49 protein-coding genes, 1 tRNA gene and 1 pseudogene (1 of these 51 running past the window's edge) are annotated in these 57671 nt (G+C 61.1%); 23 read left to right on the forward strand and 28 right to left on the reverse strand.

The features are described from left to right. Positions 1-350 precede the first annotated feature (350 nt). Together C8264_RS13045 and C8264_RS13050 are read right to left on the reverse strand one after the other, a co-directional pair. Positions 351-1175 (reverse strand): sugar phosphate isomerase/epimerase family protein, encoded by an 825-nt coding sequence (locus tag C8264_RS13045; protein WP_108461428.1) that lies wholly within the window; start codon positions 1173-1175, stop codon positions 351-353. 44 nt (positions 1176-1219) lie between these two features. Beyond that, positions 1220-2041 (reverse strand): amidohydrolase family protein, encoded by an 822-nt coding sequence (locus C8264_RS13050; protein WP_108461429.1) that lies wholly within the window; start codon positions 2039-2041, stop codon positions 1220-1222. A 90-nt stretch (positions 2042-2131) separates the two neighbouring features. Here C8264_RS13050 and C8264_RS13055 point away from each other — a divergent pair, with 90 nt between their 5' ends. Then, positions 2132-2863: an SDR family oxidoreductase gene (locus C8264_RS13055; protein ID WP_108461430.1), complete on the forward strand. Its 732-nt coding sequence runs from the start codon at positions 2132-2134 to the stop codon at positions 2861-2863. Here the strand turns inward: C8264_RS13055 and C8264_RS13060 are convergent. Then, positions 2860-3453, reverse strand: a complete 594-nt coding sequence (locus C8264_RS13060; protein WP_108461431.1) for a YdcF family protein — start codon at positions 3451-3453, stop codon at positions 2860-2862. The two genes, C8264_RS13055 and C8264_RS13060, sit on opposite strands and share 4 nt — an antisense overlap. Beyond that, positions 3444-4682, reverse strand: a complete 1239-nt coding sequence (locus C8264_RS13065) for an aminopeptidase (RefSeq protein ID WP_108461432.1) — start codon at positions 4680-4682, stop codon at positions 3444-3446. Before C8264_RS13065 ends, C8264_RS13060 begins: the two co-directional genes overlap by 10 nt. A 187-nt stretch (positions 4683-4869) precedes the next feature. Here C8264_RS13065 and C8264_RS13070 point away from each other — a divergent pair, with 187 nt between their 5' ends. The 5 genes from C8264_RS13070 (at position 4870) to C8264_RS13090 (ending at position 11151) form a co-directional block, all read left to right on the forward strand. Further along, entirely contained in the window at positions 4870-5757 is an 888-nt protein-coding gene (locus C8264_RS13070; RefSeq protein WP_108461433.1) for a lipid kinase, read from the forward strand. A gap of 811 nt (positions 5758-6568) precedes the next feature. Continuing rightward, positions 6569-8374 carry an ABC transporter ATP-binding protein gene (locus C8264_RS13075; protein WP_108461434.1) on the forward strand — a complete coding sequence of 602 codons (1806 nt, stop codon included), beginning with the start codon at positions 6569-6571 and terminating at the stop codon, positions 8372-8374. A 248-nt stretch (positions 8375-8622) separates the two neighbouring features. Then, complete coding sequence (locus tag C8264_RS13080; protein WP_108461435.1) at positions 8623-9546, forward strand: VOC family protein; 924 nt, start codon at positions 8623-8625, stop codon at positions 9544-9546. Between the two features lie 43 nt (positions 9547-9589). Then, the gene (locus C8264_RS13085) at positions 9590-10591 is read left to right on the forward strand and encodes a zinc-binding alcohol dehydrogenase family protein (protein ID WP_108461436.1); all 1002 of its coding nucleotides are present in this window, start codon (positions 9590-9592) and stop codon (positions 10589-10591) included. 14 nt (positions 10592-10605) lie between these two features. Next, positions 10606-11151: a DUF924 family protein gene (locus C8264_RS13090; protein ID WP_108461437.1), complete on the forward strand. Its 546-nt coding sequence runs from the start codon at positions 10606-10608 to the stop codon at positions 11149-11151. Here C8264_RS13090 and C8264_RS13095 read toward each other — a convergent pair. Then, entirely contained in the window at positions 11148-12059 is a 912-nt protein-coding gene (locus C8264_RS13095; protein ID WP_281261448.1) for a sugar kinase, read from the reverse strand. The genes C8264_RS13090 and C8264_RS13095 overlap by 4 nt on opposite strands. 125 nt (positions 12060-12184) lie before the next feature. Here C8264_RS13095 and C8264_RS13100 point away from each other — a divergent pair, with 125 nt between their 5' ends. Then, positions 12185-13654 (forward strand): mannitol dehydrogenase family protein, encoded by a 1470-nt coding sequence (locus C8264_RS13100; protein WP_108461438.1) that lies wholly within the window; start codon positions 12185-12187, stop codon positions 13652-13654. 167 nt (positions 13655-13821) lie between these two features. Here C8264_RS13100 and C8264_RS13105 read toward each other — a convergent pair whose 3' ends face one another. The 6 genes from C8264_RS13105 to ppk2 form a co-directional block, all read right to left on the reverse strand. After that, positions 13822-14976: an iron-containing alcohol dehydrogenase gene (locus C8264_RS13105; RefSeq protein ID WP_108461439.1), complete on the reverse strand. Its 1155-nt coding sequence runs from the start codon at positions 14974-14976 to the stop codon at positions 13822-13824. A gap of 191 nt (positions 14977-15167) precedes the next feature. Beyond that, positions 15168-16550 carry an aldehyde dehydrogenase family protein gene (locus C8264_RS13110; protein WP_108461440.1) on the reverse strand — a complete coding sequence of 461 codons (1383 nt, stop codon included), beginning with the start codon at positions 16548-16550 and terminating at the stop codon, positions 15168-15170. A gap of 63 nt (positions 16551-16613) precedes the next feature. Then, positions 16614-17975 carry a glutamine synthetase family protein gene (locus tag C8264_RS13115; protein WP_108461441.1) on the reverse strand — a complete coding sequence of 454 codons (1362 nt, stop codon included), beginning with the start codon at positions 17973-17975 and terminating at the stop codon, positions 16614-16616. Between the two features lie 77 nt (positions 17976-18052). Further along, positions 18053-19597: an amino acid permease gene (locus C8264_RS13120; RefSeq protein ID WP_108461442.1), complete on the reverse strand. Its 1545-nt coding sequence runs from the start codon at positions 19595-19597 to the stop codon at positions 18053-18055. Positions 19598-19731: 134 nt separating this feature from the next. Then, a complete protein-coding gene (locus C8264_RS13125) occupies positions 19732-20478 on the reverse strand; it encodes an N-formylglutamate amidohydrolase (protein ID WP_162783628.1) in 747 nt (248 codons plus the stop codon). Between the two features lie 119 nt (positions 20479-20597). Continuing rightward, on the reverse strand, positions 20598-21455 hold the full coding sequence (gene ppk2 / locus C8264_RS13130) for a polyphosphate kinase 2 (protein WP_245893166.1): 858 nt from the start codon (positions 21453-21455) through the stop codon (positions 20598-20600). Positions 21456-21584: 129 nt separating this feature from the next. On the opposite strand from ppk2, the gene C8264_RS13135 reads away from it, so the two are divergent. Then, positions 21585-22841, forward strand: coding sequence for a sensor histidine kinase (locus tag C8264_RS13135; protein ID WP_162783629.1), 1257 nt, complete (start codon positions 21585-21587; stop codon positions 22839-22841). Between the two features lie 375 nt (positions 22842-23216). Here C8264_RS13135 and C8264_RS13140 read toward each other — a convergent pair whose 3' ends face one another. Continuing rightward, positions 23217-23801 (reverse strand): GcrA family cell cycle regulator, encoded by a 585-nt coding sequence (locus C8264_RS13140; protein WP_108461445.1) that lies wholly within the window; start codon positions 23799-23801, stop codon positions 23217-23219. A 354-nt stretch (positions 23802-24155) separates the two neighbouring features. On the opposite strand from C8264_RS13140, the gene C8264_RS13145 reads away from it, so the two are divergent. The 4 genes from C8264_RS13145 to C8264_RS13160 all read left to right on the forward strand — a co-directional run bounded on the left by C8264_RS13145 (position 24156) and on the right by C8264_RS13160 (position 29940). Then, positions 24156-25355, forward strand: a complete 1200-nt coding sequence (locus C8264_RS13145; RefSeq protein WP_108461446.1) for an aspartate aminotransferase family protein — start codon at positions 24156-24158, stop codon at positions 25353-25355. A gap of 113 nt (positions 25356-25468) precedes the next feature. Then, positions 25469-26401 carry an ornithine carbamoyltransferase gene (gene argF / locus C8264_RS13150; RefSeq protein ID WP_108461447.1) on the forward strand — a complete coding sequence of 311 codons (933 nt, stop codon included), beginning with the start codon at positions 25469-25471 and terminating at the stop codon, positions 26399-26401. A gap of 198 nt (positions 26402-26599) precedes the next feature. Beyond that, positions 26600-27601 carry an Hsp33 family molecular chaperone gene (locus C8264_RS13155; protein WP_108461549.1) on the forward strand — a complete coding sequence of 334 codons (1002 nt, stop codon included), beginning with the start codon at positions 26600-26602 and terminating at the stop codon, positions 27599-27601. A 482-nt stretch (positions 27602-28083) separates the two neighbouring features. Continuing rightward, a complete protein-coding gene (locus C8264_RS13160; protein WP_108461448.1) occupies positions 28084-29940 on the forward strand; it encodes a glycosyltransferase family 2 protein in 1857 nt (618 codons plus the stop codon). 4 nt (positions 29941-29944) lie between these two features. Here C8264_RS13160 and C8264_RS13165 read toward each other — a convergent pair whose 3' ends face one another. Beyond that, complete coding sequence (locus C8264_RS13165) at positions 29945-32014, reverse strand: ATP-dependent helicase (protein ID WP_108461449.1); 2070 nt, start codon at positions 32012-32014, stop codon at positions 29945-29947. A gap of 181 nt (positions 32015-32195) precedes the next feature. Between C8264_RS13165 and C8264_RS13170 the strand changes: the two genes are divergently transcribed. Then, on the forward strand, positions 32196-33818 hold the full coding sequence (locus tag C8264_RS13170; protein ID WP_108461450.1) for an ABC-F family ATP-binding cassette domain-containing protein: 1623 nt from the start codon (positions 32196-32198) through the stop codon (positions 33816-33818). A 27-nt stretch (positions 33819-33845) separates the two neighbouring features. On the opposite strand, the gene C8264_RS13175 is transcribed toward C8264_RS13170, so the two are convergent. The 5 genes from C8264_RS13175 to C8264_RS13195 form a co-directional block, all read right to left on the reverse strand. Next, entirely contained in the window at positions 33846-34883 is a 1038-nt protein-coding gene (locus C8264_RS13175; protein WP_108461451.1) for a sensor histidine kinase, read from the reverse strand. A 3-nt stretch (positions 34884-34886) separates the two neighbouring features. Then, positions 34887-35333: a response regulator gene (locus tag C8264_RS13180; protein ID WP_108461452.1), complete on the reverse strand. Its 447-nt coding sequence runs from the start codon at positions 35331-35333 to the stop codon at positions 34887-34889. Beyond that, entirely contained in the window at positions 35330-36823 is a 1494-nt protein-coding gene (locus C8264_RS13185; RefSeq protein WP_108461453.1) for a sensor histidine kinase, read from the reverse strand. The genes C8264_RS13180 and C8264_RS13185 overlap by 4 nt, the downstream gene beginning before the upstream one ends. A gap of 201 nt (positions 36824-37024) precedes the next feature. Then, positions 37025-37183: a hypothetical protein gene (locus tag C8264_RS22180; protein WP_162783630.1), complete on the reverse strand. Its 159-nt coding sequence runs from the start codon at positions 37181-37183 to the stop codon at positions 37025-37027. 110 nt (positions 37184-37293) lie between these two features. Then, positions 37294-37500, reverse strand: coding sequence for a hypothetical protein (locus C8264_RS13195; RefSeq protein WP_108461455.1), 207 nt, complete (start codon positions 37498-37500; stop codon positions 37294-37296). Positions 37501-37655: 155 nt separating this feature from the next. Between C8264_RS13195 and C8264_RS13200 the strand changes: the two genes are divergently transcribed. The 3 genes from C8264_RS13200 to treZ are packed head-to-tail and all read left to right on the forward strand — an operon-like array spanning position 37656 to position 40019. Then, positions 37656-37952 carry a PRC-barrel domain-containing protein gene (locus C8264_RS13200; protein ID WP_108461456.1) on the forward strand — a complete coding sequence of 99 codons (297 nt, stop codon included), beginning with the start codon at positions 37656-37658 and terminating at the stop codon, positions 37950-37952. A gap of 43 nt (positions 37953-37995) precedes the next feature. Then, positions 37996-38148 (forward strand): hypothetical protein, encoded by a 153-nt coding sequence (locus C8264_RS22185; RefSeq protein ID WP_162783631.1) that lies wholly within the window; start codon positions 37996-37998, stop codon positions 38146-38148. A gap of 23 nt (positions 38149-38171) precedes the next feature. Further along, the gene (gene treZ, locus C8264_RS13205; RefSeq protein ID WP_108461457.1) at positions 38172-40019 is read left to right on the forward strand and encodes a malto-oligosyltrehalose trehalohydrolase; all 1848 of its coding nucleotides are present in this window, start codon (positions 38172-38174) and stop codon (positions 40017-40019) included. Between the two features lie 8 nt (positions 40020-40027). Here the strand turns inward: treZ and C8264_RS13210 are convergent, their stop codons facing one another. The 6 genes from C8264_RS13210 to C8264_RS13235 form a co-directional block, all read right to left on the reverse strand. After that, positions 40028-40729 (reverse strand): FadR/GntR family transcriptional regulator, encoded by a 702-nt coding sequence (locus tag C8264_RS13210; RefSeq protein ID WP_108461458.1) that lies wholly within the window; start codon positions 40727-40729, stop codon positions 40028-40030. Between the two features lie 11 nt (positions 40730-40740). Continuing rightward, the gene (locus tag C8264_RS13215; RefSeq protein WP_108461459.1) at positions 40741-41772 is read right to left on the reverse strand and encodes a four-carbon acid sugar kinase family protein; all 1032 of its coding nucleotides are present in this window, start codon (positions 41770-41772) and stop codon (positions 40741-40743) included. Continuing rightward, positions 41769-43382, reverse strand: a complete 1614-nt coding sequence (locus tag C8264_RS13220) for an ABC transporter ATP-binding protein (RefSeq protein WP_108461460.1) — start codon at positions 43380-43382, stop codon at positions 41769-41771. Before C8264_RS13220 ends, C8264_RS13215 begins: the two co-directional genes overlap by 4 nt. Then, on the reverse strand, positions 43375-44298 hold the full coding sequence (locus C8264_RS13225; protein ID WP_108461461.1) for an ABC transporter permease: 924 nt from the start codon (positions 44296-44298) through the stop codon (positions 43375-43377). The genes C8264_RS13220 and C8264_RS13225 overlap by 8 nt, the downstream gene beginning before the upstream one ends. Before the next feature lie 11 nt (positions 44299-44309). Then, the gene (locus C8264_RS13230) at positions 44310-45224 is read right to left on the reverse strand and encodes an ABC transporter permease (RefSeq protein ID WP_108461462.1); all 915 of its coding nucleotides are present in this window, start codon (positions 45222-45224) and stop codon (positions 44310-44312) included. A gap of 78 nt (positions 45225-45302) precedes the next feature. Further along, positions 45303-46748 carry an ABC transporter substrate-binding protein gene (locus tag C8264_RS13235; protein ID WP_245893180.1) on the reverse strand — a complete coding sequence of 482 codons (1446 nt, stop codon included), beginning with the start codon at positions 46746-46748 and terminating at the stop codon, positions 45303-45305. Positions 46749-47110: 362 nt separating this feature from the next. Here C8264_RS13235 and C8264_RS13240 point away from each other — a divergent pair, with 362 nt between their 5' ends. From C8264_RS13240 to C8264_RS13255, 4 genes are read left to right on the forward strand one after another with little or no spacing between them, the layout of a single operon-like run. Continuing rightward, positions 47111-48283: a sialidase family protein gene (locus C8264_RS13240; protein WP_108461464.1), complete on the forward strand. Its 1173-nt coding sequence runs from the start codon at positions 47111-47113 to the stop codon at positions 48281-48283. Next, positions 48280-49230 (forward strand): 4-hydroxythreonine-4-phosphate dehydrogenase PdxA, encoded by a 951-nt coding sequence (pdxA, locus tag C8264_RS13245; protein WP_108461465.1) that lies wholly within the window; start codon positions 48280-48282, stop codon positions 49228-49230. The genes C8264_RS13240 and pdxA overlap by 4 nt, the downstream gene beginning before the upstream one ends. Continuing rightward, positions 49227-50156 (forward strand): dihydrodipicolinate synthase family protein, encoded by a 930-nt coding sequence (locus C8264_RS13250; RefSeq protein ID WP_108461466.1) that lies wholly within the window; start codon positions 49227-49229, stop codon positions 50154-50156. The genes pdxA and C8264_RS13250 overlap by 4 nt, the downstream gene beginning before the upstream one ends. Next, a complete protein-coding gene (locus C8264_RS13255; protein ID WP_245893168.1) occupies positions 50149-51285 on the forward strand; it encodes an iron-containing alcohol dehydrogenase in 1137 nt (378 codons plus the stop codon). Before C8264_RS13250 ends, C8264_RS13255 begins: the two co-directional genes overlap by 8 nt. 67 nt (positions 51286-51352) lie before the next feature. Here C8264_RS13255 and C8264_RS13260 read toward each other — a convergent pair. Together C8264_RS13260 and C8264_RS13265 are read right to left on the reverse strand one after the other, a co-directional pair. Beyond that, positions 51353-51426, reverse strand: a tRNA-Gly gene (locus C8264_RS13260). Positions 51427-51567: 141 nt separating this feature from the next. Then, positions 51568-51990, reverse strand: a pseudogene (locus tag C8264_RS13265) (dCTP deaminase domain-containing protein); the annotation flags it as partial. A 143-nt stretch (positions 51991-52133) separates the two neighbouring features. Here C8264_RS13265 and C8264_RS13270 point away from each other — a divergent pair. From C8264_RS13270 to C8264_RS13280, 3 genes are all read left to right on the forward strand, one after another. Next, positions 52134-53210, forward strand: a complete 1077-nt coding sequence (locus C8264_RS13270) for an AIPR family protein (RefSeq protein WP_205245678.1) — start codon at positions 52134-52136, stop codon at positions 53208-53210. 203 nt (positions 53211-53413) lie between these two features. Next, entirely contained in the window at positions 53414-53911 is a 498-nt protein-coding gene (locus C8264_RS13275; RefSeq protein ID WP_245893170.1) for a hypothetical protein, read from the forward strand. 34 nt (positions 53912-53945) lie between these two features. Further along, complete coding sequence (locus tag C8264_RS13280) at positions 53946-54647, forward strand: hypothetical protein (protein ID WP_108461470.1); 702 nt, start codon at positions 53946-53948, stop codon at positions 54645-54647. A gap of 97 nt (positions 54648-54744) precedes the next feature. On the opposite strand, the gene C8264_RS13285 is transcribed toward C8264_RS13280, so the two are convergent. Next, complete coding sequence (locus tag C8264_RS13285) at positions 54745-55911, reverse strand: IS630 family transposase (RefSeq protein WP_245893172.1); 1167 nt, start codon at positions 55909-55911, stop codon at positions 54745-54747. A 792-nt stretch (positions 55912-56703) separates the two neighbouring features. Continuing rightward, a protein-coding gene (locus tag C8264_RS13295) for an ADP-ribosylglycohydrolase family protein (RefSeq protein ID WP_108461472.1) crosses the window boundary here: on the reverse strand, positions 56704-57671 show its 3' portion. It continues 73 nt past the right edge of the window; only the last 968 of its 1041 coding nucleotides appear in the window; its start codon lies off the right edge, out of view; the stop codon is at positions 56704-56706.

A 57671-nucleotide genomic window follows, 5' to 3' on the forward strand; every position in this document is an offset into this window, starting at 1 on the left:
CACAAAGCAAACACTACCGCTGGACGAGGTCGAGCGAGTGGAGGCTCTGGTGCCACGCCCTCACGGTTCGACGAACTCACCGCGAGGTCTACTGGGTTGATGGACGCAAACAACCAATGTGGATGCAATACCACCGGGTCATTCCCGCGAAAGCGGGAACCTCTGTTTTCCTTGCAATCATCGCCAACGGAGGTTCCCGCTTTCGCGGGAATGACCCGGTGGAAAAGCACATAAAGCAAACACTACCGCCTGGGCTGGGACGAGCGAGTGGAGGGTCGGTGCCACGACCTCGCGGTTCGACGGGTTCACCATGAGGTCTACTGGGTTAATCCTGTTGGCAGCGCCTCCCCTCAGCGCGACAGAATGAAATCTCGCTCGGTCGATAGCCCATGCCATTCACCTGGCGTATCGCTGTCAAAAATCAGCGTGTACGGTCCTTTATAGCCCGCCTCTTCCGCTAGCCTCACGCATTCCCCAAAATCTGCCTCATCGAGATCGCCATCGATGAATTGCGCCTTGGCGTGGCACAACTCGGCCCGCCCGAAGATGGAGCGCAGATCGGAATATTTGTTGGGCCCGCCCCAATTGCCGAAATCGCCCAGCAAGCCAATACGGCCATCGAGCTTGTCGAGCAGGTAATGCACATGGGCCGGCTCCGCCAACAGGTCGAACCAGTTCTCCGTCACGAGGCGAACGCTTGAACCGGAATTCCCATCCGCCAGCGCCGCCAGTGCCTTGACAGAACGGTCCAGCGCGTCCCGCGTCGGCTTCTGCTTGCCCGCGATGATGCGCGCGTTCTCTGCGCCAAGCTCGTTTGCCACCTCGATCCAGCTGGCGATCCAGGCCTGGTCGCGTGCTCCATATTCGGGGTGGCTGATATCGCCGGCGTCGATCAGCAGGGTTTGCAGCCGGACCTCGGCGATGCGCAACTGATCGCGCAGTTCCCCGAGATAGATCGGATCGCGGCTGCGCAGGTGGAACGACACGATCTCCAGCCGGTGATAGCCATGATTGGCCAGAACCGAAGGCAGGCCGAGCAGGGATTCCTCGCCCTCGCCATAGCTCTCCTGCATCGGCCCGACCTCGGTGGTGGTCAGGTCATGCGGAAAGGTCATGCCCAATAGCCGGTGCAACGACCAGGTGGAGACGGCAATTCGGTCGGCGCTGATGCTCATGGATTGGTCCTTTTATTGTTGTTTGAACAAGTGTCGCGGCCACTTCAGACCTTGTAGATCCGCTCGGCATTGCCGTGCAGCAGCTTGGCTTGTTCCTCTGGGCTCGACCCCTTGATTATCTCGCGGGTGGCCTCCACCCAACGCGTGAGCGAGCCGGTTAGTGTCACGACCGGATGATCGGAGCCCCAGACCACCCGATCCCAGCCGAAACTCTCGATGACATGTTCCACGTATGGGCGGATGGTTTCCACTGTCCAATCGGGGCCGGAATAAGCAACGATGCCGGAGATCTTTGCATAGACATTGGGCAGCCGGGCAATGCTGGCGATGCGCTCGCGCCAGGGATCGAGCCCGCGTCCGGTCACATCCGGAACGCCGCAGTGATCGAGGATAAAGGTGACGTCCGGTGCCCGCTCGGCCAGCATTTGTCCGATCGGGAGTTGATCGTCGCGCACGCAAAGATCAAAGCTCAGGTCATAATCCGGCAGATGCCGGATGTTCTCGATAAACAGGTCTGACTGGCTGAGATCGTCAGGCGCCTGATGCAGGATGCGCCGCACGCCCTTGACGTGGGCATGCTCACTAAGCTGCTCGATCTGGTCGACGAAATTGGTGTGCTCGGGCCGGCAGGCCGCGACCGCGCCGATCACACGCGGCAGGGTCAGCACGAAATCGGTCTCCGCGGTCATGTCGGCCTCGGCAACGTCGACCTCCATGTGCAGCGCCGATTCAATGCCCAGCGGAACAGCTTCGGCGAAATAATCCTCGACACTCCAGCCCTTGTTGATCGTCGGCTCACCCGCCAGCCATGGGTAGCTGAAGCGATCGGGATAGATCAGGTGCAGATGCGTATCGAGAATGCGCAATTTGATTGTCCCCCCAACAGTGACACTTGCCCGCGAAGCGCTATAAGCAATGGTCACAAGGGCAGCATAAAGACTTTGGGAGAACACGCCATGGCCGATCTCAACGGCAAAATCGTTCTGGTCACCGCCGCAGCGCAAGGCATCGGCCGCGCCTCGGTCGAGGCTTTCGCCGCCGCCGGCGCCAAGGTTGTCGCGACGGACATCAATGCGCAAAAGCTTGTGGAGCTTGAGGGCCTTGCCGGCGTCACCACGCGCGTGCTCGACGTGCTCTCCACCGACGCGGTGCAATCCGCCGTGGCCGAGATCGGCCGTATCGATGTGCTGTTCAACTGCGCCGGTGTCGTTCACTCCGGCTCGGTGCTGGAGATGAGCGAAGACGACCTCGACTTTGCCCTCAACCTCAACGTCAAGGCACAGATCCGAACCATCAAGGCCGTGCTGCCGCAAATGCTCGAGCGCAGGGATGGCGCCATCATCAACATGGCAACCGTTGCAAGTTCGATAAAAGGCGTCCCCAATCGCGCCGCTTATTCCATCAGCAAGGCGGCCGTTGTCGGCCTCACCAAATCCATCGCCGCCGATTTCACTACCCAGGGCATCCGCGTCAACGCCATCTGCCCCGGCACTGTGGATTCCCCATCGCTGCACGAGCGCTGGCACGCGACGGGCGATTTCGAAGCCGCCAAGAAAGCCTTCATCGCCCGCCAGCCTATTGGCCGCATCGCAAAGCCCGAGGAAGTCGCCGATCTCGCCGTCTACCTCGCCGGCGCAACCTATACGACAGGCCAGGTGCACATCATCGATGGCGGCTGGACGGCCTAGAGCCCGACCAGCAGATACTGCCCCATGAACCACACTTCCCGCGCCAGGAAGGGCAGGGTGGTGTCCCATGTCTGGTAGCGACTGGTGCGCGTGGGCGATGAGCCCGCCGCCACCCCCATGCGGCCGGCAATCAGCATCGCGCGGCGCATATGCAGCGGGTCCGACACGATCAGCACGTCCCTGATGCCGGCCTGTTCAAGAACGATCCGCGCAAACTGCAAATTCTCCAGCGTCGTGCGAGACTGATCCTCCAGCACGATATCACCAGCGGGCACTCCTTGCTCCACCAGCCAGTTCCGGCTGGCCACGGCTTCGCTCAACTCATCCTCCGGACTGCGCCCCCCGGTGACGACAATTCTGCTGACCACTCCCGCCTCATAAAGCTGCTGCGCATGCCGCAACCGCTCGATCAGCACCGGGCTGGGCACATCCCCCAGCACGGCTGCACCCAGCACCAAAGCCGCGCCTGCCGGCCCCGGCGCGCTATACCCGGCAAAGCGCCAGATGTCCCACGCCAGCCCGCCGCAGACCAGAAGGCCCACGGCAAGCAGCACGGTTATGAAGCGATAGCTGCGGTGGGCTAGGCCCATTCGCCCTTGCGCATGACGGGCTCGGTCGTGCCATCGGCATGGACGCCATCGATGTCGATCTGGTCCGAACCGATCATCCAGTCCACATGGATGTTGGAGGTGTTGCCACCCTGGGCATTGATCTGCTCCTGGGAAAGGTCCTTGCCGCCCACGAAGCAATCCGAATAACACTGGCCCTGCGCGATATGGCAGGACGCGTTTTCGTCATAGAGCGTGTTGAAAAACAGCACGCCCGAGGCCGAGATCGGCGACGAATGAGGCACCAGCGCCACCTCGCCCAGCCGCCGCGCGCCTTCATCGGTATCGAGTACCTTGTTGAAGATATCCTGCCCCTTGGAGGCCTTGAGCTCCACCAGCCGACCGCCCTCGAAGCGCGCCTGCATATCCTCGATCAGCGCGCCATTATGCGATAGCGGCTTGGTCGCTGCCACGTACCCATCCACCCGCATCCGGTGCGGCGTGGTGAACACCTCTTCGGTGGGGATGTTGGGATTGCAGGTGATGCCGTTCTTGGCTTCCGACGCGCCGCCCTTCCAGCGATGCCCATCGGCAAGGCCGACCGTCAGGTCGGTGCCCGGTCCGGTGTATTTCAGCGCCGAGAATGACTTGCCATTGAGCCAGGTCCAGCGTGCCTTGAGGTTGGCATTGTGCTCCTTCCAGGCGGCAATCGGGTCTTCCACATCGACGCGCGATGCCTTGAAGATCGCGTCGGCCAGCTTGCCAACCGCCACTTCCTCGCTGTCGTCGGGAAACACCAGTCTGGCCCAGGCGGGAGTGGGGTAGGACACGATGTTCCAGTTGATGTCGAACCCCGTGATCAGCTGCAGCGCCGGCTTGTAAGCCGCCGAATTGGCCCGCATGGCGCGCGAGGTCTTGTCGGGGTCCTGCCCCGCCAGCATCATGGGGTTGTCGCCCGAAATGGCCAGGCGCGCCGCATTGTTCCTGAACGCTTCCGCCATGCCCGAATAAAGCCAGCCGGCGGCTTTGTCGAAGCTCTTGTCATTGGCATATTTGTAGCGGGCGAGGGTGCTTTCCTCATCCGAATAGATGGTGGTGACGAGGCCCGCGCCGGCCTTGTAGGCATGCTCGGTGATGCGACGCACCAGTGGCGCCGCGCTCATCGGCGCGGTCATCACCAGATCCTGTCCTTCCGCCAGCTGCAGTCCCACCTTGATGGCGACCTGGGCGAGCTTGTCCAGTTTGACGGGATCGATGGGGGAGGTGGCCATGGGTTTGAAAACTCTCGTTCTGAATCGCTTTGTGCGCGAGCCTATCCCCGCTTTGTGCCCAATGTCAGCCACAACGCAAAAATTCTCTGCAACTCGGCTGCCTTCCAAATGGTAATGTGCGTCGGCCTTGCTCCGCTCCCATGCATGCGCCATCTACGGACACGATGAACAAGCACCGGATCAAGCCATGACAGCGGCCATGCCCTCCCGACGACGTGGCCTGATGCTGGTCAATCCCAAGGCCCGACGCGGCACCGCGGCGCTGGAGCCGGTGATCGCGCGCCTCGAACAGGGCGGCATCGACGTGGTCGTGGAGCGCTTCGAGACGCCCGAGGAAGTCTCCGCGGACATTGCTCGCCGCCGGCACGAGGCCGATCTGGTGATCGTCTGCGGTGGCGATGGCACCATCAATTCAGCCGCCCGCGGCGTTCTCGATACCGGCCTGCCCATGGGCATCCTGCCGATGGGCACCGCCAACGACTTGGCCCGCACGCTCGGCGTCCCCGATGACCTCATCATGGCGGCCGAAGTCATCGTTGCCGGCAAGCAGCGCAAGATCGACCTCGGCGAGGTCAACGGCCACCCCTTCTTCAACGTCGCAAGCCTGGGCTTGAGCGCCGATCTGGCGCGCGGCCTGACGCCAGAAGCCAAGAAGCGCTGGGGCAAGCTCGGCTACGCCTTGGGCGCGATGCGCGTCCTCGCTGCTTCCCGCCCGTTCCGCGCCGAGATCATCAGCGATGCCGGCTCGGTGACGGTCAAGACGCTGCAGATCGCCGTGGGTAATGGCGTCCACTATGGCGGCGGGACGGTGATCCACGAACACGCCAGCATCGATGACGAACATCTCGATCTCTACAGCCTCGAGCTCAAGAACGTCTGGAAGTTCGGCCTCATGCTGGGCGCCTTCCGCCGCGGCCAACACGGCGCCTGGGACGAGGTGCGGACCTCCAAGAGCACCGAATTCGACATCCGCACCCGCGAGCCCAAGTCCATCAACACCGACGGCGACATCGTCACTCAGACCCCCGCGCACTTCAAGATCAGGCCGGCTGCAGTGACGGTCTTCGCGCCGTAGGCGTTATCTTTGAGGCGAAAGACCCAACGCTGCCCTCCCGGCAAGGGAGGATGTTCATATCGGGCGTCTTGCGCCGCTGTGTCAGTCGACACCCTCCCCCTTGCGGGGAGGGATCAAGGGTGGGGGACGTTTAGTCCCGATATTGGGGCCAACCTCCACCCCCTCCCAGCCTCCCCCGTTAAGGGGGAGGTGCCGCCCGATGGGATAGGATGCATCGCATCTTCACCATTGGTCATGTGCCTATAGCAAACAGTCCTCCTTGCGGCGCATTTCCCACCGGGTCATTCCCGCGAAAGCGGGAACCTCCGTTGGCGATGGTTGCAAGGAAAACAGAGGTTCCCGCTTTCGCGGGAATGACGCCGTAGTTGTTACATCATCAAAACAAGCAGCCCGAGGTAAACACGTCCCGCAAGGCGAGGGTGAATCGAGGTTATCCGACCTCTGTTCACCACCTCAATCTCCGCCCCCAGCGGCGAAGCACCACCCACCCTCGTCTCCAACAAATCTCACCCTTCCGTGAAAACACTGTTGGCAAGTGCGAACTGTTTGGCTACAAAACGTCCACCGCTCCAAAAATGTGAACATGGGAGGCGTTGTATGGCAGCATTCATCGAACTTCCCACCAAGGGTATGACCGGACGTTAGGTCACTGCCATTCGCGGCCCGCCTTCCAGGGTGCCGCGGCGGTTTTTCACCACAGCCTGCATGATCTGACGGGATCGCTTTTCACACCATTCCCGTTCCCGGCTGTGCCTTCTTCTTTCTTCTTTTTCGAGGGCCGGTTGCCGGATAACGGGACCAGGCTGCAATCATGAGTCGCAAGAAACTCCCCTTTCGTGCCGATGCCTTCCGTAATGTGCTGGGCTTCACCTTCCGCCATTGGGCGCGCCAGCCCCTGCGCGCATCCCTGATTGCCTTGCTGGTGCTGGCTGCCACATTGGCCGAAGCGCTGAGCCCGATCTTTGCGGGACGTCTGGTGGATGCCGTAGCATCCGGCAGCGGGCATGATGACGCGTTCTGGATTCCGGCGGTTACCGCGTTCTGGACCATGGCAGCGCTCTATCTGGGCGCCGTCGTGCTGCGTCAGTTCGTGTTCTTCAACCTGATCACCTTCACGCTCAAGATTATGAATGACGTGATCGCCAGCGCCTTCGAGCGCGTGCAGCGCTTCTCCACCGATTGGCATGCCAACAGCTTTGCCGGCTCGACCGTCCGCAAGATCACACGCGGCTCGAGTGCGCTCGACCTGCTCAACGACACGCTGTTGATCGCGCTATGGCCATCCATTGTGATGCTCCTGGGTGCAACGGTGATCCTGGGGCTGGCCTGGCCGGTCATGGGGCTGGTCGTGGGGCTGGGGTCGCTGATCTATGTCGGCGTCACGGTCTGGTTGTCGGTCGCCTTCGTCGCGCCGGCCGGCGCGCTGGCCAACGCTTGGGACACCAAGATGGGTGGAGCCCTGGCCGACGCGGTCAGCTGCAATTCGGTGGTCAAGGCCTTCGGCGCTGAAACGCGGGAGGAGAGCATTCTCCAGCGCGTCGTCAGCAAGTGGCGCAAGCGAACCGCTCGCGTCTGGACTCGCGGTACGCTCAATGGCGGCGCACAAGGCCTGATGATGGCCCTGATGCAGGCCGCAATCCTGGGCACGGCCCTGCTGCTGTGGCAGCGCGGCGCTGCGACGCCGGGCGATATCACCTTCGTTCTGACCATGTTCTTCGTACTGCAGGGCCATCTGCGCGACGTGGGCCAGCACATCCGCAATCTGCAGCGCTCGGTCAACGACATGGAGGAACTGGTTGATCTGGAACACCAGGCCTATGGCATCGCCGACAAGCCGGGCGCCAAACGGATCGAGATCGGGGCCGGAGCGATCGCCTTCAACGATGTGACTTTTCAGTACGGCTCGCATGCCGAACCGCTTTATCGCGATTTCTCGGTGCGCATTGCGCCGGGCGAACGCGTCGGGCTGGTCGGCCATTCCGGCTCGGGCAAGACCACTTTCGTCAAGCTGATCCAGCGCCTGTACGACATCAACGCCGGCGAGATCACCATCGACGGGCAGAACATCGCCGATGTGCAGCAATCGAGCCTGCGCGCCCAGATCGCCATCGTTCAGCAGGAGCCGATCCTGTTCCACCGCACGCTGGCGGAAAACATCGCCTATGCCCGTCCCGGAGCCTCCCGCGCCGAGATCGAGGAAGCGGCGCGGCAGGCCAATGCGCATGACTTCATCGTCGGTTTGCCCAAGGGCTATGAAACCATGGTGGGCGAACGGGGCGTCAAGCTGTCGGGCGGCGAGCGGCAGCGCGTGGCTATTGCCCGCGCATTTCTCGCCGATGCACGCGTGCTGATCCTGGATGAAGCGACATCAAGCCTCGACAGCGAAAGCGAGATGCAGATCCAGCAGGCCATGGAACGCCTGATGATCGGGCGCACCACGCTGGTCATCGCCCACCGGCTGTCCACCGTCGTGGCGCTGGACCGTTTGTTGGTCTTCGACAAGGGCCGCATCGTGGAAGAAGGCGATCACAGCGCCCTGATCCGCCTGCCCAACGGCATCTACCGCCGCCTGTTCGAGCGCCAGGCGCTGGAACTGACCAAAGGCATGGTTGCATGACGCAAGGCCCGGGTGAAAGCCCCGGCCTTTTCGCAGGGCAGGCATCTCAGCCAACTCCCTGCCAGCCCAGTAGACCTCACGGTGAGCTTGTCGAACCGCGAGGTCGTGCCACAATGCCTCCACAAGCTCACCATGAGGCCTCATACCCATTGCTCCCAACTTACCGAACAATGCCTTCGCAACAGGCCCGATAGCGTGAACGGTGCGCCAAGCCTATATCTTGGTCAACACATTCAAGGAGAGCCATCGTGATCGACGCATCGGTTCAGACCAACGTAAAATCCAAACCCATCCTGCCGCTGACAACGATATTGGGCCCCGTTCATCTCGCCGTCACCGACCGCGCCAAGGCACTTGCCATCTGGCAGGACGTGGTGGGGCTGGACCTACTGGCCGAGAATGGCAACGAGCTTACTCTCGGCGTAGGCGACAAGCCGCTGATCGTGCTTGAAACCGGCGCGGTCCGTCCTGTGGTGCAGCGCACCATCGGGCTTTATCACGTCGCGATCCACGTGCCGAGCCGGACCGATCTCGCACAGCTCGCCATCCGCGCGCTGCAGCGCAATGTTCGCATCGCGCCCACCGACCATCTGGTAAGCGAAGCCATCTACCTCTGGGATCTCGACGGCAACGGCATCGAAATCACTTTCGAAACGCCGTGGCGCGGCACGCTGGGCGATCCCGATCTCGGCCAGACCTATGCCGTCACTGCCGAAGGCAAGCCACACTCGGGCCGCGATCCCATCGATCTCAATGACCTGTTGGTTGAACTTGGCCCTTCGCCGGCGCAGGAGCCCCGCATGCCCGTGGGCACCCGGATCGGCCATGTGCATGTGCACGTCAACGATCTCCATCAGGCCATGGACTTTTACCGCGACGTGCTGGGCTTTGCCGGCTTCCTGCTGATCCATTCCTTCGGCATGGGCGATGTCGGCCTCGACTACATGCCCCACACGCTGGCGTTCAACATCTGGTCCGGCCCCAACGCGACCCTTGCGCCTGCCGGCTCGGCCGGGCTGCGCTGGTTCACGATTGAGCTGCCCGATTCCGATACGCTGGATAACCTCAAGACCCGCCTTGCCACTGCAAACGCTCCGATTGCAGCCATTGCGGGCGGCATCGAAACGCAGGACCCGTTCGGCAACCGGATCAGGATCATGGTCAAGTCCTGACTGACATGTTAGTCCTCCCGAACAAGGATCGGGAGGACTTTGCATGCGAGCCATTTCTTGCGCTGCACCGGGAGAACTGGCGCTGATCGAAATCGAAGCGCCAGAGCCTCAGCCCGGCTGGGTGCGCGTCGCCATTCGCCACATCGGCATTTGCGGCACCGACTACCACATCTTCGAAGGCAAGCACCCCTTCCTGCAATATCCCCGCATCATGGGCCATGAACTCAGCGGCGTGGTCCTCGATGCCAATGGCGCCGAGGGGCTAGCCGAGGGCGATCCCGTCGTCATCAATCCCTATCTGCCCTGCTATCACTGCCCCGCCTGCCGCGAAGGCAAGACCAATTGCTGCGAGGCGCTGACCGTGATCGGCGTGCACGGCGACGGCGGCATGGCCGAACAGATCGTCCTTCCAGCCGCCAATCTCTACCGCGCGGAGGGCCTCAGCCTGCGTGATGCGGCCATGGTCGAATTCCTCGCCATCGGCGCCCACGCCGTGCGCCGCACCGAGCTCAAGCCCGGCGCCCGCGTACTGGTCGTCGGTGGCGGCCCCATCGGATTGGGCGCCGCCTTCTTCGCCCGCATCGCCGGCGCTGACGTGACCATTCTCGATGCCGCCGCCGACAAGCTTGACGCTGCCCGCAGCTTCGGTTTCGGTGCCGCAGCGCTGGACGAACGGGAAGGCACCGCCTTCAAGGCCACGATGGGCAGCGGCTTCGACGCCGTATTCGACGCCACCGGCTCCATCGCCGCGATGAACCAGGCGGTCGGCTATTGCCGCAATGGTGGCGCGCTGACCCTGGTCGGCGTCGTCAAAGGCACGCTTGCCTGGGAAGATCCCGAGATCCACCGGCGCGAACTGACCATCCGCGCCTCCCGCAATGCCACGCGCGAAGATTTCGACCATGTGATGGCTTCCATTCGCAGCGGCGACGTTCCAACGGACCGCTTGGCGACCCACGCAACAAGCCTCGACGAGGTACCCATGAACCTGCCCAGATGGGCCCATGAACGTAACGGCCTGATCAAGGCCATCATCACCGTTTGACCCAAGGATAAAACATGACCACACCCGAGGACGTCATCCGCTTCTGGTTCGTCGATCACGGTCCGGAAGACTGGTTTGCCGGCAGCCCCGAGTTTGATGCGAAGCTTGAGCGAAGCATTGGCGAAGCACTTCCGCAGGTTTCTCGCGGCGAAGCGTGGGCATGGCGCAAGACTTTTGAGGGCAGGCTCGCAGAAATCATCGTGCTTGATCAGTTCAGCCGCCAGCTCCACCGCGGCTCACCGCAAGCCTTTGCGCAGGACAAAATGGCGTTGGTTTTGGCCCAGGAAGCCATCAGCCACGGCGCCGATCAGGCCGTCGATCCCACCCGCCGTCCCTTCTTCTACCTGCCCTTCATGCACGCCGAATCGCTGGTCATCCAGGACGAAGGCATCAAGCTTTATGAGGCGCTGGGCGACGAAGAACAGCTCGATTACATGCGAAAGCACCGCGACACCATCGCCCGCTTCGGAAGATTTCCCTTCCGCAACAAGCCCTTAAGTCGCGACAGCACGCCGGAGGAACTGGCCTATATGGAGGAGCAGGCCGAACGCAAGTTCTAGCCCAACAGCTTGGGATCGACCAGCGCACCCTTCTCGCCAATCACGATCCCAGCCACCCGGTGCCCCGCCTCCGCCGCCTCCTGGAGCGACTTGCCCACCAGCCGCGCTGAAAGGTAAGCGCCATTGAAACTGTCCCCAGCCCCCGTCGCATCCACCACCTTGGCCCCAGCCCGCGGCGCCACCCTGACCCGCTCTTTCGCCGTAGCAATCAGCGCTTCCCCCGCCCCATCCTTGACCACCACTTCCTCAACACCCAGCTCGAGATAGCGGTCAGCGGTATCATCGACGTTTTTGTCGCCAAACAGCGGTGCTTCGTCGCCATGGGTGGGCAGCACGATATCGCAGAGCATGGCAGCGGCGGTCAGCACCCCCATCATCACGCGAGGGCTGGTCCAAAGGGCAGGGCGAATATTGGTGTCGAATACAATTCTGGCCCCTGCATCGCGGGCTTTGACGATGGCCCCAAGCAGCCGGCCACGCGCCCGCGGCGCCAGAATCGCCAAGGTTATTCCCGAGAAATAAACTACGCTGGCGTCCTTCACGGCAGCGGCAAGCGCATCCTTGTCGTCGGCCAGCAATTTGGCAGCGGACGTATCGCGCCAATAGGTGAAATGCCGATCGCCCTTTTCCTGGTGGATCATGTAGAGGCCCGGCCGTCGGCCCGGAACGGTGCGGATGTGACCGGTACCGATATCGTTGGCCTCAAGAAACGCCTTGATATCAGCCGAGTAGCGGTCTTCGCCCAGGCCCGTGAAGTAATCCACCGACCAGTCCGCACCGAGCAGCGCGCGCATGTACCAGGCGGTATTGAGCGTATCGCCGGCGTAGCCCAGCCGATATTGCCGGTCCTCGCCGCCGCTCATTTCGATCATGCATTCACCGATGCTGACGAAGCGCTGCTGTGCCAAATCACGCCCTCCCTTGCTTGCCCACAGCTTATGCCGGTAAAGCCTTCCGGGCCGCAAGTCACGTGTCTTCCATACAAGATCGGAAGCGACTATGGTGGCGCTCGATTTTCAGCCGGAGACTGCCCATGACGCGCCTAAGCGCCAATACCCTGAGCTCTGTTCCAGCCGGGGTTCGCGTGCCCGACTATGATCGCAGCCAGATCACGCCGGGCATCGTGCATCTGGGCATCGGCGCGTTTCACCGTGCGCATATGGCTGTCTATGTCGACGATCTGCTGAAAGACAATCCCGATTGGGCCATCGTCGGCGCGAGCCTGCGCCGCCCCGACACCAAGGAAGCGCTTGAGCCACAGGATGGTCTGTTCACCGTCGCCGTGCGGGACGCTTCTGGCACTCATCCGCGCGTGATCGGCTCGATCCTCAAGGTACTCGATGCCAATACCGAGCGTGAGGAACTGTTGGCGCTGATGGCGAGCCCGCAAATTCGTATCGTTTCGCTGACGGTGACGGAGAAGGGCTATTGCCACGATCCCGCCAATGGCGAACTGGACCAGCGCCATCCCGACATCGTCCATGATCTCGCCAACCCAGAGGCACCCCGCTCGGCGCCGGGCATGCTGGTCGAAGCCCTCGCACGTCGCAAAGCGGCAGGGATCGCGCCCTTTGCCGTCGCGAGTTGCGATAATTTGCCATCCAACGGCGAGACGGTAAAACGCATCGTCACCAAGTTCGCCGCCCTACGAGATGCCGAACTTGGCGAGTGGGTAAACGCTGTCGCCTTCCCCGGCACCATGGTCGACCGCATCGTGCCATCGACCACCGATGACGACCGCGCCATGATCGCCGACCTGATCGGGGCGGAAGATGCCTGGCCGATCATGACCGAACCTTTCACCCAATGGGTGATTGAAGACAACTTCCCCCAGGGCCGTCCGCCCTTCGAAAACGCCGGCGCGCAACTGGTGGAAGATGTCGAACCGTTCGAGCGCATGAAGCTGCGCATGCTCAATGGCAGCCATTCGACCATGGCCTATCTCGGCTATCTCGCGGGCTACGAATACATCTCCGACGTCATGGGCGACGAGGATTTCGTCGCCCTGATCCACGGCCTGATGACGGACGAGGTCATGCCCACGCTCGACATGCCGGGCGTTGACCTTGGCGCCTATCGCGACCAGCTGCTCGAGCGGTTCCGCAATCCAGCGCTGAAGCACCGCACCTGGCAGATCGCCATGGACGGCTCACAAAAGCTGCCGCAGCGCCTGCTCGGCACCATCCGCGACCGCCTCGCGGCAGGCCAGCCGTTCGAGCGGCTGGGCTTGGGCGTCGCAGCATGGATGCGCTACGTCGTCGGCATCGACGAAAAAGGCGAGGTCATCGATGTGCGGGACCCACTGGCCATGCGCATGATGGCCATCGCTGCCGATGCCATCGATGATGCGGAGGACCTTTACATCGGTCTCGTTGCTCTGAGCGAAGTGTTCGGCACCGATTTGGGCGACAACCAGGCGTTCGGAGAAACCGTGGCAACCCACCTCGATAGCCTGCTGGACATCGGAGTGAAGGAGACAGTAGCGGAGCTGGTGAGGAGCTAGAGGCACCGTAGCCAATTGATACACAACGTCATTCCCGCGAAAGCGGGAATCCCACCTTTGAGTGGCAATCAAGGGAGATTCCCGCGTTCGCGGGAACGACGCCGTGTCACAAAAGTAAACAATGCCCGCCGAGGGGGGAGGGGGTCGATTGCAGGCTCCCCTGCGCCTTAGATCCGCCCCTCCATCGCCCGGTCGAAAATCTCCAGTGCCCGCTCCCGCGTCAGTTCCACCGGGTTGCCGCCTGCGGTGGGGTCCACAATGGCCATGTCACCGATCAGTTCGCGTTGCGCGCCATCCACCTTGAACTCGGCCAGCGTATGCGGCACTTCCAGCCTCAGGCGCAGCCCGATAACGGCGTGTTGGAACGCCTCAAAGCTTGGTGCCAGCCCGATATAGGCCGCCAGCCGGGCAAGCTTTGCTTCGACAGCTGGCCGATTGACCGCCAGCACATAAGGCATGAACACCGCATTAGTCATGCCGTGGTGAGTGTCGTAGAGCGCGCCGACAGGGTGGCTCAGCGCATGAATGGCACCCAGACCCTTCTGGAACGCCGTGGCACCCATGGCGGCCGCGCTCATCATATGCCCGCGCGCTTCCACATTGCCCGGATCGGCGACCACCTTGGGCAGGTTCTCGAACACCAGGCGAACGCCTTCGGCGGCGATCCCGTCCGCCATCGGGTGATAGCCCGGCGCGCAATAGGCTTCGAGACAATGGGCCAGCGCGTCCATGCCGGTGCCAACGGTAATAAAGCGGGGCATGCCGATGGTGAGTTCGGGATCGGCGATCACTATCTTGGGCATCATCAGGGGGTGGAAGATGACCTTTTTGGTATGTGTCGTTTCATCGGTAATCACCCCGGCGCGTCCAACCTCTGAGCCGGTGCCGGCAGTGGTGGGTACTGCGACTATGGGGAAAATTCCCGCCGGATCGGCGCGCGTCCACCAGTCGCCAACGTCTTCGAAATCCCACATTGGCCTTGTCTGTCCGGCCATGAAGGCGATCACCTTGCCCACATCGAGCCCGGACCCGCCGCCAAAGGCGATCACCCCATCATGGCCACCCTCGCGCAAGACCTTGATCCCCGCTTCCACATTGGCCGAAACCGGATTGGGTTTGACCTCGGCAAAGACGCCCACGGGAATGCCGGCGTTTTTGAGGGTCTGAAGCGTACTCTGCGTGACTGGCAGGTTGACCAGCCCAGCGTCGGTTACAAAAAGAGGTTTGCTGATCCCCGTCGTCTTTAGTGCCTCGGGCAATTCGCTGATGCGCCCCGGGCCGAACTTGATCGCGGTAGGATAGTTCCAGTTGGCTTTGGTCATGTCGGCCCTCGTTTTGTCTCTATGCTCTTCCCATTCACGGAGTCATTCCGGCCTTGAGCCGGGATCCAGCCCGAGATAGGTGGTTTCGCCACCATGTGCCCTGTCCGAGCCACCTTGCGGCCGTGGCGAAATCTCGAGATGGCCCCCGACTCAAGGCCGGGGTGACATCGTGGGCATGGGGCGCCATATGGTTACACCCGCTTCAAATGATAGCTCTTCGGCTGGGTTAAATTCGCATACCCGATCTCGCTCAGCGCACCGCCCTTGCCGGTGTCCTTCACCCCGGTCCAGACCAGCGCCGGATCGAGATAGTCGCAGCGATTGGCAAAAACGGTGCCGGTTTCGATTTTAGCGCCAAGCGAAGCGGCAGCATCAAGATCTTCGGTCCACAATGAAGCGGTCAAGCCATAGGGGCTGTCGTTCATCAGCGTGATGGCGTCGCCGTCATCGGCCACTTTCATGATGCCGACGACGGGGCCAAAACTTTCTTCGCGCATCACGGACATCTGGTGGTTCACTCCGGTCAGTACTTCCGGCGTCAGATAGGGCGAGCCCGTTCGATCCAGCTCATGCTTGCCATTGAGGTGGCGCTGGGCACCGGAGCGCAATGCTTGCTCCGTCTGGCCACGCACATGGTCGGCAAAGCTCGCCCGCGCCATTGGTCCCACTATGGTGTCCGGATCAAGCGGGTTGCCCAGCGTCCATCCCCTGGCGTTCTCGATGAAGCGCTCGACGAAGCCATCATAGACCGCCTCATGCACATAGATGCGTTCGACGCCGCAACACGATTGGCCCGAATTGAAGAACGAGCCATCGACGAGGTTTTCCGCAGCATAATCGAGATTGGCGTCGGCCCGCACATAGGCAGGGTCCTTGCCTCCCAGTTCCAGGCCTAGCGTGGCAAATGTGCCCGCAGCAGCCTTCTCGATGCGACGGCCGCCTTCGACCGAACCGGTGAAATTGATGTGGTCGATCTGGCCCGAGCCGATCAGCTTTTCGGTGTCTTCGTGGCCCATCACCAGGTTCTGGAACAGCCCAAGCGGCAGGCCTGCATGTTCGGCTGCGGCGGCAAAGCGCTCACCGGCAAGCAGCGTCTGCGAGGCGTGTTTGAGGATGATGGCATTGCCGGCCATCAGGCCGGGAACGATGGAATTCACGGCCGTGAGGAACGGATAGTTCCACGGCGCGATGACCATCACCGTCCCAAGCGCCTCGCGCGTGATGAAGCGGGTGAAACCCTCCTTGTCGGGTTTAACCGAAGGGGCGAGTGCTTCTGTAGCCAGTTCGATCATGTAGCGGGCGCGCTCTTCAACGCCCCGCTTCTCGCCGCCGAAGCGGATCGGCCGGCCCATCTGCCAGGCAAGCTCCGGCACGATTTCATCGTTCATCAGCAGGAGGTAGTCGATGAAATGCGTCAGGATCTTCTGCCGCTCGATGACCGTCGTCTCTGCCCATGCCTGCCGAGCCGCCCTGGCGCGGATGACGGACGCTTCGATCTCGACCGCGGTCGCGAGCGAGCGCTCGGCGTAAACGCTGCCGTCGATGGGGGAGATGATCTTGACGGTGTCGGTCATGAGGGCCGCTCTCTCTCTATTTTCTGCGATGTCTTCCCGGTGCCCTTGGTGGCCCAGAGGGAACTAGCTCCGCTCGAACCCGCGCATGAGTTCCCAATCGGTCACGCGGCGATCGTATTCGAACTGCTCCCACTCGGCGGTGTGCACATAGTGGGCGACGACTTCGGGGCCAAAGGCCTGTTCCAGCATTTGCGAGCGCCGGAGGTGCTCTGTGGCCTCGCGCAAGGTCTTGGGGATCTCCCGCAATAGCTCGGTGACATAAGCGTCCCCGACAAAGGCTGGTTCCAGAACGAGCTTTTCTTCGATGCCCCTGATGCCGGCAGCGATCAGCGCCGCAATGGCCAGATAGGGGTTGAGGTCGGCGCCCCCGATGCGACATTCGACGCGGATGGACTTGGCTCTTTCCCCACAGAGGCGGAAGCCGGCGGTGCGGTTGTCCGGCGACCAGATCATCTTGGTCGGTGCAAAAGTGCCGGCCTGGAAGCGCTTGTAGGAGTTGATGTAAGGCGCAAGGAAATAGGTGATGTCGCGGGCATAGGTCAGCTGCCCGGCCATGAAATGCTTCATCAGGTCGCTCATGCCGCGCTCGTCGTTTTCGTCCACAAACAGCGGCTTGCCGCTTTTGTCGGCCAGCGACATGTGGATGTGGCTGGATGATCCGGCCAGACCGTAGGCCCATTTGGCCATGAAGGTGACGGCCTTGCCCTGCCCATAGGCTATTTCCTTGGTGGCGTTCTTCAGCACCAGGTGGCGGTCCGCCATGGTGAGCGCGTCGGCATATTTGACGTTGATTTCTTCCTGGCCCGGGCCCCATTCGCCCTTGGAGGATTCCACGGGAATTCCCGAGGCCTGCAGATGCTTGCGCAGGGCGCGCATCACGCCTTCTTCCTTGGTGGTCTGGAAGATGTTGTAGTCCTGGATGTAGTCGCCGGCAGTCAGCGCCTTGGCGTGCCCCTTCTGGCTGATGGTGCGGTAATCCTCGTCGAACAGGTAGAATTCCAGTTCCGTCGCGGCATTGCAGGTGTAGCCGAGCGCCGAAAGCCGCTCGATCTGCCGCTTGAGAATGGCGCGCGGGCTGTGCGGGATCGGCTTGTGATGGTGGTGGTCGGAGAGGTCGCACAGCACGATTGCGGTGCCATCGAGCCAGCTGGCTTTCATCAGCGTCGCCAGATCCGGCTTCATGACAAAATCGCCATAGCCCTTGCCCCAATTGGCGGCCTCGTAGCCGGGCACGGGCTCCATGTCGATGTCGTCGGCCAGCAGATAATCGCAGCCGTGGGTTTCGTCGTTGGCCACCTCGAGGAAATATTCGGCCTGGAAGCGCTTGCCGATCATGCGTCCCTGCATGTCGGGAAAGGCAACGAGCACCGTGTCGATCGTCCCGGCCGCCACATCGTCTTTCAACTCGGCAAGGCTGTAAGCCATGGGTTTCCTCCTCATTGTTATTGGCAGCAGCCGCGATGTCATCCCGACCCTTGAGCCGGGATGACACTGTGAGTGGATTAGGCCTTGGGTGCCACCGCAGCGGCTACTGCGGCTTCCCCGCTATGCTCCAGCGCAAACTCTTCTTCCGGCGACAGAATGAGTTTGTGGCGCCCGATCAGCCCAAAATAAACAATCCCCACCGCGCACCAGAGCACGACCCAGATCACGCCCTTGAAGAAGTTCGGGTCCTGCAGCTGGTAGAACAGCGTAATCGCCGCGATGCTGATAGTCAGCACCGCACCCGGAATACCCACCGGCGAGCGGAACGGCCGCTCGATATTGGGCTGGTTGCGGCGCAGGATGATGAAGCTCAGCGCCTGCATGATATAGCTCAGCATGGCGCCAAACACGGCCATGTTGAGCAGCACCGAACCGATAATGTCATCACCCAACTGGGTTTCGCCGGGACCCCCGCCACCATTGACGAACCAGATGGTGAGCATCACCACGAGGCCCAGCGTCGCACCCGCAAACATGGCGATATGCGGGGTCTTGTACTTTTCATGCGTGATCGACAGTGCCGAGGGAAAATAACCCGCCCGGCTTAGCGAGTAGACCTGCCGGCCCTGCGCATAAAGGATGGTGTGGAACGAGGCGACCAACCCGATCAACGCCACCACGCCAAAGATTGGCGCCGCCGCATCGCCATAGATGGCGCGAATGCCATCAAGCGCCGGCTCCAGTGATGAGCCGAGCGAGAAGCTGCCAACGCCGGGAATGGACGGGTTGAGCAGCACGATCATGAACGCCGAAAGCAGCAGTGTGCAGAACCCGAGCAGGATACCGCGCGGCAGGTCACGGCGCGGATCGACGGATTCCTCGGCCGCCAGCGGCACCTGTTCGATGGCGAGGAACAGCCACACCGCAAAGGGCAGGGTAGCAAGCACGCCTTGCCAGCCAAAGGGGAACCAGGAGCCATTGCCCTCCGGCAGTTCCACCGCCGCCCCGTCCGGCCCGACCCCGATGTTCAGCGCCCAGCGCCCAAAATCGATATTGGGGAAGGCACTGAACCAGAAGAACGCCAGCCCTGCCAGCGAGATCAGGGTAACGACCAGCGTCACCTTGTAGCTCAGCGCCACGCCGAAGATGTTGAGAGACAGGAAAATCGCAAAGAACACCACCCACAGCGCCGGGTACCAGGCGGTATCGAGCCCCGTGATCGAGCCGAAATACCCGGAGATGAACGTACAGATAACCGCCGGGGTCAGCACATATTCGACGTTTTCGAACAGCCCGGTGATGAAGCCGCCCCATGGACCCATGGAGGTACGGGCAAAGCTATAGGCGGCGCCGGTATGGGGCAGGGCCGGGCTCATCTCGGCGATGGAAGAAACAAGCCCCAGATACATGATGGCAATAATACCGGCCGCAACAACCATGCCGCCCCAGCCACCGGTCATGAACCCGAAGTTCCAGCCGGAGAAATGGCCGGAAATCACCGCGCCCACGCCCAGCGCCCAGAGCGACCAGATACCCGCGTAGCGCTCCAGCCCACGTTTTGCGAAATAGTCCTTTTCGCGCGTCGCGTAGGCGACACTGCCGACCTGTCTCGTCTCAGCCATAGTCACGTCCCCCTGATGATGCCCAAGTGAAGTCCAGAGGGCTTCCGGGGAAAAGTGCCTTCACTTTCCCGGTTCGGAAGCGCGACCAGACAAAGACACTAAACACTCCATCATTCGGAGAATGGCGGAATGCCTTAGACTGCCAATGCCCCTTTATGCGCTACTCGCGCCGTCTGCAGGCAATGGGCCAGCCGGTTCGACCACATGGCCACCCCGGCGGGTTCGAGAATTTCGTCGTGACGGATTTCGATCATCGTTGCATCCAGGCCCCGTCCATCGCCGTGCTTTTCCAGCGTCAGCGTCACGCCATTGAGCGCGGCATAGGGCTCGTTCCAACCGACATTGAGATCGGGATCATCGGTCTTGAGCGCGTCGTAGAGGGCCCTGGTGTAGCGCTGGTCGAGGCCATGGATCAGCCCGATCGGCCAAGGCCGCGGCACACCATGATAAACCGGCGTGAACGAGTGCATGCAGACCAGAATAGTTTCCATGCCTGCATGGCGCCGCGCCTCCAGCAGGGTCTCGATGGAGGCATGATAGGGGCGGTGATAGTGATTGATGCGGAACGTGCGCTCGTCCAGATGCACGTTCTCGTTCGCGGCAATCCGGGTCGCTTCCGACATCGTCCAGATCAAGTCCGGCGCGTCGAGGTCACGGTTGCAATCGATGATGAGCCGGGAAACGGTTGACTGCACCAAGGGCGCATCGAGCTTTTCTGACAGGGCGCGGCTGACCGCAAGCGCGCCAGGGTCCCAGGCGATATGGCTGACTCGCTCGATTTGCGAGAGACCCAGGCTGCCATACTTTGAAGGGATGCGATTGGACGCGTGATCGCAGACAAGCACAAACGGCGACGATCCTCGCGCGTTTGAAACCAGCACAGATTTCTGCCCGCTAGAATCCAACTTGCCCCGGCTTATCGATCGATTGCTGATGAACCTCAGTAGGTCGAAAAATGACAAAACTGTCAATGGCTTGCCAAAAGCTCATGCCGGCCCGATCAGTCCATCTTGTGCAACTGCAGGAAATCCTCGGCCTTGAGCGTGATATTGGGATCGATCTCCCCAATGGCGGCTTTATCCTGCCCGGCGAACGGCAGATGATGCAGCACGTGCTGGATAACGTTGATGCGGCCGCGCCGCTTGTCGTTGGCGCGGATCACCGTCCAGGGCGCATGCGTGCTGTCGGTGCGGCGGAGCATTTCATCGCGCGCGGTTGAATAGGCGTTCCACTTGCTCAGTGCCTCGAGGTCGATCGGGGACAGCTTCCAGACCTTGAGCGGATCGTGACGTCGGTCATGGAAGCGTTTCAGCTGCATTTCCCGCCCAATTGAGAGCCAAAACTTGAAAAAGTGGATGCCATCCCGCGTGATCCGCTTCTCGAACTCGGGTGCTTCCTCCAGAAAATGCTCGACCTGTTCCGAAGTGGCAAAGTCCATCACGCGCTCGACGCCCGCCCGATTGTACCAGGAACGATCAAACAGAACTGTCTCGCCGGCGGCTGGCATCCAGTCGACATAGCGCTGGAAATACCATTGTGAGGATTCCCGGCTGTTGGGTTTGGGCAGGGCCGCTATGATGTTGTAGCGCGGGTTGAGATTTTCCAAATAGGTCTTGATGGTGCCGCCCTTGCCGGCGGCGTCGCGCCCTTCAAAGACAATCATCACCCGCTCGCCGCTGGCCGCCAGATGGGCCTGCAGCAGTACCAGCTGCTTTTGCAACTCATACATCTGCGCTTCATATATCGCCTTATCCAGCTTATCCTCATAAGGATAGCCGCCCGACTGCATGGCGCGTTTCTTGATCGATTTGGGTAGTTCGGGATTGTCGATGTCGAAGCTGTCGAACGGGTCAGTCACTGGTGTCGCTCCATTGTCATGTCCAGCGTGCTATAGTCAGTCACTTGAGCGCAAGGGCCGAATGAACGCCCTGAAATATAAAGCCCAATGGACCAGCCCGACTCCCACCAGCCCACTTCGCAGCAGCCAATGTCCGTGTTGAACGTCGCGTTCTCGCGTATCGTTACGCAGGCGCCGCTTCTGGCCGGCACCTTCGGTGTGTTTGTGACGCTGGTGCTGTTCGGAGCGCTCAGCCCCGTAGGCGGAATAGTCGGTTTCCTGGCTGTATTTGCGGCGGTCGCGGTGCTGCCGACGAGCGTCGTGACTGTAACCCGCACCGCCGACATGCCGCCTCCGCCGCCCACCCTTCCGACAACAAATGTAGGCATTTTCATCGACGCGTTGACTGATCCATGTCTGGTGCTGGATCGGCGCAGCGTTGTATTGCATGCCAACGAGGCTGCACGACGCCAGTTTCCCGCCATCGGCAATGGCAATCCGCTGACGTTTTCCATGCGCAACCCGGAACTGGTCCAGGCGATCGAGGGTGCCAATCGCACCGGAACCAGCCGTAGCGTGGAACTGCACGAGACGGTGCCCTCCGAAACCTGGGAAAAGGTGGTGGTCTCGCCGCTGCGCTGTCCCGGCGTCGACTGGTTCGAAGACGAGGGGCGCCAGTTGATCGTCACCTTCCAGAGCCTGACCGAGCTCAAGCGGGCCGATGCCTTGCGCAGCGACTTTATCGCTAATGCTAGTCACGAACTGCGCACGCCGCTCGCCTCGCTCCTCGGCTTCATCGATACGCTGCTTGGCCCCGCTGCCAAGGACACCGCGGCGCGCGAAAAATTTCTCGGCATCATGCGCGGGCAGGCCGAACGCATGAGCAAGCTGATCGATGATATGCTCAGCCTCTCGCGCATCGAAATGCACCAGCATGTTCGCCCCACCGGTTCCATCGACCTCGCCGGCCTGCTGCGCGAAGTGCGCGAGGGACTAATGATGCAGGCTCGCGCGGCAGAGATCGAAATTCGGCTGTCGCTGTTTGAAGGACCGACCACCACGACCGGTGATCGCGGGCAGCTCTATGAAGTCTTCGAGAACCTGCTGGAAAATGCTATCAAATACGGTGCGGACGGCAAGTTCGTGGAACTGAGCCTGGCGCCATCAAGCCGTCCGGGTTTTGTCCACCAGATCACCGTAATCGACCACGGCCACGGCGTTGAACCCGAACATGTGCCGCGTTTGACGGAACGCTTTTATCGCATCGATGCGGACACCAGCCGCAAGAAGAAGGGGACGGGGCTAGGGCTCGCCATCGTCAAGCACATCGTCAACCGCCACCGTGGCCAGATGAGTATCAAGAGCAGCCCCGGCGAAGGCATGCGGGTCGACGTGTTTTTGCCGTAGGCATTCTGCACATGCAGTTCGCTCAGAAGCTGAGGCAGCTAAAGCATGTCGCAGAGGATAGGATTCATCCAGTAGACCTCATCCTGAGCCTGTCGAAGGACGAGGTCTTGGCACCCAAGCCTCCACTCGCTCGACCCCGGGTCAAGCCCGGGGCAGGCTCTCGTGGTTCGACGAGCTCGCCATGAGGTCTGGCTGGCACTTTCACCTGACACCGCTCTAGCGGTAGTACTGCCTCTTCAGGATGATCTCGGCTCAAGAGCCTGCCCTTGCGCGCAACGCGACCCGAGGGCCGGGATGACAGCACGGATGAAATGACCCAGGCAAAAATAAAAAGGGCGCCACTGGCGCCCTTGATTTTGCTCTACGCAACCACACTCAGCGGCGCTTTTTGTCCACCTGATGGTAGGCGCGACGCGAGTGGAAATCGCAATAGGGGCCGGTCTCGAGGCTATGCTGGCCGCAGAAGTAAAAATCCTTCGACAGCGGATCGCCGATCGGCCATTTGCAGGTGCTTTCGCTCAACTGCAACAGGCTAAGGCGCTTGTCCTCGGGGATGAAGATCTCGGCCGCCATCGGGGCGACGTAGAGTTCCGATTCCATTTCCGGGTTGTGCGCCAGCGCGGTCGCACCCACCGATTGCGGTCGCGCCATTGCGGGACGCATCTTGGCTGCAGCAGCGGAGGCGCTGCCGCCACCCATGTTGGAAATGCCGGCCGAGGGACCTGCTGGACGGCGCGGTGCAGGCCGAGGCGCTGCCGGACGAGCACGTGGTGCTGTGTTGGTTGGCTTGGCACGAGCCGAAAGCTTGAGCCGGTGAACCTTGCCGATCACCGCATTGCGCGTTACGCCCTGTCCCAGTTCGCCCGCAATCTGGCTGGCGCTGAGGCCCTCCATCCAGAGCTTCTTCAAGGTCTCGACGCGCTCGTCAGTCCAGCCCGTCGATTGTGCTCCTGAATCCATCGTCAAAACAGAATCCTTTATTGTGCTGCCAAATGGCCATGGCAGCCATAACGCTAGGCGTCGTATGTCAGGTGGGTCCGCCACACGAGATATCGTGTTCCCAATGACCAGCAGTTTACGACAGCCAAGGAATCGGGATCAAGAGTCGGTCTCGACTTTCCCCGCTTATTCATTGGTTAAAATTTCGCTAACGAACTTTGAGTCAAATCAGGGACTTGCGCTCATATGATTGACTTGCTGCGCGAATTCGGCCTAACTCCATCCCTGAAAACGCGCTGCGCAATAGCGCGTTTTTGCCATTTGTGGCGCGATTGCCACGCTGGTCTGAACCCTCGATATTGGTAAGGAAATCCCATGTCCGCGCTCTACGGCACATACGCCCGGTCTGAACTCGCTTTCGAGCGGGGGCAGGGTATGCGCCTGTATGACCAGCATGGCCGAGAGTATCTCGATTTCCATTCCGGCATTGCGGTGAACGCGCTGGGCCATGGCGACGAACATATCACATCGGCGCTGAAATCAGCCGCCGAAAAGGTCTGGCATACGTCCAACGTGTTCACCATTCCCGAGCAGGAGCGGCTGGGGCAACGCCTCGTCGATGCGACCTTCGCGGACTCGGTGTTCTTCACCAATTCAGGTGCCGAGGCACTCGAATGCGCCATCAAGACGGCGCGGCACTATTTCTGGGCCAAGGGCGAGAAGGATCGCTACGAGATCATCGCCTTCACCGGCTCTTTCCACGGCCGCACCATGGGCACCATCGCGGCCGGTGGGAACCCCGGGTACCTCGAAGGCTTTGGTCCGCCGATGCCGGGCTTCAAGCACACTGCGCCAGGCAATCTCGACGCTGTCCGCTCGCTGATCACCCCGCAAACCTGCGCGATCCTGATCGAAACCGTGCAGGGCGAGGGCGGCGTAACGGCAATGACCCCCGAATTCATGCAAGGGTTGCGCGCGCTGTGCGATGAGCATGGCATGCTGCTGATCCTTGACGAAGTGCAATGTGGCTATGGCCGGACCGGCCGGTTCTTTGCCTTTGAATGGTCAGGCATCACGCCCGATATCGTGGCCGTGGCCAAGGCCATCGGCGGCGGCTTCCCGCTGGGTGCGTGCCTTGCCAAGGGCGATGTGGCTGCATCCATGGTGCCCGGCACGCACGGCTCGACCTATGGCGGTAACCCGCTGGCGAGTGCTGTCGGCAACGCCGTACTCGACCGCATCCTCGCGCCCGGCTTCATCGACCACGTCAACCAGATGGGCCAGAAGCTTGCCTGGCATCTGCAGCAACTGGCTCAGAAATATCCTGACTACGTGCTTGAACTGCGCGGCAAGGGCCTGCTGGCTGGCATCAAGATCACCCCGCCAGTGCGCGATTTCGTGGCACGGCTGCGTGACGACCATCAGTTTCTCGCCATCGGGGCAGGTGACAATGTGCTGCGCCTGATCCCGCCGCTGATCGTCACCGAAGCCGATATCGAGGAAGCGATGGACAAGCTTTCGGCGGCCTTCGACGCCATCGAAGCGGAAACAGCCACCGTCGCAGCGGCCGGCTGATGGCTCTCACCTTCTATCATTTTGGGCGCCGGCGACGCGGTTTGTTTCCTCCTCCCTGAGGGGGAGGCCTAGCGACCCATCATATTCAAAGCGTCATAAAAGGAACCCGGCCCATGACTTCGACCGGCACCCCACGGCATTTTCTCAATCTCGACGATTTCGATTATTCTGAACTGCGCGGCATGCTCAACGCTGCCTCATCGCTCAAGCAGCGCCTCAAGGAGGGCGACCGCCCCCGGCTCCTGGCCGACAAGGTGCTCGCCATGATCTTCGAGCGGCAGTCCACCCGCACCCGCGTATCGTTCGACGTTGGCATGCGCCAGCTCGGCGGCGAAACCATCATGCTCTCCGGTCAGGAAATGCAGTTGGCCCGCGAGGAAACTCTCCTCGATACCGGCCGGGTTATGAGCCGCTATGTCGATGCCATCATGATCCGCATTCTCAGCCACGCCGACCTTGTGGAGCTATCCGAGGGCTCCACCGTGCCGGTAATCAATGGCCTGACGCGCCGTGCCCATCCCTGCCAGGTCATGGCGGACCTCATGACCTTTGAAGAGCATCGCGGCAACATCAAGGGCGCCAAGGTCGCCTGGGTTGGCGACAGCAACAATGTGCTTCATTCCTGGGTCAATGCGGCCGAGTTGTTCGAGTGCGAATTGACCGTTGCGGTGCCCGATGAATATTGGCCCGAGAAGGACCTTATGGAAGACATCCGCAAGGCCGGTAAATGGGTCAAGCTGATCGAGGATCCGCGCGAAGCCGTGGAGAACGCCGATCTGGTCATTGCCGACACCTGGGTGTCCATGGGGGACGTGGATGCAGCCGAGCGCCGGCGGGTCTTGAAACCCTATCAGGTCAATACCACTTTGATGGACTTGGCGGACAAGGACGCCCTTTTCATGCACTGCCTGCCCGCCCATCGCGGCGACGAGGTGACCGACGAAGTGATCGATGGTCCCCGCTCGGTAGTGTTCGACGAGGCCGAAAACCGCCTGCATGCCCAAAAAGCCATACTGTGCTGGGCCTTCGGGGTCGACGTTAACTAGCGGATTTACCCGCTGCCACTGATGTTGCAACACCCACAATGTCATCCCCGCGCAAGCGGGGACCTCCGTTTGATTTGAACGGAACAGAGGTTCTCGCTTGCGCGGGAATGACGCGGTGGGTGTTACGTGATTTTGTGGTGCGTTTCGCCTTGAGGGGTTAGCCTCAAGAAAGCCGAGAGAATGACGACGGATACGACCATGACCGAGAACCTGATGAGCTCCCTCGGGCTCGACCGCCCGGAGAGCGGCGACGATGCCGTCGTTCCCTTTACCCTGGATAAGCTCGACACCCGCGGTCGCAGCGTGCGCCTGGGCGATGCGCTCGACACCATCCTGTCACGCCACAACTATCCCGCGCCGGTCGCTCGCCTGCTGGGCGAAGCTGTGGTTCTGGCCGCGCTGATCGGCTCGTCCCTCAAGTTCGAGGGCCGCTTCATCATGCAGACCCAGACCGATGGCCCGGTAAATCTGCTGGTGGTGGATTTCGACGCCCCCGATGGCCTGCGCGGCTATGCCCGCTTTGACCATGATGCCCTGGTCAAGGCCGCCGAGGAAGGCAAGACCCGCCCGGGCGAACTGCTGGGCAAGGGTCATCTGGCCATGACCATCGACCAGGGTCCCAACACCGAACGCTACCAGGGCATTGTTGCGCTGGAAGGCGATTCGCTTGAGGAAGTGGCGCATACCTATTTCATGCAGTCCGAGCAGATCCCGACCCAGGTGCGCCTGGCTGTCGCCGAGTTCACCAGGAAGGGCGATCATCGCCCCCATTGGCGTGCCGGTGGCGTGCTGATCCAGCATCTGCCCGAACACGGCATGTCGCACATGGCGGACCTGCCGGGCGACGGCAATTTCGACAACCCCGAAACGGCTGACCCGCATTTCTCCGAAGCCGACGGCTGGACCGAAGCCAAGACCCTGCTGGCGACGCTGGACGATCTGGAACTGGCCGATCCCGACCTGACCTCGGAGCGCCTGCTGTTCCGGCTCTACCACGAAACCGGCGTGCGCGTGTTCACGCCCCTGCCAATGGTGGAACGCTGCATGTGTTCGGCGGACCGCATCGAGGACCTGCTGGCCACCAGTTTCACCGCCGAAGATCGCCAGGAAATGGCAGTCGACGGGGAAATCGAAGTGGTGTGCGAATTCTGTTCGACCGCTTACCGCTTTAATCCGCACCAGTTCGACGCGAGCAACTAGAGCCGCTGTTCCAGTCTTGAAAGCCGCCCTCAAGGGGCGGCTTTTTGCCGTTCTGGGTTAACCATAGTAAATCAAACGCTTGCACAATGATGAGAATTTAGTCAGTATTTATTCGTAAGTATCCAGGCGGGGGCTTCTGGATGCCGAGTCTTCGTGTAGGCGCATGTAATGAGTTTCTGGCGTGCGTCTGGCGCGAAGATAACGGCCGCGGCAGTTCGATCTGCTGGCTATTCCGTTCCCTGCTGTTTTTCATCATCACAAACTTGCTGCAGGCAACTTTCTTCGGAAGGTCGTGGGAGCATTCCTGCGTCGCACCTTCGCATGGGGCCGATAGGACGCATGACGACCTATCGACGCGATGGGCGGCGGCATCTTCCGACGTCTGCAGCCTTTTCTTCACGGGCCAAACTGGCCCAGCGCAGCACAGCTGAGGCACGCCATCCGAGCATCTCGGGTGCTGGCTTGCGGCGCCGGCCTTAGACGTGTCGGACGCAAGCGCGCTCATTCAGGCCGTTGTGGCGGAATACTGCCCCGATGCAGCAAGCGCCACGCGGCTGCTGGATACGGCACTCGAGCTGGAAGTAGATCCGCTCGGCTATTGCGCGGCACGCCTGCAGATGGGCGAGGCGCAGGTGATGGAGCGGGCAGCCGAATGGGCAGGGCTGGATTTCGCACAAATTATCCCGGCAGCTTTCGAGCGTGCGATATCGCCCGATCGGCTGGAGGCCATTGCCAGCACCAAGCTCGTCAGTGTTGAAACTGCTGAGCGGCGCTGGATCTATACCGCGCCGGAATTCCTTGACGTGCTCCGGCTAAAAGACCAGAAATTCCAGTCAGGATCGCGCCCGATCCTGGTCACGAAGGCGACCCTGCAGGATTATCTGGCGCGCTGCTCGAGCATGGCCCTGACCCATTCCGCCCGGCAGACGCTGACCCGTAAATGGCCCTTTGCCACCGCTCAGCTCACGCTCACCAAGCAAGCGCGCTACGGCTTTATCGCCCTGCTGGTCTTGCTGCTGTCGCTGGTGCTGGCGGCGCCCTACCTGGCGCAAGGCTGGCTGCTGCCGCTCGCCATTTGCGTTCTGATCGGGCCTTCGCTGATCCGTCTTGCGGCCTTGCGTACACCGCTGAAGCGCCAACGCCGTCCCCGCCGACCGCCCGATGCGGAACTGCCCATCTATTCGGTGCTGATCCCTCTGCGGGACGAGCAGGCCATGGTGCCGCAATTGTTTGCCGCCATGGCACGCATCGACTATCCACCAGAGCGGCTCGATATCAAGTTCGTCGTTGAAACCCGCTCCCCCGGCACGATTGCGGCGGTCGAGGAGCGGCTTGGTGACGCCCGCTTCTCCATCGTGCGGGTCGTCGACGCCAAGCCCTATACCAAGCCCAAGGCGATCAACTATGCGCTGCCTCTGTGCCGTGGCGAGTTCGTCGTCGTCTTCGATGCCGAGGACATTCCCGATCCCGACCAGCTCTGGAAAGCCGCGTTGCGGTTCCAGCAAGAGCCCGAAATGGCATGCCTGCAGGCGCGCCTCGTGATCGCCAACGGCCACACCAATTGGTTGGCGGCGCTATTTGCAGGCGAATATGCCGGCCTCTTCGGCGTGCTGTTGCCGGCGCTGGCAAATTGGCAATTGCCCATGCCTCTGGGCGGTACCTCCAACCATTTCCGTATCTCCGCGCTGCGCCGGATTGGTGGCTGGGACGCCTACAACGTCACCGAAGACGCCGATATCGGCATGCGCCTGGCTCGGCTGCGCATGGACGTCGATACGCTGGATTCCCGCACCCGCGAAGCTGCACCAACGCGCCTGCGCCCTTGGCTGGGCCAGCGGACACGCTGGATGAAGGGCTGGATGCAGACCTTTATCGTCCACAATCTGCGCCCGCGCACGCTGGTTCGCGAGATGGGATGGCGGGCGGCGCTTGGCTTCGAAGTGCTGGTGCTAGGCCTCATCACCTCGCCCATCCTTTTCCTGGGGTTTATCGTCGTCACCGCGTTTGAAGCTCTTCGCGGCCTGCCGCCCTGGACGGATTGGGTCGGCTGGGCTGCCCTATATGGCGGGTTCCTGGCGCTGGGGCTCGGCAGCGCCTTCGCCGTCACTATCCTTGGCCTGCGCCGCGCCAATCGGCCCGATCTCGTCTGGGTGCAACTGCTATTGCCGGTTTATTGGGCGCTGATCGGCATCGCCACCATCCGCGCTGCGGTGGAACTGGCCCGACAGCCCTTCCACTGGTTCAAGTCGCCGCATAGTCCGTATGAATTGCCGCCCGAGCCCGCCAAACAAGCGGCAACGCTGTGGCAAAAGCAACTGGGCGAAGAGCCGGCGGAATAGCGGGCTACTTGCTCCACATGCCGCGCATCTGCGCTGTGATGTCCATGCGTGCCGGGGCAGGGGAGAGCCCTTCGATATAGGCGGGCTTGACCGGTGGCCACAGGATGTCTTCGAACAGCGGCACCATGGTGCGTGGAATGAAGCGCGAGCGCTGCGCATAAAGATGCCGGTCCCCATGTCGTGACTGTTGTGTCACAAAGAAGCGCTGCGGCACGATGAGGTTCAGCTCGTCACGCGCCCGCGTCATCGCCACATAAAGCAGGCGCCGTTCCTCATCGAGCTCATGGGCGGTGCCGGTGCCCAGATCGGACGGCATGCAGCCATCCACCACGTTGAGGACATGGACCGCCTTCCACTCCTGCCCCTTGGCGGAGTGAACGGTCGAAAGAACCAGATAATCCTCGTCCAGCAGCGGCACGCCGGACTGGTCGGACGTCGCATCGGGCGGATCAAGCGTCAACTCCGTCAGGAACCGTTCGCGGCTCGGATAGCCTGCAGCGATCTGCTCCAACTGCAGAATATCGGCCTGCCGCACCATGGCATCCTCATAGGCATGCTCCATCAGCGGTTCATACCAGAGACGGGCATAGCCCAGTTCCGAGGGCCAGCCTGCGTCACGCCGGGCGAGCTTGCCAACCAGTTCCACAAGCCCAGCCCAGCCATCGCCAACGCGCGGCGGCGTCGGAACCTCGCTCAGCGCCCAAACCGGATCAGGCCCGGTGGCCACGGCGTCAAGCACCTTGCCGGCAGAAGCGGGGCCAATGCCGGGCAGCAATTGCAGCACGCGGAACCCCGCCACCCGGTCTCGCGGGTTTTCCACCCAGCGCAGAATGGCGAGCAAATCCTTGATGTGGGCAGCATCGAGGAATTTGAGCCCCCCAAACTTGACGAACGGAATGTTGCGCCGCGTCAGCTCGATCTCGAGCGGCCCCGAATGGCTGGAGGTTCGGAACAACACGGCCTGTTGCTTGAGCGGCGTGCCACCCTCTCGCGCTTCGAGCACCTTATGGATGACATAGCGCGCCTGGTCGGCCTCGTCGCGCACTGTCACCAGCAGCGGCTTGGCGTCAGATTGCCGCTCCGTCCAGAGGTTCTTGGTGAAGCGCTCGCTGGCGAGATCGATCACCGCATTGGCAGCCTCTAGGATCGGTTGGGTCGAGCGGTAATTGCGATCGAGCGTAATGATCTCTGCCGGCGGCGTAAATGCCTGCGGGAAGTCGAGGATATTACGGACCGTTGCAGCGCGAAACGAATAGATCGATTGCGCATCATCGCCCACCACCGTCAGTCCATGACCTTGTGGCTTCAGCGCCAGCAGAACCGAGGATTGAAGCTTGTTGGTGTCCTGGTACTCATCCACCAGCACATGATCGAACCGCGCGGACACATCCGCCGCCACGCCCGGGTCAGCCATCATGCCGGCCCAATAGAGCAGCAGATCATCATAATCGAGCACGTTCTGCGCCTGCTTGGCTTCCACATAGGCGGCAAAGAGCGTCCGCAATTCGCCCGGCCACATGGCGCACCAGGGGAAAGTATTCTTGAGGATGTCTTCCAGATCGCCCTGCGCGTTGACCACGCGCGAATAAATCGCAAGGCACGTTCCCTTGGTCGGAAACCGGCTCTGGGCTTCAGATAGGCCAAGTTCGTGCCGCAAGAGGTTCATCAGATCGGCCGAGTCTTCCCGGTCGTGAATGGTGAAGGCCTGATCGAGCCCGATCTGGGTGGCATGTTCGCGCAGCAATCGCGCGCCGATGCCGTGAAAGGTCCCCGCCCAATGCAGCGCATCCACGACTGCGCCCGAACTCGTGCCCATCACCTGGGCGGCGATGCGCTCGACGCGGCGGCTCATCTCGCTTGCCGCGCGGCGCGAAAAGGTCATCAGCAGGATACGGCGCGGATCGGCGCCATTGACGATAAGGTGCGCCACGCGATGAGCAAGCGTATTGGTCTTGCCCGACCCCGCCCCGGCGATCACCAGCAATGGCCCAGGTTGGCTCTGGCCCACGCCATGCTCCACGGCGCGGCGCTGCTCGGTATTGAGCTTGTCGAGATAATTGAGGCTGGCGAGCAACGAATCGGTTCCTGAGCGGTCGCGTCAGGCAACTCTATTCTGGTTTTGTTCGCAACCCGTGAAGCATCACGTTTCCGGTTCGGCATGGCTGCCGCGCCGGATGGGCCCTTGTGCGGGCAGGGCATGGATGCTTTTAGGGGCGCATCTCCTTTTCGCCCGCTCTCTCAGGTTGCCCCCTCATATGATCCGCCTTGAATCCATCGGTAAGCAAAACGGCAAGCAGATTGTCTTCATCGAAGCATCGGCCGCTTTGCAGAAGGGCGAAAAAGTCGGCCTGGTTGGCCCCAATGGGGCCGGCAAGACTACGCTCTTCCGCATGATCACTGGCGAGGAAGCTCCCGACGAAGGTCAGGTCTCCGTCGATCGCGGCGTCACCATCGGTTATTTCAGCCAGGATGTGGGCGAGATGGCTGGCCGTAGTGTGGTGGCGGAAGTCATGGATGGTGCTGGCCCGGTCAGCGAACTGATGCGGGAAATGGCCGAACTCGAAGCCGCCATGGGCGACCCCGATCGTGCAGACGAGATGGACGAGATCATCAACCGCTATGGCGAGGTGCAGGGGCGATTCGAGGAACTGGACGGCTATTCGCTCGACGGCCGCGCCCGCGAAGTGCTCGATGGCCTGGGCTTCAGCCAGACGACGATGGATGGCGATGTCGGCGCGCTCTCGGGCGGCTGGAAGATGCGCGTGGCGCTTGCTCGTATCCTGCTGATGCGGCCCGACGTGCTGTTGCTCGACGAGCCCAGCAACCATCTGGATCTTGAAAGCCTGATCTGGCTCGAAGCCTTCCTCAAGAACTATTCCGGCGCCCTGCTGATGACCTCGCACGATCGCGAGTTCATGAACCGCATCATCAACAAGATCATCGAGATCGATGCCGGCACGCTGACCAGCTATACCGGCGACTACGAATTCTATCAGCAGCAACGCGCCATTGCCGACAAGAACCAGCAGGCACAATTCGAGCGCCAGCAGGCCATGCTTGCCAAGGAACTGGACTTCATTGCCCGCTTTAAGGCGCGTGCCTCCCACGCCGCGCAGGTGCAGAGCCGGGTCAAGAAGCTCGACAAGATCGACCGCGTCGAGCCACCCAAGCGCCGTCAGGTCGTGGAATTCGAATTCCGCGCGCCGCCCCGTTCGGGCGAGGACGTCGTGGTCATGAAAAACGTGCACAAGAGCTATGGCGAGCGCACCATCTATCAGGGGCTGGATTTCCAGGTCCGTCGCCGCGAACGCTGGTGCATCATGGGCATCAATGGCGCCGGTAAGTCCACCCTGCTCAAGCTGGTGGCCGGCGAGTCAAAGCCCGATGACGGCTCCGTCGCGCGCGGCCCCAGCGTCAAGATGGGCTATTTCGCCCAGCATGCCATGGACGTCCTCGATGGTGACCGCACCGTGTTCGAGCAATTGCAGGATAGCTTCCCCCAGGCCGGGCAGGCGCCCCTGCGCGCTCTTGCCGGATGCTTCGGCTTTTCGGGCGACGAGATCGAGAAGAAATGCCGGGTGCTGTCGGGTGGCGAAAAGGCGCGGCTGGTGATGGCGATCATGCTGTTCGATCCACCGAACTTCCTGGTGCTGGACGAACCCACCAACCACCTCGATATCGCCACCAAGGAAATGCTGATTTCCGCGCTCTCGCAATACGAAGGCACGATGCTCTTCGTCAGCCACGACCGCCATTTCCTGGCCGCGCTTTCCAATCGCGTGCTGGAGCTGACGCCCCAAGGCGTGCACGCCTATGGCGGCGGCTACACCGAATATGTGCAAAGCACTGGCCAGGAAGCGCCGGGTCTGCGGAGTTAGGTAGCAGGCTTCGTCGGGCTCTGGACTTTACACCGGAAACTGCACCCCGACCTGTGTGCCCGGCAGCTTGTTGGCATAGCTCACCGTGGCGCCCAGGCTGGCGGCCATGGCCTTGACAATGCGGCTGCCCAGCCCGGTGCCCTTGGGGGCGCCAGTTCCATCCCAGCCGATGCCATCGTCCTCGACCACGAGGCTGATGCTCTGACCCTCCGCCCGGCTGAGATCGATGCGGATCTCCCCGATCTGGCCCTCTGCATAGGCGTATTTGAGCGCGTTGGTGACCAGTTCGGTAACGATCACGCCCACTGAAGCAGCCTTCTCGGTCGGGATGGCCACACTTTGCACGCTCACGATGATCCTTGTGGTCGCCTGTTTGGCCTGCATGGTCGTCTCTAGTTCGGCCGCGAGGCTTTGCAGGTAATCGCCCAGATTGACTGACCGAACATCGTCCGTGGTGTAGAGGTGCCGGTGCACCTCCGCTATGGCCTGAATGCGCGCCTGTGTCTCCGCCAGCGCGCTCTTGGCCTCCTCGTTCTTGATCGCATTTGCCTGCAAGCCGACCAGTGCCGATACCATGGCAAGGCTGTTGGCGACCCGGTGATTGACTTCGCCCAGCATCACCTCGGCCCGCTCGCGCGCTTCGCGCATCTCCTGCTCGGCCTGCGCCTTGGCACGGTTAAGCGAAAGCATTTCGACCGCATGCTCGACTGCGGTCACCAGAAGTTCGATGAAATCATCATCGACGGTTTTCAGGACATAGTCGTCGGCGCCAGCCTTGAGGGCGGCCACCGCCACCGCAGTTTCGACGCTCCCCGTGACATAGACCACGGCCGGCCGATCCGCGATGTCCTCCATCTGCGCCAGCACATGGAGGCCCGTTCCCGTGGGCAGATAGTGGTCCAGCGCCACCACGTCGATGCCGCCCTTGCCGATACGCGCCAGTCCGTCTTCGCCATTTTCCGCGTGTTCAAACAGGAAGCCGCGCCGCTCCATGCCTTTCTGCACGAGGCGTGCCAAGCCTGGATCGTCGTCGATGTAGAGCACGCGAGGGGCGCGATTGAGCATGGATTATTCGGTTTCCGGAACCTGCATGACCGAAAAGAACAGGCCGAGCTGGCGGATCGCATTAGCGAACCCGTCATAGTCAACCGGCTTGGTTATGTAGACATTGGCGCCCAGATCATAGCAGCGCTGGATTTCGCGCTGGTCATCGGTGGTGGTTAGCACCACGACAGGCGAACGGCGGGTGTGCTCGTTGCCCTTGACCTTCTCCAGAATGTCCACGCCCGTCATGTCGGGCAGGTTGAGATCGAGCAGCACCAGCAATTGCCGGCCCTTGTTGCTCTCGCCCGTGCCGTCGGGCCCCATCAGGAAGGCCAGCGCATCGGTGCCATTGGTGAAGGGGATGATCTGGTTGCTCACCCCGGCGCGGCGGATGTTCTTCTCGATGAGGCGTGCATGGCCTTCATCGTCCTCGATCATGATGATGGTAACCGGCTTGCCGTCATTACTCATGCGGTTTGTCTCCCGAGATGGCTGCGCAGATCGCGCGGCAGGGTAATGGTGAATGTCGTGCCCTCGCCCAGCTTGGAGCGCAGGGTGATGTCGCCGCCAAGGCTGCGGACCAGAGTGCGCACATGCGCAAGCCCGATGCCCTCGCCCGGCTGGCTCTGTGCGCCCGAGCGGCGGAACAGCTCGAACACGCGTTCATGGTCGCTGTCCGCAATACCGCGGCCATTGTCCTCAACCGTGATCTCCACGCGATTGCCCAAGGCCTGGCGGGCACGCAATGCGATCTCGATAGGCCGGTCGGGGTGGCGGTATTTGATGGCGTTGTCCAGCAGATTTCCCAGCACCTGTTCAAGCGATAGCTTGTCCGACACGATCTTGGGCAACTGCACGTCGAACCTGACCGTTCCATCGGTGTCGGCCACCTGATGGTGCACGGCATCGGCATTGGCTTCGATGAATTCCGGCAGGTTGATCGTTTCGGGCTTGAGCTGGCGCCTTCCCTCGCGGGAAATCTTGAGAATTGCGTTGATCAGGCCGTCCATTTTCCGGGTCGCGGCGCGAATAAAGGTGATCGCCTCCGGCAAGTCCTCGGTCGCGGCCAGCCGCGCTTCTTCAAAGGCCGGGTCGGAGGCTTCGGGCGCCTTGGCCATGTAGTCCGACAACAGACCCACGCTGGTTTCCAGCTCGCTAGTAAAGCCCATGATATTGACCAGCGGCGCGCGCAGGTCATGCGTCACGATATAAGCAAAGCGCTGGATTTCTTCATTGGCCCGGCCAAGGTCCGAGGTGCGCTCGCGTACCCGTTCCTCAAGGCTGGAGTTGGCGGTCTCCACTTCGTGGCGGGCAGAGGCGAGCTCACGGGTGTAGCTCAACACCGTCCAGGCAGACCCGCCCACTACGGCAATAATAACCACCGCGCTGATGATGGTAACCCAGCGCAGCGCGTTGGTGGCACCCCGCTGATTGTTGTTGCCGTCCGAAATGCGCCGGTCTGCGGCATCGATAATGCCATCAAATAAGGCGCGCGCTTTGTCCATCAACGCCTTGCCCTGGTCGGTCTTCAGCGTGGCCAGTGCTTCGGCACTCTGGCCGTTGCGCACCAGCTCGATCGTGCGGCTCATTTCCTCCAGCTTGCCCACGATCGCTCCTTCGACCTCCCGAACGGAGGCGACTGAATCGGGGTAGGGGGCCAGCACGATCTTGAGCTCTTCCAGAAGCTGCGGAATTTTTGGCACGGCTTCATTATAGGGCTCGAGATAGCTCTGCTCACCGGTCAGCATATACCCGCGCTGCCCGGTCTCGGCGTCTTGCATGGCATTGCGCAGATTGATGGCCGCCGTTCGTGCCGATCGTGCCTCGACGGTAATGTTGAAGTAGTTCTGGTTCTGCTCGACCAGCCAGATAGTGGTGCCCACTATAGCTAGGAGCGCAACAAAACCCACGAGCAGAAGCAGCGCTGTCGAGCGAACGAAGGCGTTGCTGGAAATTGGCAATCACGGTCCCCTATGTCGAGTGTGACATTGCCGAAATCCTGTCCATCTTCAATAGCAAAACTCTCTTTCGCAGGGTCTTCCGCAAATTTTGCCGACACCAGATGGCCGCAGTCTCCGCTGGCGGTTAACATTTGGTACGCAATGGAAAACGCCCGTTCAGCCTTGAAGCTGGGCGGGCGTTTCGAGCGGCCTGGTTTTGGCTTATAAACCCGCGGCCTGCACCTGGGTTACGAGCGGATTGAAGTCGGCGAAAGCGGAAAGGTCGATGTCCTTCGGCGTCAATATGAGGGCGCCAAGAACTACGACCGCTGCCAGCTTCGCCCGATTCCACATTTTCTGTTTCTTGCGTATGGTCAGCATGATCGCCTCCTGTGCAGGAATAATGCCCGGGGCAGTCGTGTGTTCCGCCCACGACCATAAAAATGCCACTAAACTCTTGACCGCTCCCAAAAATCAATATGCCGTACAGGCTATCGCCCAGAAGCGGACGGACGCTTGAAGATGTCTGTCAGGGCAACCAGCGCCACCAGGTGGACCCGGTCCGGCGTCACCGGGTCCCGTAGGCACCGGACATGCGAGGCGACGGTGAACCGGATGCCCAGGCGTTCCCCGGACGCTGTGAAGTGCAGGCGTTGCGCGGCCGGATCATAGCGCGATGTTGTCACCTTGAATTGCATGGATAGGAAATCCGAAGGTCATGCCGTTGTTCCCGGTATCTCAGCATTTTGCCGAGCCCCGTGTCGAGCCCATCAGGCGATCAGGCTGGCAAATGCCGGCGGAACAGAACCCGGGCTGAACGGTTATCCTGCACAGCCAAAAAAGGAGCAAGACAATGGACCATTCCAAGCACACGCGCCTTGCCACCGCCGAACTGACACCCGCAAACCTGGAAGGCGCCACCATCTACGACGCGGAGGACCACAAGATCGGCAGCGTATCGCACCTGCATGGCAGCGGCGCCGCGACACAGGTCGTGGTTGATGTGGGCGGTTTTCTGGGGATGGGCGCCAAGCCCGTTGCGGTCCCCCTGCAGCAACTCGAATTCATGCGTGACGATTCCGGCCATGTCCATGCGGTAACCAACTGGACCAAAGACCAGTTGAAGGACATGCCCGAGCATCATCACTGAGCCCGCATCGAAGCGGCGCCATCCACAATCAGAGGCCCTGACCATGTCCGCACCCGATAAAAAGCCTGCATCCGACAAACCTTCCAGCAAGCCGACCGAGGCTCAACCCGGCCAGCAGGAAGACGACAACATTGATGACATGGGCCGCCCGGTGAACGATCCTAAGGGCAAGCCGCTAGAACAACCCACCAAGTAGAATTTCTTTCAGGAAAGCTCTCCATGTCCACCGCTCGCCTTGGCGCCATTCCCGATGCCAGTGGCACGAGCTTTGGCGTGTGGGCGGGTGGCCAAGCGTCGGTGACCCTTGAACTCGAAGGAATGTCCCCCGTTGCGCTCGACGCAGTGGGGGACGGCTATTTCTACGCCCATGTAGAAGGGGTGAGGACAGGAGCCCGTTACCGCTATCGCGTGGATGGCGGGCGGGCCCTGCCCGATTTGGCCTCACGTGCCCAGCCCGACGGCAGTGACGGTGCATCGGAGGTCCTCGACACGCGTTTCGACTGGACAGACCATGACTGGCGCGGCATCGATCGCTTCGATCAGGTGCTCTATGAAATGCACATCGGCACCTTTACGCCCGAGGGAACGTGGCGAGCCGCCATGAACAAGCTCGACCACCTGCACGATACCGGCATAACCGTGATCCAGATCATGCCGGTCGGCACGTTCAAGGGGCGTTTCGGCTGGGGCTATGACACCGTTCTACCCTACGCGCCCTTTGCGCCTTATGGCTCCCCACAGGACATGGCAGCCTTCATCGATGCGGCGCACCAGCGCGGCATCGGCGTCATCCATGACGTGGTCTATAACCACGTCGGATTGGGTGATTGCTTCCGCGACTATAGCGAGCACTATTTCACCGATCGCTACGAAAACGAGTGGGGCGCCAGCTTCAATTTCGATGGCGAAAACAGCGCGCCGGTGCGCGATTTCATCGTCCAGAACGCCGTGCATTGGGTGCGTGATTACCACATCGACGGGCTGCGGCTGGACGCCACCCAGGCCATGTTCGACAGCAGCCAGGATCACATCATTGCAGAGATCACCCGGGCCGTGCGCTCGGCCGCTGGATCGCGCACGGTCTATGTGATCGCCGAAAATCATACCCAGGATCGCATCCTGATCGATCCTGCCGAGCAGGGTGGTTATGGTCTTGATGCGATCGTCAGCGATGACTTCCAGCACGCAGCACGCGTCGCCATCACGGGGCATAACGACTTCTATTACCGTGACTATTTGGGTTCGCCGCAGGAACTGCTGTCTGCGCTCAAATATGGCTTTCTATATCAAGGCCAGCGCTCGGACATGCGCGAAAAGCCGTACGGTACCTATAATCTGGATAAGCCACTCGAACATTTCGTGCATTTTTTGGAGAACCACGATCAGATCGCGAACTCCGCCCGTGGCTTCCGCCTCTCACACCTTGCCACCGGCGCGCGCATACGCGCCGTCTCCACCCTGCTGCTGCTCGGCCCACAGACGCCTTGCCTGTTCCAGGGACAGGAGTTCGGCGCCAGCAATCCGTTTCAATACTTCCTCGGGCTTGAAGGCGAGGACGCGCAGGAAGTCGCCGAGGGACGCCGCAAGTCGTTGAGCAATTTCCCCAGCGTCCAGGATCCCGTCATGCAGCAACAATTGCCTGATCCGGCCGCTGACGAAACGTTCAACAACAGCAAGCTCGACTGGAAAGAAGCGAAGCGGAATGAGGCGATGCAGGCCTTTCACACCGACCTCCTGCGCCTCCGCCGGGCCACGCCCGCCTTTGGGCAGCGCAGCGAACGGCGCTTCGACGGCGCCGTCATCGGGGACGCCGCGCTCCTCATCCGCTATTTTACCCCGGACTTTGCCGGGCACCGACTGATCTTGCTTAATCTGGGACGCGACCTGCATATCGGTGTCGTGGCCGAACCGTTGCTGGCGCCCCCGCCGGACCGCAAATGGGTGGTCGAATTTTCCAGCGAGCACCCGCGCTATAACGGCGTCGGCCGCCGCCCCATCGACACCGACCAGTTCTGGATTCTGCCGTCCGACACTGCCCTCGTGCTGGCCAGCGAGCCGCGCGGCTGAGCTTCTTGTTACGGCCGCTTGGGCTCGAACAGGCGGTCTCGTGATCCGGCCAGATGCGTCCTCATCAGATTGCGCGCGCCCTCGGCATCGCCGGTGCTGATCGCCTGATAGACGGCGGTGTGTTCCACGAAGACGTGCTGCAGGCCATTGCTGGTGCTGCGCAGGGACATGCCGTGAAATCGCATGCCGATGGCGATATGTTCTTCCAGGGCCTGCATGGCCGTGGAAAAATAAGGATTGGCGGAGGCCTTGGCGATGGCTAGGTGGAACATGAAGTCGGCGTCGGCCCGGTGCGATTGCCGGTTTGTTGCATCGCGCAGGAGATCGAGCGCGGATTTGATCTCTTTCAGCGCATTGTCGGTCCGGCGATGTGCGGCCATCGCCGCGGCTTCCGGCTCGATGGTCAGGCGGAAATCGTAGCAATGCTGCAGATCTGACAGGTTTTCCATCTGCCCAAAGCCGAGCGGTTCGCGCAGGCCATGGTCTCGCACGAAGCTGCCGGCGCCGCGGCGGGAATAGATCAGCCCCTGGTCGCGCAGCCGTTGTAGCGCGTCGCGCACGACCGGACGCGACACCTGGAACTCGCTCGCTAGCGTATGCTCGGTGGGCAGGCGTTCATCGACGGCATAGGCGCCCGACTTGATGGCCCGCAACATACGGTCGAACACCGCGTCGGAAAGGCTGCGGCGTGCATTGAGACTGTCCGACATCACTGCTCGTGTCACTCCCGTTCGTGCCCGCTGCTGAAAGCGAGCAGGCGCACCAAAGTGTCGCTGTCGCCAAAGCCGCCAGACTTCGTGATTATGGTGAAACCACCGGCCCGGGCAATAGGCAGCCCCGGCAGCGCTTCGCCCAGCAGGGTCACATGACCGATGCCGAGCGCCTCAAGAATGGCCTGCGCCGTAGCGCCACCGGAAAGAACCATCAAAGTGCCTGGTGGGGGCGATAGACGATCAACCGAGGCCGCCAGATTACGAGCCACGACGGCCGCACTGGCTTGCTCGTGTCCCGGAGTGGCCTGCAGCAGGGTAAAGGGCGCCAGCGCTCTCGCCTCCGTTGCCGCGATCCCGTTTGGCGCGTCGACAAAATCCATCTCGGGCAGCGCGTCACGCAAGGCGGAGACTTGCGCCAGCGTAATTGGGTCGGTGGAGCCAATGGCCAGGATGACGGGTGCCGTCCTGTCGAGGGTCGGTGCCGGCTGCGACTGACCGGCCCAGCTGTGCGCCACCGCCTCAGCAAGGCCGCGAGCGCCGACCAGCAGGTCACGCGCGCTGGATTGGACCGCCGCGTCGATGTCGTCCTGGCTCGTCACGTCGGGAACGCTTGCCCGGTCGGCATGGACACCCAGCCGCGAGGCAATGTCGATGGGGTGCGCAACGCCAAATCCGGTGAGCTGGCCATTCTGCACCACCCGCCCGAATGCTGGAATTGCTGGAACCACGAGGGCGCGTTCGTGCGGGATAGCATCGAGTTCCGCGCCAATATTGCCCTTGAGACGGGAATCCACCTTCTTGAAAATGGCAATTCCGGGCGGCAATTGCGCGACGACATCGGCCACAGCGGCGTGGGCTGCCTCGGGTGCGATCTCGCGGCTATCGGTTGACACGCCGACCACGTCGGCACCGCCCGACAGGGCCTCGCTCAGGGCCGCGGGCGAGAGGGCAACGACGGTTGCGAACCCACGCATGGCAAAGGGCGCGCTGGCGTCGAGCGCCCCCGTCAAGTCATCGGCAATGACGGCGAGGCGCGTCATGCCTGCGCCAGCGCAATTCGCCGTTTCGCCTGAACATCGGGGTCGGGATCGAGCGCCGCCGCCAGCAGGCGCTGCGTATAGGGATGGCTCGGCGCCGAAAAGATCTGCTCGGTCGGTCCGCGCTCGACGATCTCCCCCGATTTCATCACGATCACCGTATCGGCAAAATCACGCACCACGCCCAGATCATGGGCGATGAACAGGAACGAGATGCCAAGCCGCTGACGAAGGTCATCGAGCAGGGCAATGACCTGCGCCTGGATCGACACGTCGAGCGCCGACACCGCTTCGTCGCAGATGATGAGTTCAGGCTCTAGCGCCAGGGCGCGGGCGATGGCGATGCGCTGGCGCTGGCCACCGGAGAACTGGTGCGGGTAGCGCGTGGCATGCTCGGCGCTGAGCCCCACCTGTTCGAGCAATTCACGCACGCGCTGCTGGCGTTGGGCGCGGTCGGGCACCAGATTATGGATATCCCAGCCTTCCGATATCAGCTGATACACCGACATGCGCGGATTGAGCGACTGGGTGGGGTCCTGGAACACCATCTGGATCTGCCGGCGGACGCCGAGCAGTTCACGATGGCTCATCTTGAGAAGATCCTGTCCCTTCCAGAACGCCTCCCCGCTATCCGCCTCTTCGAGGCGCAGGATCGAACGGGCCAGGGTGGATTTGCCAGAACCGCTTTCGCCGACCACCGCAAGGCTCTGCCCCCGGGCCAGGGTTATGGATACGTCCTGAAGCGCGGTGAAGCGACCATAGACCTTGCACAATTTGCGCGCTTCGAGCAGCACCGGCAGGTCCGGGGCGAGGATACGGATATCGCCCTTGCCCGGCGCCGCCGCAATCAGCTTCTGCGTATAGGGGTGCTGGGGCGCGTGATAGACGTCGCGCACCGAACCCTGTTCGACGATCTCCCCATTGCTCATCACCACCACGCGGTCCGCGATCTCAGCGACGACGCCCAGATCATGCGTGATCAGCACCAGCCCCATGCCCGTTTCGGCCTGCAATTCCTTGAGCAGGGCCAGCACATCGGCTTGGATCGTCACGTCCAGCGCGGTGGTCGGCTCGTCCGCGATCAGGATGTCAGGCTTCAGCGCAAGCGCCATGGCGATCATCAGCCGCTGGCGCTGACCGCCGGAGAACTGATGGGGATATTTGCGAACGGCATTTTCCGGTTCCGGAATACCGACGCGACCCAGCAGCTCCAGGGTGCGCGCACGCGCCTCGTCGGCCGGACGGCCATGGGCAGTCATCATTTCGCTGATTTGCCAGCCCACCGGGTAGACCGGATTGAGATGGCTCAGCGGGTCCTGGAAAATCATGGCGATGCGCTTGCCGTTGATGGCGCGGCGCTGCTCGTTGCTCATGGCAAGCAGGTTCTTGCCCTCGAACAGGATTTCGCCACCCACGATCTGCGCAGGCGGAATGTCGAGGATGTTCATCACCGCCGAAGCGGAGACGGACTTGCCCGAGCCGCTTTCGCCGAGCACGGCCAGGGTCTCGCCGCGGTTGATGCTCCAGGACACGTTGCGGACAGCGTGGACCGTGCCGCGTACGGTGTGGAAATCCACCGACAGGTTTTGGACGGAGAGCAGGGCGTCAGCCATTGGCAGTACTCCGCGCTTCGAGGCGCCAGCGCTGGGCGGGATCGAGTGCCACGCGCATCCAGTTCGACAACAGATTGAGCGACAGCGTCGTGATGACGATCAGCAGGCCCGGCCAGAACGCCAGCCACCAGGCGGTCGTGAGGTAAGGCCGTCCCTGGCTGACCATCAGGCCCCAGGTGATATCGGGCGGCTGGATGCCGATGCCCAGGAAGGACAGCGAGGATTCCGCCAGCATGACGAAGGCAAAATCCAGCGTTGCGATGGTGACCAGCGTCGGCGCGACAACCGGCAGGATGTGGCGCAGGATGATGCGGCCATTGGAGGCGCCCATGACCACGGCGGCCTGCACGAACATGCGCTGGCGCACTTCGAGCACTTCGGCCCGCGTGGTGCGCAGATAGATCGGGATGCGCGTAATGGCGAGGACCAGGATCATGTTGGGGATCGAAGGTCCCAGGACATAAAGCACGATCACCGCGATCAGCAGCGATGGGAAGGACATGATGACGTCCGCCAGGCGCATGATGGCCTGTGAGACGTGCTTGCCCAGATAGCCGGCGAGCAGCCCCAGCGTGGCGCCCACGATCATCGCCACTGCCACGGTGCCGGCAGCAACCAGCATGGTGCTGCGCGCCGCGACGATGAGACGGGCGAGCATGGGTCGGCCGAGCGAGTCCCCGCCCAGGATGAAGGCCCAGCCGCGCGCCAGATCGAAGGGCGGGCTGTTGCGGCCGCGCAGATTCTGGCTGGTGGCCAGATCACCCAGCAGCATGGGTCCAAAGATCGCGAACAGGACGATGACGACCAGCACGAGCGCCGAAACGAAGGCCAGCTTGTCGCGCCAAAGCATGGAGACGAGGGGCCAGGTGCGCTGCTTTTCGCTGGGGGCAGGGGTGACGGTGGACAGATCTGACATGGTGCCGCGCCTCAATGCCGAATGCGGGGATCGAGCAGGCCATAGGCGATGTCGATCAGGATGTTCATCAGGAAAATGGCGATGGCAGTCACCATGATGGCGGCCAGAACGACATTGAAATCGCGCTGGAGGATGGAGTCGATCATAAGTTTGCCAATGCCGGGAAAGCCGAAAATGGTCTCCACGATCACCGCGCCGTTGAGCATGGCGGCCGCCTGGTCGCCGATGACGGTGATCACAGGAAGCATGGCATTGCGCAGCGTATGAACGAAGATGATCGGCAAGTTACGCACACCTTTGGCGCGGGCAGTCTTGACATAGGGTGCAGTCAGGGCAGCGAGCATGGAGCCGCGCACCACCTGCACGATAAGCCCGAAGGGGCGAATGAAGAGCACGCCGATGGGCATGATCCAGTGCCAGGGCGTGCCGACCCCGGAGGTGGGCAGCCAGGCCAAATTGATCGAGAAGATCACGATGGCGACAATGGCAATCCAGAAATCGGGCGCGGAAGCGCCGATCAGCGAGACAATGGAGACCAGCCGATCAAAAAAGCCGCCGACATTGAACGCGGCCAGCGCGCCCAGCACAATCGAGGCCACAATGACCAGCGCCATGGTGATCAGTGCCAGGGGGAAGGTCCAGGCATAGGCTTCCAGCACCACGTCAATGGCGGGCCGCGCCTTGCGCAGGGACTCGCCGAAATCGAGATGGATGAAGTCCCAGACATAGCGGCCGAACTGCTCGATCAGCGGCAGGTCGAGCCCGTTGATCGCGCGGAACTGCGCCTTCATCTCTTCGGTGGCGTCGATCGGCAGAAACAGCGCCGCCGGATCACCGGTCAGCCGGGACAGGAAGAAGACCAGCACGAGCAGGCCCAGGAGCGACAGCAAGCTGGCGATGGCGCGCTGCGAGATCAGTTTGGTCATTGCCGATCATCCGTTTGAAAAAAGTGACGCGATGCCGGGACCAGCCCGGCATCGCAAGAGTGTGGACCCCGGAGAGCCTTACTTGAAGCCGATCCCGGCGAGCTGCAACTGCTGGTTGGTCGCAATGGTCGGGGTGAAGTCGAGGCGCTCGCTGACCCGGCTGTGGCCAACCATGTGGAACAGCAGGGCATCGGCAACGATCTCGTCATGCACATAGGCGAAGAGCTCGGACCATAGCGCGGCGCGTTCGGCGTCCGTTGCAGCCGTGGCCTTCTCGATCAGCTCGTCGGCCTTGGGGTCGTTGACGCCCGACTGGGTGCCCTCGCTATGGTACTTGAAGTACATCGAGAATACCGGGTCGCCGCGCGAGTTGTCATGCTGGGCAACCACGAGCTGTGCAGGACGGCCTTCTGGGTATGGCTTGGAGTAATACTGCTCGTGCTCGGCCACTTCCACCATGCGCAGGGATGCGTTGAACCCGACTTCATTGAGCATCTGCACCAGCGCCTCACCCACTTCGGTGACGTGCGGGAAGTTCTCGGTCCGGGCGATGACTTCGACCGGTGCCTTGACGTTTACGCCGTCGGCTTCAGCTTCCGCCAGCCAGGCTTTCGCCTGTTCCGGATCATAGGGATGTGGCTCCAGGTCCGGGTTCCAGCCGAGCGTGGTCGGCGGGACCATGGCGGTTGCAAGCTCGGTGCCTGCAGCGAGCACGGTGCCGATAAAGGCTTCGCGGTCGATGGCGGCGTTGAGGGCCTTGCGAACGCGCAGGTCACCCATCGGCTCGACGGTCTGGTCGATGCGCAGGTAGACGGTTTCCGAGTTTGGATAGGTGAAGTCGGTTGCCGGATTGGTGGCTTCCACTTCGGTGATCTGCGGCGCGATATCGGCCTCGCCGGTTTCGACCATGGCCGCACGAACCGCTGGTTCGGAGCGGAACAGATAGGTTGCCGAAGTCACGGCTGGAGCTTCACCCCAGTAATCGTCGCGGCGGGTCAGCACGATCTGCTGGCCGGCGGTCCAATCGCTCATGACGTATGGGCCGGTGCCGATCGGGTCACGCACGAATTCCATCGGGGTTTCCGACGGCACGATGGTGACGAGCGACATAAGCAGCGGCAAAATCGGCTGTGCCGGTTCGGCCTTCACGTCGATGGTGTGGTCATCGACCACATTGAAGGTGAGCTCGGTGTCGGCGAAGTAGCGGGCACTTTCGCAGGTCATCTCTTCGCTGAACACGCGATCGAACGAGTGCTTCACGTCGGCTGCATCGAACGTGCTGCCGTCCGAGAAGGTAACACCCTCGCGCAGTTTGAACTGCCAGGTGCCGTCGCCCTTGTCTTCCCAGCTTTCGGCCAGGCGCGGCATCAGGCCGGTATCGCCGCGTACGTCGAGCTCGGTCAGCGTCTCGCTGATGTTCTGCATGATGACACGCCCGATATTGGAACGGGTCGCCATGCAGGGCTCGACTAGGTCGAGTTCTTCACTGAGAACGACAGTGATGTCGGTGTCTGATTGGGCCATCGCCGGTGCGACGGCGGTCGAAGCCAGCAAGGCGGCGACCAGAACATGCTTGAATATCAATTCAACCTCCCTTTGCAGCGTAACGAGACGTGAGCACCGCTGCTGAGCGCTCATCCGTTTCCTCGGGGTGTGCGGAAAAAATCGTGGTTCACCCGTGGCCGGCACTATCTAGCGCAGGTATATAGTTGTCAAACATTTTTCGAAATTCGCCGGACATCCTTCCGTGTGCGGAGGCTAACACTCGAAAACTAAACGACTATTTTTATACTAGTTGCGCTTTTAGTTCTGTGCCGGCGGTAATAATAACTTGACAACATGGGGTTTGCCGTCGAGTTTGCCGCAGCCAAACGACAGGGGGAGACATGACTCCGGACGAAATTGCAGCGCGGATGACAGGGCAGATCGTGCCCAATGAAGCTGGGCTCATGGAGGCCTATCTGCCTTCCCCGATGGTGCAGAATCATGCCGCCTTCATCGAGCAGCTCGATGATGGAACCTTGGCCTGCCTGTGGTTCGGCGGCACCCTCGAGGGCAAGTCCGATATCTCGATCTACGGGTCCACCCTCCCGGTGGGTGCGGATAGTTGGAGCGCACCGGTGCGTCTCAGCGATGATCCCGAGCGAAGCGAACAAAACCCCGTCTTGACGCGCAACGCTCAAGGCCGCTGGCATCTGGTCCATACCGCCCAGCCGGCCGGCAATCAGGATGAATGCCTGCTGCGCGAGCGCGAAATATCATTTGAGAATGGCGCGCTCCGCAGTTCCGAGCCCCGCTTGATCGATCTGCCCCTTGGCACCTTCGTGCGCGGACGCTTTGTCCGTCGCACCGATGGCGCATGGATGATGCCGGTTTTCCGCTGCATTTCGCGTCCGGGCCAGCGCTGGAACGGCAGCCACGACACGGCCGGCGTCGCCGTCAGTCATGACGATGGCAAGACCTGGTCACTGTCGGAGGTGCCCGGCTCGATAGGCTCGGTCCACATGACCATCGTGCCGCTCGATGGCGAGCACATGGTTGCCTTCTACCGGCGCCGCCAGTCCGATTTCGTGCATCGTTCGGAAAGTCTTGATGGCGGCATCACCTGGTCGGCACCCGAAGCCACCGACGTGCCCAACAATAATTCATCGATCAACGTCGTGCGCCTGGCCGACGGCCGGCTCGCCATGGTGTGCAATCCGGCCTCGGCCGCAACCTCCAGCGACCGGCGCGTTTCGCTTTATGACGAGATCGAGGAGGGCGATGATCGCCCTGACGCGACCGGTGGTTGCTCGCCGATCTGGGGCGTTCCGCGGGCGCCGCTGACGCTAGGCGTTTCCACCGACGGGGGCCGCACTTTCCCGCTTCGCCGCATCATCGATAACAGCCCCGGTACGTGCCTTGCGAACAATTCGCTCGATGGCCGTAACAAGGAGCTGTCCTATCCCTACCTGCTGGAAGGTCCGGACGGCGCGATCCACGTCGCCTACACCTATTTCCGGCGCGCCATCAAATATGTCCGTCTCCCCAAGGGATGGATCGACGGAGAAAACAATTGAGCGACATCATTGGCATCACCATGGGCGACCCGGCCGGCGTCGGCCCCGAGATCGCGGTTCGAGCGCTGGCGGAAATGAGCCCGGAACACCGCGCCCGCACGCGCATCTACGGCAATCGTGCCACGCTCGACCTTGCCGTCGCTGCAACCGGCGCCGATGTCGCGCTTGACGGGTTGGTCGAGGACCTGCCAATCGAAGGCGGGCCATTGCCCTGGGGCAAGCTCGACCCGCGCGCCGGCGACGCCGCCTTTCGCTTCATCGAAAAGGCCGTGCGCGACGCCGAAGCCGGCAAAATCGGCTGCATTGTCACCGCGCCGATCAACAAGGAAGCGCTCAACCTTGCTGGCCATCATTACGACGGCCACACCGGCATGCTTACCGCACTCACCGGACAGAAATCGGCTTTCATGCTGCTGGCATCCGAGCGTCTCAAGGTCATCCATGTCTCGACCCACGTTTCGCTCAAGACCGCCATCGACCGCGCCACGCCCGAGCGCATCCTTGCCACCATCCGCGCCGGCAATGACCACCTCAAGCGTATCGGCTATGCCAACCCGCGCATCGCCGTTGCCGGCATAAATCCCCACTGCGGCGAAAACGGACTGTTCGGCACTGAAGATGACGTCCAGGTCGTGCCGGCCGTCGCAATGGCCCGCGCCGAAGGCATCGACGTGCAGGGTCCGATCTCGGCCGACACGCTTTACTATCGTGCCTATAACGGCGCCTTCGACCTGGTCATCGCCCAATACCACGACCAGGGCCATATCCCGATCAAGCTCGTCGCCTTCGACACCGCGGTCAACGTCTCGCTCGGCCTGCCAATCGACCGCACTTCGGTCGATCACGGCACCGCATTCGACATTGCCGGCACCGGCAAGGCCAACCACACCAATATGAACGAAGCCATTGCCTATGCGCGCCGCCTGGCCGCCGGGAGGAAATCATGAATCCAGCGACCAAGCTCCCGATCCACGGCGTCTTCTGCGCCTCCGCCACGCCGGTGCTCGAAGACGGAACGCCCGACCACGCTGCTTTTGCCGCTCACGCCAAGGCGCTGATCGAAGAAGGTTGTGACGGCCTCGCCCTGCTCGGTACCACCGGTGAAGCCAATTCCTTCAGCCTGAGCCAGCGCCAAGCCTTGCTGGACAAGGTCATCGAAGCTGGCATCGATCCCCAGCGCCTGCTGCCCGGCACCTCGCAGACCAATGTCGCCGATACGGTGACCCTGATGCGCCACGCCGTCGAGGCTGGCGTCAAGGCGACGGTCGTCCTGCCGCCCTTCTACTACAAGGGCGTCAGCGACGAGGGCCTCTTCCGCTTTTACGCCGAGGCGATCGAAGGCGTCGGTCGCGACGATCTGCGGGTCGTGCTGTACCACATTCCGCCCATCGCCCAGGTGGGGCTCTCGGTCGAACTCGTCGGCCGTCTGCTCGAGGCCTTCCCCGGCATCGTCGTCGGCATCAAGGACAGCTCCGGCAAGCTCGAAAGCATGCAGCAATTTGCAAGCAGCTTCGAAGCATTTTCCGTGCTTGCTGGTGCAGATCCGTTCATGCTTCCACTGCTGCGCACCGGTGGAGCCGGGTGCATCACCTCCAGTTCCAACCTGATCGGCAGGCATCTCCGCGTGGTTTTCGATCACTGGAACGAGCCGGAAAAAGCAGATTTGGTCGAAAAAGCCCAGGAACGCATCAACGCCTGGCGCGACCTTTCCAACGCCTATGTGCAATTGCCCACCATCAAGGCGATGCTGGCCCGCCGCCGCAATCACCCCGGCTGGACCCGCGTCCGGCCGCCACTGGTCGAGCTAGGCCAGGCAGAGATCGACACCGTCTGGGCCAAAATGATCGAGCTGGAGGGGCAGGACAATGTCTGACACTCCCCTTTCCATGGCCCGTCCGATCACGCTGCTGCAGCCTGCTCGCCTTGAAATCGGGGCTGGCGCGATCGCGCGCCTGGCCGATTGGGCCGCTGCCTATGAGCGGGTCTTCGTGGTCGCCATGGCGCCCACTGCCGGCTTTGTCGAGCGAATCGGGCTTGCCGGTGCGGTGGAAATCTTTATCGACCTACCCCCCGAGCCGGATTTACCGGCCGTGGAAGCCGTTCTCGCAGCCGCCCGCGCGTTCCGCCCCGACCTTGTGATCGGGCTGGGCGGCGGTTCGGTGATGGACGTGGCAAAGCTGGTTGCCGTTCTCTGGGACAGCGAACAGACCATCGCGGACGTGGTGGGCGTGGGCAAGGTGCAAGGCCGCCGCACGGCGCTTGCACAGGTTCCGACAACTTCGGGAACCGGCTCGGAAGCGGGCATCCGCTCTCTGGTGACCAACCCCGAAACCCTGGCCAAGATAGCGATCGAAAGCCAGTTCATGCTGGCCGATATCGCCGTTCTCGATCCGGAGCTGACCTATTCGGTTCCCGCCGCTGTCACCGCAGCTACCGGCGTCGATGCGCTGGCTCATTGCGTGGAAGCCTTCACCAATATCAAGGCGCATCCCCTGATCGATGGCTATGCCAGCCTCGGCATCTCGCTGGTTGGCCGCTATTTGGCGCGCGCCGTTGCCGATGGTCGGGACACCGAAGCGCGGGCCGGCATGATGCTGGCCTCCTATTATGGCGGCATCTGCCTTGGGCCTGTGAACACCGCTGGTGGCCACGCGCTGGCCTACCCCCTGGGCACGCGCCTGAAGCTGCCGCATGGCCTCGCCAACGCGATCATCTTCCCGCATGTACTCGCGTTCAACGCGCCGGTTCGAGCGGAGAAAACCGAGGCCATCGCCCGTGCACTGGGCATGTCCGGCAATCTGGAGGCACAAGCAATTGCGGCGGATAGCCTCGCCTGGTGCAAAGCGCTAGGCCTCGAAATGCGCCTGTCCCATCACGGCGCAGCCGAGCATGATCTGCCGGTCTGGGCCGAAGAAGCCTTCGCCATCAAGCGCCTGATCGACAACAATCCGCGCGCTCTGGAACTGCCCGATATCCTATCCATCTATCGAAGCGCTCTCTAAGCAGCCTCGCACAGGAGCGGCTCGCAAGAGCCTCTCCCAACCAGTGATGTGACTGGGCGTTGGGCAATGGAGCGGGTGAAGGGAATCGAACCCTCGTCGTAAGCTTGGGAAGCTTCTGCTCTACCATTGAGCTACACCCGCCTGCGCCGGATAGATGCGGGAAATCGGGGGAGGCGTCAAGCGGGAGCGTGGGCGGATGGGCAAAAGAGGCAAAGCTTGCCTCGTTTTTGCTTTCGGCATGCTTCGCATCGGCCTTGGGAACGTCTCGCTTTAGCTGCCGCTTTACCCCGCAAATGGCTTGAAGTGCTTGGACAGCTTGAGCGTCTGCGCCTGATAGTTGGAACCCAGCGCCGACCCGTAGAGCCGGTCGGGTGCTTCGGCGAGCCGTTCATAAACCAGCCGGCCAATGGTCTGGCGGTGGCCAAGCAGGAATGGCACTTCGCGGCTGCGCACTTCGAGCACGGCGCGGCTGCCGGTGCCGCCGGCAGGGGAGTGGCCGAAACCGGGGTCGAAAAACCCGGCATAGTGAACGCGGAACTCACCCACCAAGGGATCGAACGGCACCATTTCGGCGGCATGGGTGGGCGGCACATGCACCGCTTCATCCGAGACGAGGATATAGAATTCATCCGGGTCAAGGATCAACTCGTCCCGGCCACGGCTATAAAGCGGGTCCCAGAAATCGAGCACATCGAGGGCGGGCTTTCGAACGCCTGCGCGATGTTGATCGCGCCGCGATCATGGAAAATGCTACTTTCCATAATATTCGGTGGAGCAACCCCGCAGTAGTATTGCATCGATCTCATTGGAGTCTTAGACCCACCATCCGCGCCTCTTTAATAATCTCCATGTTCGATCCGAAGGAGTTGTCTGTGTCTTCATTGAAAGTACGCCAGATCAAGGCCAAACTCCTGAACCTCTTCGAGAAGTATCTGGATCTGTCTGACATCAGTCCGACGGACCAGGAACGGGAACCTAAGTTGTTAAGTAGGTGCTTGGCCGCTTACGCGCTGGTGATGACGGTTGGCTGCACGCCGGAAGATGCTGCCAAGTCTGTCTGGGACGGTTCTGACGATGATGGGATTGACGCGGCATTCATTGACCACACAGAAAATCGTGTCGTGATAGCGCAGTCGAAGTGGATTACAGCCGGCAGCGGAGAGCCAAGTGCTGCCGACATCGCCGTTTTTGCCAATGGCGTCAAAGACATCTTCGAGCAAGAAGAAGACAACTTTGCGCTGAAGCTCCGTCCCCGCTTACAGGCGATTGGCCACGCGCTTGACGTGCCCGGAACAACTGTCGAAGTTGTTCTCATCTCGACTGGTGCGAGCCAAATCGCAAAGCACGGCACCGCCAATCTGGACCGACTACTGCAAGAGCTAAACGGTCAAGACGTCGACGACACCGATGCACTGGTTTCCAGCACGGTGTTAGGCTTGGCAGAGGTCTACGCATCATTAGCGTCGGATAGTTCGGTTGAGGGCATTACGCTTGAAGCAAGTTTGCTCGACTGGTCAAAAGTTTCGGATCCGGAAATTGCATATTTCGGCGTCATAGATGGGCTTCAGCTAAAGGAATGGTGGACAGTTTTTGGCCGGCGCTTGGTTGCAAAGAACATTCGACACGCACTTGGCACTACTGACGTGAACCTACAGATCCGAGAGACGGCACTGAACGATCCGGATCATTTTTGGTATTTCAACAACGGAGTGACCCTAATTGCCGATGCCGCCGTGCGAGCCCCCAAAGCTATTGGGTCTAAGGCTTCGGGGAACTTCCAGCTCAAAGGGGCGTCCATTGTAAATGGGGCCCAGACCGTCAGCACATTGGGGCGCGTCGAAGACGAAGAAAGTCTGGGACGGGTTCGGGTGCCGATCAGAGTGATTTTGCTGGACGACGCACCTGCAGATTTGGGGCCAAGGTGACGCGCACGAACAATCTCCAGAACCGGGTAGAGGCGAGGGACTTCGTCGCGCACGATCCTGAACAAACGCGGCTCCAGCAAGAAATGCGTATCGAGGGCATCGATTATCAGTTTCTCCGAAGTGAGGCTTCGCAGCCGTCACCCGCTTCGTGCGAACTCCTAGAGGTAACGACAGCACTAGCGTGTGCGTCTGCAGACTCTTCCATGGCTGTCAGCGTAAAGACAGGTATCGGGCGCTTCTTCCTCGATCTAAAGAAGACCCCATACATCGCGCTATTCAACCCTTCGACGAGTGGTGCTACGGCCTTCAACGCAACTCTCGTTCAGAGGGCAGTTGACCGGTGGATTGACCAAAAAAAGAAAACCATAAGCAAGAAAAGTGGGTTTGCTTGGGGAACTCTGATCCATGGAAACAGGATATTATCCGCAGCAGTTTTTGCCCGTATTGGGAAGGGAAAACTCACCCAGCCCATCGCGGAATTCCAAGGCAAGATGTCGGAGTTGAACATCCCAGACCATTGCGAGCAGGCTTACTCCGCAATGGTGGGCCACTTGGATGCGAATTACCAAGGCAAGTTCCTGGCGTTGCTTTTCAAAAACCCATCCATGAGTAAAGACGTTTACGAGGTCAGCAAATCCGCTGTTGCTTCTGTGGCAAGCGCCACGGCAAACGGCGCGGAACAAGCTGATGTATTTGATTAGTGAGAAGGATTGTTTGTAGCGTACGAGAGAACGCATGCAAGAAGGAACGAGACATGGAGCTGAAATCTTGAGGCTGACGGTCGCCACCTTCCTAGTCTTGTCTGCACAGGTCATTACGGCACACGCCGAAGCGTTGCCCTTAGCCGATGGCGCCTACCTGCCAGACAAGCAACAATGCAAAGCTCTCATCGCCAATGAATTGGAGATGGTCGAGTTTGAGGTGTCAAATTCCGGCAATTCATATGCTTACCCTGAGGTCTCCTGTGTAGCCGCGTCTGTCACCAAGGTCAGAGACGGCCGCTTTGCTGTTGAGGGTGATTGCAATGAGTTTGGCGACATCTGGCAAAACAGCTTCTTCTTAGATGTTGGGGCCGGTGGATCTATAAAATTGGACGGGCGGCACTTAGCATTTTGTTCGACCACAGCCGACGTGTCATTAACGAATTCGGACGGTTGGGCCGACTTTCAAAGTATGCCGCAAGATACGCTTTGCACTTTTAAGGTAGCTAACTATGCACCGCAGTACTGGTATCTCGATGATAGCGATAACGACTCTAATATAGAGGATCTGAACGAGATAGAAGGCCCGGCAGTGGGGTCAGAGGTATTTCTGCTAAACTCCCAAAACACGAGCACAGAAGTTTACAAAGGAAAGCAGCTCGTATTTGTATTCAGGGGATATTTCGCTCAGGCCGACAGTCTTGAATTCGTGGGAGATTGTAGGCCCTCTCGGTAGGGACTGTGTTAACGTCCAGGCGCGTAGAGTAAGCCTCCGGTCCCTATCGAAGGCTAAGGATCGCCCGTTTAAGGGTCGCGCGTTCAGACGGCATAAGTCATCGCCAAGTCGGGTCCTTGCAGTTGTTGCTGTCCAAAAAGGCCGGTGGCACGCGCTCGTCGCCCCAGATGCGGTTGCCGGCGCGCTTGGGATTGTCCCGGAATTGCTGATTCCGGGCGGCGAAATAGAGGTCGATCGCAGCACGAGCAGCGTCGACGGATTGGTAATTGCTGTTGTGGATTACGGCACGGGACATCCCACTGAACACAGACTCTATGACGTTGAGGAACTGTGCGCCGGACGGGAGTGGTGCAGTTTCCACTCGAGGCAGGCCAGATGCCTCTATTGTCAGGTTATGCTCAGTTATCCGTTGCTTTAGCTTCTTAGAGACGTGCCACGAGGCCGCGTCCCATGAAAGATAAAGCGTGCGGCGATCTGCATACCTTTCGAGCAGGACATCCATCATTCGAATCATCTCGGTCGTGTTTTTCTTATCGCTGTAGAAGTGCGTGACCTGGTTACCGCTCAGTTCCAGGGCGGCTGTCATGATCATGCAGCCTTTGGACTTCTGCCATTGCGGTACCACCCGGTGAGGGCCGGGCGGATCGAGCATCAGTCCCTGTTTCATCCTGACGGCGAAAGGACCAAACTCGTCGATTGAGAAGAAGGCCTCGTCTGACGCCAGATTCGACAATATCGTTTGAACTGCGGCGAGCTTTTCACGATAGGCCGGATCTTGCGAGGTTAGGACAGTTCTCGCCTTTCGCCACTTCCAGCCAGCCTCTTGGATTATCTGGCGAAGGACATGCAAGCAGGCCGGAAAGCCTTGGCGTTCAAGTGTCGCCCTTAGATCACGCATAATCCAAGACGTTCGATTAACCCCGTGATCTTTCGGCGGCTCATGTAGGAGACGGAAAACCGCTGTCTTCAGAACTTCACTTTCGGCCTTCAGTGGCCCTCGCGTCATTGGCGCCATAAGTCGTTCGACGCCTGCTTCCCGATATGTCCGCAGATAGCGGCGAGATGTGTTGCGGCTTAGACCAAGGTAGGCGCTGATCTGCTTAATGGGAAAGCCTTGTTCATGCGCCAACACTGTGACGGCTCGATTGCGCTGCCGGCTTCGCGGATCGTGGACGCTGCGGAGGAGCCGAGCGACGGTGTCCGGGTCTCCGCGTAAGGGCAGTTCCAGGCGGTCTCCGCGCAGTCGATCGATCCAGTTTGCCACTTCGGCTGCGCGCTCCGACCGGCGGTCGCGATGAAGGCGTAGCGCTATTCTGGCTGATCCTGGCAGGGCATGGGGATCGAGCCGGTAAGCACGTGGCGACCTAAGGACGCCCAGGCTGTCTGCAGATTCGATATCAGCGGCCGGCCTAACCACAAAGCTTATCTCAGGGACTTGCACGCTGCGGCAGTATCGACGAACGCAATCGTAGCCTCCGCCGAAACTATGCTGATCCCGCAGAATGCGGAAAATACAGGCGACGCTTCTGCGGTCGCATTGTGGACGGGTCTCATCCTCTGCGAGCATAATATCGATCAAGTGCTCATGATCACTAATCAACCTTGATCGTGTCGGGCGAACATAGCGGGAGGGCTGGTCGCGCCGCAGCATCTTCCGAATGCTGTTGCGGCTTACTCCCTCCGCCCGAGATACTCCCCTGATCGATTCACCCTCAGCCACCCGGTGCCGGACTCGGGCCCATTGGATCGGATCAGTGAACATTGGTTGACTCGCTTTCCCGCTCTTGCAGCGAAACGAAGAAGGCAGATGAAGTTGCGATGAGGGCAGACGCAATCCACCGCGCCTTGGTCGCATTCTTCTACCTGAGAGGAGCATGGACATTGTAATCGGAATGTCGCGAGATATCGCCGACTTTAATGAAGACGATTGTGTTGTCATTTGAGGGTTGTGGCGATCCTCGGCAGTGAACGGGTACTTCTGGTACCTTGATGAAGGAAAAGGTCCACCTACCGACGAAATCACACCGCTTAGAGAGATAATTTAAATTGCGGGAAATTAAATGCCTGGGTGGAGCTCGTCATGGCTAAAACAGCGGGAACACTCGGCTATGTACGAGCACAAAAGCCTCGCTGAGCTGATTATTTCCTTCCGGAGCTCCACCTTTTCCAGCCACTGACCTGGGACTGCTCGCGCACCGTAAAGAGCTCCAGCAAGATTGCCTGCCATCGAGGCCGTGGTATCGCTGTCTCCGTTATGATTAGCCGCCGCCGCAACTGCATCGTGAAGCGAGTTGGTTGTAAGAACTGCATTGACAGTAATGGCGAGAGCGTCATCAGCTGTCCATCCGAAGCCGATCCATTCGGGACGCTGAAAAAAATCTGACCATTTCCATGGTGCGTTCATGACGGCATGCAACGTGGGCTCGTGACCTGATTGAAGGCGCAGAAACATAAGTGATCGTTCAACCGCCATGGCAATTGTGTGCCCTTTCATGACCCAGGCAATCATCATCGCGAAGGCTCCGGCCGCAATGTACCCACGCGGATCGTCATGTGTCAGGCGAGCATCAGCAACGGCCGCATGGTAGGCTCTTTGAGGTGTCGCGCTGTAAAGGAGTCCGAAAGGAGCAGCTCTTGCCACCGCTCCATTTCCTGGAGCGACGATACCAGCTGATCGGCCTAGCTCTTTAGCTTCGCTCAGCGCCGCCATCGTCTCGGCATTAGGCACCCGATCGCCGTGCGCAGCAATGACATCGATCAGAGCCTCATAGCTGTTTTGGAAATCAGGAAGAAGCGGACTCGCTATGCCCTGCGTGGAGAGCCAAGCCAAATAGGCGACGTGAAGGTGTTCAACTTCGCTCAGCGACTTATCACGGCGGCTCTCGATCAAGCCCGCAACGGTGAATAGAATTAGCTGCGTCTCGTCGGTCACTCGGGCGAGAGTCTCGTATCTCGGCCAAAACTCCTGCACCCCGCGCGGGCCGCACTTGATGATCATCTCTGCGTGTGAAGAGAATTCAAAAG

Source organism: Devosia naphthalenivorans (genome assembly GCF_003056355.1).
In the GTDB taxonomy this organism is placed as follows: Bacteria; Pseudomonadota; Alphaproteobacteria; order Rhizobiales; family Devosiaceae; genus Devosia; species Devosia naphthalenivorans.

Excerpts from the sequence above, each read along its gene's own strand:
- C8264_RS13075 (WP_108461434.1), top strand. The coding sequence starts at position 6,569 with ATGAGTCGCAAGAAACTCCCCTTTCGTGCCGATGCCTTCCGTAATGTG.
- C8264_RS22180 (WP_162783630.1), bottom strand. The coding sequence starts at position 37,183 with ATGCTGACCATACGCAAGAAACAGAAAATGTGGAATCGGGCGAAGCTG.
- C8264_RS13115 (WP_108461441.1), bottom strand. The coding sequence starts at position 17,975 with ATGGCTTACAGCCTTGCCGAGTTGAAAGACGATGTGGCGGCCGGGACG.
- C8264_RS13235 (WP_245893180.1), bottom strand. The coding sequence starts at position 46,748 with ATGGCCCAATCAGACACCGACATCACTGTCGTTCTCAGTGAAGAACTC.
- C8264_RS13090 (WP_108461437.1), top strand. The coding sequence starts at position 10,606 with ATGACCACACCCGAGGACGTCATCCGCTTCTGGTTCGTCGATCACGGT.
- C8264_RS13060 (WP_108461431.1), bottom strand. The coding sequence starts at position 3,453 with ATGGGCCTAGCCCACCGCAGCTATCGCTTCATAACCGTGCTGCTTGCC.
- C8264_RS13170 (WP_108461450.1), top strand. The coding sequence starts at position 32,196 with ATGATCCGCCTTGAATCCATCGGTAAGCAAAACGGCAAGCAGATTGTC.
- C8264_RS13085 (WP_108461436.1), top strand. The coding sequence starts at position 9,590 with ATGCGAGCCATTTCTTGCGCTGCACCGGGAGAACTGGCGCTGATCGAA.
- C8264_RS13045 (WP_108461428.1), bottom strand. The coding sequence starts at position 1,175 with ATGAGCATCAGCGCCGACCGAATTGCCGTCTCCACCTGGTCGTTGCAC.
- C8264_RS13215 (WP_108461459.1), bottom strand. The coding sequence starts at position 41,772 with ATGACGCGCCTCGCCGTCATTGCCGATGACTTGACGGGGGCGCTCGAC.
- C8264_RS13220 (WP_108461460.1), bottom strand. The coding sequence starts at position 43,382 with ATGGCTGACGCCCTGCTCTCCGTCCAAAACCTGTCGGTGGATTTCCAC.
- C8264_RS13230 (WP_108461462.1), bottom strand. The coding sequence starts at position 45,224 with ATGACCAAACTGATCTCGCAGCGCGCCATCGCCAGCTTGCTGTCGCTC.
- C8264_RS13275 (WP_245893170.1), top strand. The coding sequence starts at position 53,414 with ATGGCTGTCAGCGTAAAGACAGGTATCGGGCGCTTCTTCCTCGATCTA.
- C8264_RS13105 (WP_108461439.1), bottom strand. The coding sequence starts at position 14,976 with ATGACCAAAGCCAACTGGAACTATCCTACCGCGATCAAGTTCGGCCCG.
- C8264_RS13180 (WP_108461452.1), bottom strand. The coding sequence starts at position 35,333 with ATGAGTAATGACGGCAAGCCGGTTACCATCATCATGATCGAGGACGAT.
- treZ (WP_108461457.1), top strand. The coding sequence starts at position 38,172 with ATGTCCACCGCTCGCCTTGGCGCCATTCCCGATGCCAGTGGCACGAGC.
- C8264_RS13280 (WP_108461470.1), top strand. The coding sequence starts at position 53,946 with ATGCAAGAAGGAACGAGACATGGAGCTGAAATCTTGAGGCTGACGGTC.
- C8264_RS13225 (WP_108461461.1), bottom strand. The coding sequence starts at position 44,298 with ATGTCAGATCTGTCCACCGTCACCCCTGCCCCCAGCGAAAAGCAGCGC.
- C8264_RS13140 (WP_108461445.1), bottom strand. The coding sequence starts at position 23,801 with ATGGATTCAGGAGCACAATCGACGGGCTGGACTGACGAGCGCGTCGAG.
- C8264_RS13065 (WP_108461432.1), bottom strand. The coding sequence starts at position 4,682 with ATGGCCACCTCCCCCATCGATCCCGTCAAACTGGACAAGCTCGCCCAG.
- C8264_RS13100 (WP_108461438.1), top strand. The coding sequence starts at position 12,185 with ATGACGCGCCTAAGCGCCAATACCCTGAGCTCTGTTCCAGCCGGGGTT.
- C8264_RS22185 (WP_162783631.1), top strand. The coding sequence starts at position 37,996 with ATGTCCGCACCCGATAAAAAGCCTGCATCCGACAAACCTTCCAGCAAG.
- C8264_RS13110 (WP_108461440.1), bottom strand. The coding sequence starts at position 16,550 with ATGACCGACACCGTCAAGATCATCTCCCCCATCGACGGCAGCGTTTAC.
- C8264_RS13175 (WP_108461451.1), bottom strand. The coding sequence starts at position 34,883 with ATGCTCAATCGCGCCCCTCGCGTGCTCTACATCGACGACGATCCAGGC.
- C8264_RS13210 (WP_108461458.1), bottom strand. The coding sequence starts at position 40,729 with ATGTCGGACAGTCTCAATGCACGCCGCAGCCTTTCCGACGCGGTGTTC.
- argF (WP_108461447.1), top strand. The coding sequence starts at position 25,469 with ATGACTTCGACCGGCACCCCACGGCATTTTCTCAATCTCGACGATTTC.
- C8264_RS13070 (WP_108461433.1), top strand. The coding sequence starts at position 4,870 with ATGACAGCGGCCATGCCCTCCCGACGACGTGGCCTGATGCTGGTCAAT.
- C8264_RS13255 (WP_245893168.1), top strand. The coding sequence starts at position 50,149 with ATGTCTGACACTCCCCTTTCCATGGCCCGTCCGATCACGCTGCTGCAG.
- C8264_RS13155 (WP_108461549.1), top strand. The coding sequence starts at position 26,600 with ATGACCGAGAACCTGATGAGCTCCCTCGGGCTCGACCGCCCGGAGAGC.
- C8264_RS13145 (WP_108461446.1), top strand. The coding sequence starts at position 24,156 with ATGTCCGCGCTCTACGGCACATACGCCCGGTCTGAACTCGCTTTCGAG.
- C8264_RS13200 (WP_108461456.1), top strand. The coding sequence starts at position 37,656 with ATGGACCATTCCAAGCACACGCGCCTTGCCACCGCCGAACTGACACCC.
- C8264_RS13135 (WP_162783629.1), top strand. The coding sequence starts at position 21,585 with ATGTCCGTGTTGAACGTCGCGTTCTCGCGTATCGTTACGCAGGCGCCG.
- C8264_RS13270 (WP_205245678.1), top strand. The coding sequence starts at position 52,134 with ATGTTCGATCCGAAGGAGTTGTCTGTGTCTTCATTGAAAGTACGCCAG.
- C8264_RS13055 (WP_108461430.1), top strand. The coding sequence starts at position 2,132 with ATGGCCGATCTCAACGGCAAAATCGTTCTGGTCACCGCCGCAGCGCAA.
- C8264_RS13250 (WP_108461466.1), top strand. The coding sequence starts at position 49,227 with ATGAATCCAGCGACCAAGCTCCCGATCCACGGCGTCTTCTGCGCCTCC.
- C8264_RS13240 (WP_108461464.1), top strand. The coding sequence starts at position 47,111 with ATGACTCCGGACGAAATTGCAGCGCGGATGACAGGGCAGATCGTGCCC.
- C8264_RS13120 (WP_108461442.1), bottom strand. The coding sequence starts at position 19,597 with ATGGCTGAGACGAGACAGGTCGGCAGTGTCGCCTACGCGACGCGCGAA.
- C8264_RS13195 (WP_108461455.1), bottom strand. The coding sequence starts at position 37,500 with ATGCAATTCAAGGTGACAACATCGCGCTATGATCCGGCCGCGCAACGC.